Raw genomic sequence first — 56,510 nt, forward strand, 5'->3', positions numbered from 1 at the left:
GTTTTTTTTAAAATCCCCCCGCATTCTGGCCCGGGCCGGCCGGCTTTCTTAACACCCCCCCGCCTACAAACACCTCGGCAATCAAACCGGGCCCCCGGCCGGGGGGGGCGACCCGGGCCGCCCGCCCTTCCGCATGCCCGGCGCAGATCACGTGCGGAGGGCCGACGGGATCAGGTCCCGTCCTCGGAGTCCTGCGACGGCACCCAGTAGGCGATCAGCGCGTCGCGCCGACGCTGCCGGTCGGCGGCCCATTCGGCACGGATCCGATCCAGCTCGGCCGGATCGAGGGCGAGCACCAGGGTGTCGAAGTCGGGGAGCGCGTCCGCCGGCTCCGATCGCGCGATCGCCTCGACGTCGAGGCGCTGCGTCCAGCGCGTCGCGGTGAGCGACCCCCACGTGGCCGCCGCGGTCTGCGGCCAGACCCCGCGGGCGTCGCGCAGGATCGCCGCGGCATCCCGACGCACGTTCGCTGCAAGGAGCAGGCACGCGGTGCACGCCGGAGCCGCCTCGGTCGTGGCGCTCTCGGCGTCGAACTCCTCGGGCGTCGGCGGACGGAGCTCCGCGGGGCGACTGCTCAGATCGCACAGCGAGCGCCCGTCGAGGAGCCAGACGTGCCGCAGGATCGGCTCGGAATCGGTCATGCCCGGAGCCTACGACCTCAGGGCCCGGCGGCAACCGCCTTGCGGACGCACCACGCCGTGTGGTGCAGCGAACGCAGGAAGAATGGGCCGACACGCCGCGATCGCGTCGGGAACACGCCGCGCCCCGGCTGGTTCTTCCTGCATTCGTCCCGAGACGAGTGTTCCGAGACTCGAGAACACTCGAGAACACGCGTCAGAAGAGCATGTCGTCGGAACCCGGGGGCAGTGGTGCCTCGACGATGGTCGGAGCCTCGGGCGCCAGGGTCGCGACCGGCGCGACGAGGAGCACCGTCGCCGCGCGCCGCACGGGCCACGACCCTGACGTCGTGAACGCCGGCTCGCCGTTCGCCCGGCGATAGGCCTGGTAGCTCTCGGCCTGCTCGCGGCACCAGTCGACCTGCCGGTCGTGCAGGTCGCCGACGGCGAGGGCGGCGAGCTCGGGGAAGGCGCGGGCGATCGCCTGCGCGACCCGGCCGGCGGCGACCGCGTCGGCGCCCGCATCGTGCGCGTCGAGCAGGGGCACGCCGTAGTGCGCGGCGGCGGCCGTGAGCGTGCGCTTGCCACGGCGGTAGCGGTCGACGGCCTTGTCGATCACGAGGGGGTCGACGACGGGACCCGGTCCGGGCAGCGGCGCGTGCCCGTAGCGCTCTGCCTCGCGCTCGAGCACGGTGAGGTCGTAGGCGGCGTTGTAGGCGACGATCGGCAGGCCGCGGCTCGCGGCATCCGTCAACGCTGCGATGATCTCGGCGACGGCGGTGACCGGCGACTGGCCCTCGAGGCGGGCGCGCTCGGTCGTGATGCCGTGGATGAGCGATGCGGCGGTGGGGATCTCGACCCCGGGATCGACGAGCCACTCCTCCTGCTCGAGCACCCCGCCGTCGGGTCCGATGACGCCCACGTGGGCCGTCACGATGCGGCACGTGTCGACGTCGATGCCCGTGGTCTCGAGGTCGAAGACGGCGAGGGTGTCGGCCCAGCGGGCGCTGCTCGAGGCATCCATGGTGGAAGGCTATGGGCGCCCACCCACAGACCCGGGGGAACGCGCCGCGTGTGTCGCGAGCGCTGTGGAGGCCGGGCGTTCGCCCAGCCCTCGCGCCGTAGAATGTGCGGGATGATCGCCTCCCCGTACGACGAGCAGCTCGCTCGCATCCCCGTCAGCGAGCACCGCGTCGACGTCGACGGCACCGAGACCGCGTGGTGGGAGTACGGCCCGGCGGATGCCCCGGTGCTCGTGCTCGTGCACGGCTTCCGCGGCGACCACCACGGCCTCGAGCCCGTGGTCGCGCAGCTGCCGGGGTTCCGGTTCATCTCGCCCGACCTGCCCGGGTTCGGCGCGTCCGCGACCTTCGCCGATCGCCCGCACGACATCGACGCGTACGCCGACTGGCTCGCGGCGTTCATCGACGCCGCGGGCATCACGGGTCCCTACGCGCTGCTCGGCCACTCCTTCGGGTCGATCGTCTCGTCCGCCGCGGTCGCCCGCGGGCTGCGGCCCGAGCGGCTCGTGCTGGTCAACCCGATCGGCGCGCCCGCGCTCGAGGGCCCCCGCGGGGTCATGACCCGCCTCGCCGTCGGCTACTACCGCGCCGCTGCCGCGCTGCCGGAGAAGGCCGGCTTCGCGCTGCTGCGCAACGGCGCCATCGTGCGGGTGATGAGCGTCACCATGGCCAAGACGCGGTCCAAGTCGCTCCGCCGCTGGATCCACGACCAGCACGACCGCTACTTCTCGGCGTTCGGCGACCGCGACGCCGTGCTCGAGGCGTTCCGCGCGTCGGTCAGCCACGACGTGAGCGAGTACGCGCACGACATCGACGTGCCGACCCTGCTCGTCGCCGCCGAGCGCGACGACGTCACGCCGCTCGAGGCGCAGCACCGACTCGTGACCCTGTTCCCCGACGCGACGCTCGAGGTCATCCCCGAGGTCGGGCACCTCATCCACTACGAGACGCCGGGCGACGCCGCGGCGCGCATCCTGCGGTTCCTCCGCTCGGGAGCGCACGCGTGAGGATCGTCGTCGACTGCCGGTACGTGCGCATCGGGCACCACGACGGCATCAGCCGCTTCACGGCGGGCATCGTCACGGAGCTCGCGAAGCGGCATCCGCTCACCATGCTCGTCAGCGACCACCGGCAGCTCGACATGCTGCCGGCGCTGCCGTGGCAGCTCGTGAGCTCGCCCACGAGCCCGCGCGAGCCGTTCGTGGCGCGGCAGGTCAAGCAGCTGCGGCCCGACATCGTCTTCACTCCGATGCAGACCATGGGCTCGTGGGGCCGCGACTACAAGCTGCTGCTGACCCTGCACGACCTCATCTACTACGAGAACCGCACGCCGCCGCGCGACCTCCCGTGGTTCGTGCGAATCCTGTGGCGGCTGTACCACCTCGCCTGGTGGCCCCAGCGGATGCTGCTGAACCGAGGCGACGCGGTCGTCACCGTGTCGCAGACCACCGCCGGCCTCATCCGGGAGCACCATCTCACCGACCGGCCCGTCACGGTGGTGTCGAACGCCGCAGACGACCTCGGAACGCCCGCGCTGCCGCGCGTCCGTCCCGAGGGTCACCGGCTCGTGTACATGGGCTCCTACATGCCGTACAAGAACGTCGACACGCTCGTGCGCGCGGTCGCAGCGCTGCCCGACCACGAGCTCCACCTCGCCAGCCGCATCGGCCGCGCCGAGCGCGAGCGGCTCACCCGGCTCGCGCCGCAGGCCCGCCTCGTCTTCCACGACGGCGTCACGGATGCCGAGTACGCGGAGCTGCTGTCGGGTGCGACAGCGCTCGTGCACGCGTCCCGCGCCGAGGGCTTCGGCATCCCGCTCGTCGAGGCGATGCGACTGGGCACTCCCGTCGTGGTGAGCGACATCCCGATCTTCCGGGAGATCGGCGGCGACGCCGCCCTCTACTTCGACTCCGAGAACCCCGAGGCGCTCGTCGCCGCGCTGTGGTCGCTCGAACGGCCTGGGGAGTGGGAGCGGCGCTCCGCAGCATCGGTCGACGTCGCCGCCCGCTTCACCTGGGCGAAGTCGGCCGAGCAGCTGCTCGAGCTCATGCGCCGCACGGTGGCGCCGGGCACGCGGCGTCGTCGCGCCGGGCGTCGTCGCTGACGCGATGTTCTCGCCGCGGCGCTGCCGCCCGCCGGCGGATCAGCCGTCCGTGCCCGTGAGCGTCTCGGGTGCCACGAGTTCGAGCCGGCCGTCGGTGACGGTCACGAGGTGCACCGACCCGTTCCCGATGACGTAGCCCGTCCCGGGCAGGCGCCAGTCGCTCAGGTGCTGGATGAGGGAGTGGATGACACCGCCGTGGGTCACGACCACGACCGCGGCGCCGGGGTGCGCCGCGGCGATGTCCATGAGCGCCGCCGAGGCCCGCACGACGACGGCCGAGCGGGTCTCGAGGCCGTCGATCGTCGCCGCCTGCGCCTCGACGGCTGCGCGACCGTGGTGGTCGAGGCCCTCGAGCACCCCGTAGCTGCGCTCGGCGAGCGCGTCGACGATCTCGGGGCGTGGCAGCCCGAGCCGCTCGGCGATGAGCTCGGCGGTCTCCGACGCGCGCGACAGCCCGCTCGAGTACACCGCGTCCCATCGCTCCGCCGCGAGTCGCTCGGCGGTCGCGAGGCCCTGCGCCCGACCGGCCTCGTTCAACGGGATGTCGGTGCGGCCCTGGATGCGACCCGTGCGGTTCCACTCCGTCTCGCCGTGTCGGACGAGGGCGATGAGCACGGGCGTCGCCGGCAGGGCGGTGGCTTCGGTCATCGGACCACTCTGGCAGATCGGCGGGCGCGGTCGCGCCGCGTCTGGTGCCGCGGCATCCGTCGCTCGATGCGCGGCCCGTGTAGGCGGAATCAGCCGAGCAGCGCCTCGGCCATCGCGACGAGAGTCTCGCTTGTGCCGGCGTCGATCTTGACGGCGGCGCGGCTGTCGCCCTTCGTGATGCCGCGGTTCACGACGATGATCGGCATCCGGCGGCGGCGGGCGAGCTCGAGGAGCCGGACGCCCGAGTTCACGACGAGCGACGACCCGGCCACGAGCAGCGTGTCGGCCGCCTGCACGAGCGATGCGGCCGCCTGGTAGACATCGGCCGGCACGAACTCGCCGAAGAACACGACGTCGGGCTTCAGGATGCCGCCGCAGACCGTGCACGCCGGGATGACCATCGCGTCGACGTCGTCGACCTCCACGTCGCCGTCGGGCGCCATGCGGATCGCGACGTCGAGGTCGATCGCCGGGTTCAGCTCGGCGAGCCGGTCGGCGATGGCCTGGCGGGCGTAATGCTGCCCGCACGTGAGGCAGAGCACGCGGTCCATGCCGCCGTGCAGCTCGACGACGTGCCGGCTGCCGGCGCGGCGGTGCAGGCCGTCGACGTTCTGCGTGACGATGCCGGGCACGACGCCGCCGGCCTCGAGGTCGGCGAGCGCGACGTGGCCGACGTTGGGTTGCGCGGCGCCGAAGTTGCGCCAGCCGAGGTGGCTGCCCGCCCAGTAGCGCTTGCGCGCGGCCTCGGAGGAGAGGAACGCCTGGAACGTCATGGGCGTGCGCACGGGGGCGCCCTCGCCGCGGTAGTCGGGGATGCCGGAGTCCGTGGACACGCCCGCACCCGTGAGCACCGCGACCCGCGCGCCGCGCATCAGGCCGACGGCCGCATCGAGCAGCTCGTCGGCCAGCATCGGGGCTTCGAGGCCAGGCGCCACCGTGTCTCCCTTCGACGGTGGTCCGATTCTAGACGCGTCGGTTTTCGGGATTGTTTCCGGCGCTGGCAGGCTGGAGGGGAGGAGGACCATGCACATCGAACGCGTCCGCGACGCGGCATCCGACGCCGTCGCCGACTACGCCGGGCTGACCGACGTGGCGCTGCGCAGCGCCCACGAGCCCGCCAACGGCCTGTACATCGCCGAGTCCGCGAAGGTCATCCGCCGCGCCATCGGCGCCGGGCACCGTCCGCGATCGGTGCTCATGGAGGAGAAGTGGCTGCCGGGGCTCGAGGTGGTGCTCGAGCCGTTCGACATCCCCGTGCACCTGGCCGAGCCCGAGCAGCTCGAGGCGATCACCGGGTACCGCGTGCACCGCGGCGCCCTGGCCGCGTTCGAGCGTCCCAGGCTGCCCGAGCCGGGCCAGCTGCTCGCCGACGCGCGGCGCGTCGTGGTGCTCGAGGACATCGTCGACCACACCAACGTCGGCGCGATCTTCCGGTCGGTCGCCGCGCTCGGCGCCGACGCGGTGCTCGTCACGCCCCGGTGCGCCGACCCCCTCTACCGGCGAAGCGTGCGCGTGAGCATGGGCACCGTGTTCCAGGTGCCGTGGACCCGGCTGCCCGAGTGGCCCGAGGCGGCACGGATGCTCCGCGCCCACGGGTTCTCGACCGCCGCGCTCGCCCTGGCCGACGACGCCGTGTCCCTCCGCGACCTCGCGGCGGATCCGCCCGAGCGGCTCGCGCTCGTGTTCGGCGCGGAGGGCGACGGGCTGAGCGCCCGCGCGCTCGAGGCGGCCGACCGCGTCGTGACGATCCCCATGGCGCACGGCGTGGACTCGCTGAACGTCGCGGCGGCCGCTGCCGTCGTGCTCTACGCGCTCGCGGTCGACTGAGGTCGCGTCGCCGTCGTCGCGGCGGTCGTCGTCGCCGACGGCGTTCGCCGTGACACGGAACGGGGCCGGCTCGGCTGCTGCCGCACCGACCCCGCGTAGTCCCGGATGGAACGCGTGGGGGCTATACGCCCTCCTTCACCGAGTAGACCTCGTCGGCGACGAGCCCGTGCGCCTGCTCGTGCACGACGTTGACGGCCTCCGCGCTGGGCGCGTCGACGAGGCAGAAGATCCGCCCCTCCGACTCGGCGACCCAGTAGCGGAGGAACTGCACGTCGTGGGGCGCCTGGGCGCGCAGGTCGGCGGCGTGCGCCTGGGCGACGTCGTCCATCGCGACGGACTCGGACAGGGCGTGGACATCCATGTAGAGCGGCATTCTGGTTCTCCTTCGAGTGGTGGTCGTGGTGCCGGAACCCAGTCCACCGGGGACGCGCGAGCGCGGGATCCGCGTCCGCCACCCAGGTTTGCGCGCTCGGCCACCCAGGTTGAGCGGGTGGCGTGCGATCGATGACGCCGCGTCAGGCGCTCTCGACGAGCCCCGTCGCGCGAGCGGCCTCGACGGCCTCCTGCCGCGAGGCCACCGCGAGCTTCGCGAGCACCGAGGAGACGTGGTGCTCGACGGTGCGCACCGACAGCACGAGCCGGTCGGCGATCTCCTCGTTGCTCAGCGACTCCGCGAGGAGCTCGAGGACCTCCTGCTCGCGACGGGTGAGTCCGGCTGCGTTGGCCCGCGTCGCCGTGCGGGAGCCGACCGGGATCGAACGGATCCCGAGCGCCCGCATGCGCCGGCGCACGGCGGTGATCGCCGCCACGGCGCCCAGGCGGTCGAGGCGCGCCACGGCGTCGCGGAGGTCGGCCTCGTCGTCGGACCACGCGAGCACGAGCGCCGCCTCGTAGGGGCATCCGAGCGCGTCCCAGGCGGCCACCGCGTCGTGCAGGCGTCCGTCGACCTCGGCATGGAAGGGCGGCCGCAGGGGAGCGAGCAGCGAGAGCTCGGTGCCGAGGAGCCGTCGCGCCCAGACCGCGAGGGGACCGGCGTCGCCCGGCGAGAGGCGGTGCTCGTACTGGAGCACCGCCTGGAGCTCCGCGCGGGCGCTCGCCTCGTCGCCGTCCAGCCAATGCACCTCCGCCCGCACCACGGCGTTCGGCACGAGGTACTGCGGCTCGCCGATGCCCCGGACGTCGTCGCGCACGCCGTCGAGCGCGGGCCACACGTTCGCGTCGCCGCGTCGGGCGCGCAGGAGGACCCACGTCTCGAGCGCCTGGATGCGGTTCCACACCGACAACTGCGAGCCGAGCACCTCGTCGCAGAGCTCGAACGCCTCTGGCCAGCGCCCGGTGAGCTCGAGGGCGTCGCAGCGCTCGCGCCGGAGGCACCAGCCCCAGAACGCCAGGTCGAGGCGGTCGCAGTACTCGCTGCCCTCGAGGAACACCCGGTCGGCGTCGTCGAAGCGGAGGTCGTCGAGCAGCAGCTCGTGCAGGTTGGAGAACGCGCGTCCGGCCTGCGGGCCGAGGCCGTGGTCGAGGGCCACCCGCACGGCGCGCTCGATCTCGAGGATGCCCGGCAGGCCGAGGGCGTTCACCGAGCATCCGCGGCTGTTCAGGGCGTCGCTCAGCACGTCGGGGAGGTCGCGACGCTCGGCGAGGTCGATCGCGCGGTCGGCGAGGGCGACCGCGTCCTCGTCGAGGTTGTCCATCATGCGATTGCCTGCGAGGTTGCAGAGCGCCCTGGCGAGCTCGTCGGACTCGCCGAGCGGCTCGAGCAGCGTGACCGCGCGTTCGAGCGCGGCGGTGCCCTCGTCGCCGCGCGCCACCCGCTGGAGGATCCCGCCGAGCTCGGAGAGCGCCGCCCCCTCGCCGAGCACGTCGCCGAGCTCGTGGCGGAGCTCGATGGCCTGGGAGATCGCCTCGAGCGCCCGCTCGCCGAGGTCGACGAGCGCGGCCTCGGTGCCGAGCGCGTGCAGGAGGTCGGCCAGCTCGCGACGCGAGGATCGGTCGGCGTGGGCGACGGCACGTTCGTACTGGGCGACCGCCTCGCGGTGGGAGCCGAGCCCGGCGGCTTCACGCGCCGCCCGCACGGCGAACCCCCGCGCCGCCGCGGCGTCGCCGGCGCCGTCGGCGTGGAACGCGAGGCGGGCGGCATCCGTGACGCCGTCGTCGACGAGCACGTCGAGGATGCGCCGGTGCAGGGCCACGCGGCGGTGCGGCGGGATCGCGTCGTCGACGGCGAGGCGAGCGAGCGCGTGCCGGAACGCGAACCACTCGCCGTCGGAGCGCACGATGCCGCAGACGAGCATCTCGTCGATGTCCGTGGGACCGGCCGCCGTGACCTCGGCGAGGAGCGTCGGGCTCACCCGCCGGCCGAGCAGGGCCGCGGTGTCGAGGACGTCGCGCGCCCGCTCGTGGAGCGTGGCCGCGCGCGCGAGCACCACGTCGCGGACCGACGGCTGGAGGACCTCGGCGGGCGTGTGCAGCACCTCGGTGGCGAAGTACGGGTTGCCGCCCGTGAGCTCGAGGAGCTCGTCGGGGTCCACGCCCGTGCCCGCGGCGAGCGCGGTGAGGCCGGGGAGCGAGAGCGGCAGCAGGCCGATCCGCCGGGTGCTGCGCTGGGCCGTGAGCTCGCCGATGGCGGACCGCAGCTCGTGGTCGGGCGCGAGCGCGTCGTCGCGATAGGTGGCGATGACCATCGCCCGCCGGTCGCGCAGCCGGCGCCCGAGGAAGCGGAGCAGGTCGAGCGTCGCCTCGTCGGCCCAGTGCACGTCCTCCACGACGAGCACGACCGGCGGATCCTCCGTGCCGCGGCGGGGAAGGCGCTCGAGCACGGCGTCGAAGAGCACCTCTCTGGGGGCTCCCGAGCGGCTGAGGCGCTCCAGGTCGTCGTCGAGGTCGCCCGCGAGGTCGAGCAGCGGCCCGAGCGGACGCGGGGTCGAGAGTCCGTCGCACGCGCCCCACGCCCAGCGCGCGGCATCCGATCGGTCCTCGAACGCCTCGACGAGCGACGACTTGCCGACGCCCGCCTCGCCGGAGACGAGCACCATGCGCCCGCGCCCGGCGGCCGACTCTTCGGCGTAGTCGCGCAGCGCCGCGAGCTGCGCCTCCCGCTCCAGCAGCATCACGCCGTCGAGGCTAGACCCCCCGCGCGTGGCACGGCGGCCCCCGACCGAGGGACACCCGCGCCATTCCGGGGATCACCAGCCTCCCCGGTTAAGCTCGATGCGTGCCTTCCCCTGCCCTGAATGACGTCGATGCACGTCGCCCGAGCGCCGCGGTCTACCGCCGGCGTCGCATCGTCGTGTTCGGCGTGCTCGCGCTCGTGGTCGCGCTGCTCACGACCGGAGGGGTGTACACCGCCGGCGCGCTCGGGGCACCCGTCCCGGCGGCCCAGCCCGCGGTCACCGATCCCGAGCCGGTCGCGGCCGCCCCGCAGGCGCTCGTGCTGCCCGGGTTCGGCACGTACGCGGTCGCGGCGGTCGGCTACGACGGGCTGCTCGCGGCGGGCAACGAGCAGGCGCCGATGGCGACGGCGAGCATCACGAAGGTGATCACGGCGCTCGTCGTGCTCGAGGAGCATCCGATCGCGGCCGGCGAGGGCGGCCCCGAGATCACGTACACCGACGCCGACGTCGACATCTACTGGGACATGATCGCCCAGAACGGCTCCGTCGCGCCGGTGCAGGCGGGCGCGACGCTGACCCTGCGCGAGAGCCTCGAGGCGATGCTGCTGCCGTCGGGCAACAACTACGCGATCTCGATCGCGAACTGGGCCTTCGGCTCGGTCGACGCGTTCGTCGAGCGGGCACGCACCTGGCTCGACGCGCACGGGCTCGCGAACACGCGCATCGCCGACTCCAGCGGCCTGTCGCTCGACAACGTGAGCACCGCGGCCGACCTGGTGCAGCTCGGCGAGCTCGCGCTCGAGAACCCGGTGCTCGCCGAGATCGTCGCGACGCAGTCCGTCGACATCCCCGAGCTCGGCACGCTGAAGAACGGCAACAAGCTCCTCGGCACGCACGGCGTCGACGGCATCAAGACGGGCACGACGGATGACGCGGCCAACCTGCTGTTCTCGGCGGACTTCGCCGTGGGCGCGTCCTCCATCACGGTCGTGGGCGTGCTGCTCGGCGGCGAGACGCACGCCGTGCTGAACGACGCGATCGCCGCGCTCCTCGACTCCATCGCGCCCGGCTTCCACGAGGTGGCGCCGCTCGAGGCCGGCGAGGCGCTCGCGACCTACGACACGCCGTGGGGCGACACCGCCCGCGCGCGCACGACGAGCGGGGCATCCGTCATCGTGTGGAACGACACGCCCGTCGACGTGGAGGTGGACGCCGACCCGGTGACGCTCGCCGGCCGTGGCGACGAGGTGGGCACGGCCGTCGTGCACGCCGGCACGCAGGAGATCACGGTGCCGCTCGTGCTCGACGCGTCCATCACCGACCCCGGCGCCTGGTGGCGGCTCACGCACCCGGGCGGACTCGAGCCGGCGACGCCGACGACGGCCGGCTGACGCGTCTCAGTCGGGCAGCGTGTACGGCCCGGCATCCGGCCGCTTGGCGGAGACGAAGTCGCCGGAGGACTGGTGCCGCACGCGGCGGAGCACCCACGGCACGAGGTACTCGCGCGCCCACGCGAGGTCTTCGACGCGGGCCTGGCGCCATGTGCCCTGCGGCAGCGGCTCGGGCTTCATGGGCTCGAGGTCGTTCTCGACGTTGAGCGACGCGAGCACCATGCGCGCGACTGTGTGGTGGCCGAGCGAGTTGAGGTGTAGGCGGTCGGGCGCCCACATGCGCTGGTCCTGGATCTCGGCGAGCGCCCACTGGTCGGCGACGATGCAGTCGTGCTTCGCGGCGATCGAGCGCAGGTTCTCGTTGTAGATCGCGACCTTGCCGCGGATGCCGCGGAAGACGGGGGAGAAGCCCACGTCGACGCCGGTGAACAGCACGATGGTCGCGTGGTCGCGGGAGAGCCGCTCGATCGCGTACTCGAACCGCGCGGCGATCTCGTCGGGGTCGGTGCCGGGCCGGATGACGTCGTTGCCGCCCGCGGAGATCGTGACGAGGTCGGGCCGCAGCGCCAGCGCGGGCTCGAGCTGCTCGTCGACGATCTGCTGGATGAGCCTGCCCCGCACGGCGAGGTTCGCGTACGCGAAGTCCTCGGTGCCCTGCGAGAGCACCTCGGCGACGCGGTCGGCCCAGCCGCGGTTCCCGCCCGGCACCGTGGGCTCGGGGTCGCCGATGCCCTCCGTGAAGGAGTCGCCGAGCGCGACGTAGCGGGACCACGGATGCTGCTGCTTGACCATGCCTCCATTGTGCCAACGGCGTCCGACGCGATCGGTCACGGTGCCCGGCTGGTCGGTCGAGGGGGCCGGTTCGGGGGATGTCGGGGCCCTCCGCTACGCTCGGATCCAGTGAGCACAGCGACCCCCTCCGGCAACCTGCCGGGCACCTCGGCCGCCGAGCACCTCTCCCCGTCCTTCCCCGAGCGCGCCGCCTGGGGCACCGCGAGCAAGCTGCGCGCGTGGCAGGCCGAAGCCCTCGAGCAGTACCTCGCCGAGCTGCCGCGCGACTTCCTCGCGGCCGCGACGCCGGGCGCCGGCAAGACGACCTTCGCCCTGCGCCTCGCGGCCGAGCTGCGGCACCGCCGCGTCATCGACCGCATCACGGTGGTGGCGCCGACCGACCACCTGAAGCGGCAGTGGGCGGATGCCGCGGCGCGCGCCGGCATCCGACTCGACCCCGGGTTCCGCAACGCCCACGGCCAGACCGCACGCCACTTCCACGGCGTCGCGGTCACCTACGCCCAGGTCGCGATGCGCCCGGCGCTGCACCGCGAGCTCACGATCTCGGGGCGCACCCTCGTGATCCTCGACGAGGTGCACCACGGCGGCGACGCGCTCTCGTGGGGCGACGCGATCCGCGAGGCGTTCGAGCCCGCGACGAAGCGGCTGTCGCTGACGGGCACGCCGTTCCGGTCCGACACGGCGCCCATCCCATTCGTTCGGTACGAGCCCGACGCCAAGGGCATCCGGCTCTCGCAGACCGACTACGACTACGGCTACGGTCGAGCGCTGGCCGACGGCGTCGTGCGGCCCGTCATCTTCATGGTCTACGCCGGCCACATGCGCTGGCGCACGAAGGCCGGCGACGAGATGGAGGCGCGGCTCGGCGAGGACAACACGAAGGACATCACCTCGTCGGCGTGGCGCACCGCGCTCGAGCCGACGGGGGAGTGGATCCCGGCCGTGCTCGCGTCGGCCGACCGCCGCCTCACCGAGGTCCGCCAGTCGATCCCCGACGCGGGCGGGCTCGTCATCGCGACCGACCAGACCGTCGCGCGGGCCTACGCGCAGATCCTCGAGGGCATCTGCGGCGAGCCCGTCACGGTCGTGCTCTCCGACGAGAAGGAGGCGAGCGCGCGCATCGAGGAGTTCTCGGGCAACGCGCGGCGGTGGATGGTCGCGGTGCGCATGGTCTCCGAGGGCGTCGACGTGCCGCGCCTCGCCGTCGGGGTCTACGCGACGAGCGCCTCGACGCCGCTGTTCTTCGCGCAGGCGATCGGCCGCTTCGTGCGCGCCCGCCGCCGCGGCGAGACCGCGTCCGTGTTCCTGCCGAACGTGCCCGTGCTCATGGAGCTCGCGGCCCTGCTCGAGCTCGAGCGCGACCATGCGCTCGACCGCCGCGACGGCGATGGCGACGACGACGGCCTCGACGACAGCCTGCTCGAGTCGGCGAACCGCGAGGACCGTGCCTCGGAGGAGCTCGGGCTCGGCACCTGGCAGGCGATCGCGTCGGATGCCGCGTTCGATCGCGTCGTCTTCGACGGCACCGAGTTCGGCACCCTCGCCGAGCCCGGCAGCGACGAGGAGTTCGACTTCATCGGCATCCCCGGACTCCTGGAGCCCGAGCAGGTGGCCGAGCTGCTTCGGCATCGGCAGGCCAGGCAGGCGCGCCGCGCGGGGGATCGACGCCGTCACGTCGCCGAGTCCGAGGCATCCGCCGACCCCGAGCCCGTGGCCCTGTACCGCACGCTCAAGGAGCAGCGGTCGCTGCTCAACTCGCTCGTCGGCCTCTACGCGCGGCAGACGGGCACGGCGCACTCGCTCGTGCACGGCGAGCTGCGCCGCGCGTGCGGCGGGCCCGACGTCGCGCACGCGACGGTGACCCAGCTGCAGGCGCGCATCGAGCTGCTGCGCAAGCGGCTCGGCGGGCGCTGAGCGCAGCGGTCCGAGGCGGCTCGGCGACGGCCTGAGCGCGCGTAGCTCGCGGGGTCGGCGGACGTCCGCGGGCTGTGCCACCATGGGCGGGTGGACCGCCGCACCCGCGTGCTCATCGTCGCCATCGTCGTCTCGTTCATCGCCTTCCTCGACGGCGCGGTCATCAACGTCGCCCTGCCGTCGCTCGCGGCCGAGCTCGGCGGCGGCCTCGCGCTCCAGCAGTGGGCGGTCGACGCGTACCTGCTCACGCTCGGCGCGTTCATCCTGCTCGCGGGGTCGCTGTCCGACTCCTTCGGCCGGCTGCGAATCATCCGCATCGGGCTCTACGGCTTCGCCGTCACCTCGGTGATCTGTGCGATCGCGCCGACCGGCATCGTCTTCATCATCGGACGTGCGCTCCAGGGCGCGGCAGGCGCGCTGCTCGTGCCGAGCTCGCTCGCGATCATCATCGCGACCTTCTCGAAGTCCGAGCAGGGCCGCGCGATCGGGCAGTGGACCGCGTGGACGACGAGTGCGTTCCTGATCGGACCGCTCTTCGGCGGTCTCCTCGTCGACCTCGTGTCGTGGCGGCTCGTGTTCTGGATCAACATCGTGCCGATCGCCGTCGTGCTCGTGATGATGCGAGCGCTGGGTCGCGACGAGCCGAACCCCGACCGCGAGCCGATCGACTGGGTCGGCGCCGCGCTCGGCATCGTGGGCCTCGGCGGCACGGTGTTCGCCCTCATCGAGCAGGGCCGGTTCGGGTGGGGTTCGCCCGTGGTCTGGGTCCCGCTCGTCGTCGGCCTCGTCGCGCTCGTGGCGTTCGTGCTGTGGGAGCGCCGGTCGCGGCATCCGATGCTGCCGCTCTCGCTGTTCCGGGCGCGCAACTTCGCATGGGGCAACGTCGCCACCCTCTTCATCTACGCCGCGTTCTCGCTCGGCCCCTTCGCGCTGACGATCTTCCTGCAGCAGTTCGCCGGGTTCTCGGCCACCATGGCCGGGCTCGCGACCCTGCCGCCCACGATCATGCTCGTGCTGTTCGGCTCCCGCTTCGGCACGCTGTCGACGCGCTACGGCCCGCGCATCTTCATGACGGTCGGGCCGCTCGTCGTCGGCGTCGGCTACCTGCTCACCGTCATGGTGCAGGAGGAGCTGAACTACTGGCTGCACCTGCTGCCCGGCATCCTGCTCATGGGGCTCGGCATGGCCATCACGGTGGCGCCGCTCACCGCCGCGATCCTCGGCGCGGTCGACCCCGCCCGCGCGGGCATCGGCTCCGCGGTCAACAACGCCGTGGCCCGCATCGCCGGACTCGTCGCCATCGCGAGCATCGGGGTGATCGTGGGCACGCAGCTCGACGTCGTCGGCTACCGCCGCGCCGCCGTCGCCACGGCGGTGTTCCTCGTCCTCGGCGGCATCGTGTCGTGGCTCGGCATCCGGAACCCCGCGCCGTCACCCGATGCCACGGGTGCGACGCCACCGGGCGCCGATGCGCGGTCGACCGGTTCGACGCACGTGCCGCCGCACGCCGCGGACTGATCGCGGCGCGCGGCGTCGGCGTTCAGGCGAGCGACACGTCGGCGTGCTCGGCGACCGCGAGCCCGCCGTGCTCCGCCGCGGCGTCGAGCGCTGCCATGAGGTCGGCCGTGAGGTCGTCGACGTGCTCGAGGCCGATCGAGAGGCGCACGACGGCCGCGTTCGGCTTCGCGTGGCCCGCGACGGGCCGGTGCGTCAACGACGCCGGGTGCTGCACGAGCGTGTCCACGCCGCCGAGCGAGACCGCGTGCGTGGCGAGCTCGCACGACTCCGTGAAGCGCGCCGCGGCGTCGTAGCCGCCGGCGAGCTCGATCGCGATGATCGACCCCGGACCCGCGAGCTGCGTGCCGACGAGTCCCTGCGGGTCCTGCCCGGGCAGCCCGGGGTAGCGCACGCGCGCCACGGCCGGGTGGGCGATGAGGCGCTCGGCGAGCACCCGCGCCGTCTCCTGCTGGGCGCGGACGCGCACGGGCAGCGTACGGAGGCCGCGGTGCAGCAGGTACGCCGCCATCGGGTGCAGGAGGCCCCCGGTGAGCGCGCGCACGCGGCGGAGTCGCTCGACCCACTCACGGTCGGCCGCGACGACGCCGCCCATGACGTCGCCGTGTCCGCCGAGGTACTTCGTGGCGCTGTGCAGCACGAGCGTGGCGCCGTGCTCGGCCGGACGCTGCAGCACGGGGGTCGCGAACGTGTTGTCGACGAGCACGGGCACGTCGCCCGCGGCATCCGTCACGCGGCGCAGGTCGAGCAGCTCGAGCGTCGGGTTCGCGGGCGTCTCGACGATCACGAGCCCGGTGTCGGCCTCGATCGCGGCGGCGATGCCGTCGGCGTCGGTCCAGGTGACCCGGGTGCCGAGCAGGCCGCTCTCGAGCACGTGGTCGGTGCCACCGTAGAGCGGGCGCACGGCGACGACATGCGGCCTGCCGGCGGATGCCGCCGCGATGAGCGTCGCCGCGAGCGCCGCCATGCCGCTCGCGAACGCGACCGCGCCCTCGGTGCCCTCGAGGCCCGCGAGGGACTCCTCGAAGCGCGCGACGCCGGGCTGCCAGAGGCGCTGGTAGACGGCTGAGCGGCCGTCGCCGAGGTCGTGGCCGGTGGCGAGCTCCTCGTAGGAGAGGCCGCCGCTCTCGACCGAGCCGAGCGGATTCGTGGTGGAGAAGTCGATGACTGGGACGTGTGAACCGCTCGCCCGAACCCCGTCCATGCCGCCGTGCACGGCGCGGGTCTCGAACTGCGACGACGATGTCTGCATGCCTCGAATGAAGCAGGATCTGTGACAATTCGCAAACACGGATGCATGATCATCGCGATAGACTCTCAGTGCCGAAGAATCTTCACGACACTCCGAGAGGAGCCGAACCCATGGCGCAGAAACCCGAACTCGACCGCGTCGACCGTGCGCTGCTGCGCGCGCTCTCGGCGAATGCGAGGGCCTCGGGCGCCGCCCTCGCCGCCGAGGTCGGCGTCGCCGAGTCCACCGTATCGCTCCGGCTCCGCCGACTGCAGAGCCTCGGGACGGTCCGCGGCTACCACGTCGATGTCGACCTGGCCTCGCTCGGGGTGTCGCTGCAGGCGCTGATCGCGATACGCCTCGTGAAGCACGACCGCAGCGAGATCGACGCGTTCCGCGCCCAGGTGCCGCACCTGCCGGGCGTGCTCGGCGTATTCCACATGGCGGGCGCCGAGGACTACCTGCTGCACGTGGCCGCACGCGACGCCGAGGAGCTCCGCGAGTTCGTGCTCGCGCACCTCACGGGGCATCCGGCCGTGGCGCATACCGAGACGAATCTCATCTTCGAGCACGTCGACGGCGACGGCTGGAACCGCCTCGTCGGCTAGGCCGTCCGTCTGGTCGCCGCGTCAGTCCGGGCGTCAGCCGATCGTCGCGCCGAACGCCAGGCCCAGCACGTACGTGACCGCGGCCGCGCCGAGGCCGATCGCGAGCTGGCGGAACGCGCGCCTCATCGGCGACGCGCCCGACAGCAGGCCGACGGTCGCGCCGGTGGCGAGGAGCGCGATGCTCACGAGCACGGTCGCCATGATGATCGCGGCCGTGCCGCTGAGGCCGAGGATCCAGGGCAGCACGGGGATCAAGGCGCCGGACGCGAAGAAGAGGAAGCTCGAGATCGCGGCCGCCATGCCCGTGCCGACGGCTTCGTCGTCGTGCGCCGCCGCGACGGCGAGCGCATCGGTCGGTGCCGCGAGCTGCTCGGCCGCCCGCACGCGGGCCATGACGAGCGCCGCGTGGTCGCGGGCGTCGTCCTCCTCCATGCCGCGGGCGCGGTAGACGAGGGCGAGCTCGTTGGCGTCGAGGTCGAGGTCGACGAGCGCCTCGCGCGCGGTCGGGTCGGGGGCGGATGCCTCGAGCAGCTCGCGCTGCGACCGCACCGACACGTACTCGCCGGCACCCATCGAGAGTGCGCCCGCGAGCAGTCCCGCGATGCCGGTGAACAGCACCACGGACGCCGGAACGCCCGTCGCGCCGATGCCGAGCACGAGCGCGAGGTTCGAGACGAGGCCGTCGTTCGCCCCGAACACCGCCGCGCGGAACGTGCCGGCGAGTCGGCGTCGACCACGCGCGGCGAGCCCGCGCACGACCTCGCCGTGGATGCGCTCGTCGGCGGCCATGGCGGCGGTCGCGTCGGGGTCGGTGGCATAGGGGGAGCGGGCCTCGGCGCGCTGGGCGAGCGCGAGCACGAAGATCGAGCCGAACCGGCGGGCGAGCCCGCCGAGCATCCGGGTGCGCAGATCGGCGCGCGGCACGCCGGAGTCGTCGCCGTCGAGCAGCCGGAGCCAGTGCGCCTCGTGCCGACCCTCGGCGGCCGCCAGCGCCAGGAGGATCTCCCGCTCCTCGCCGTCGCGTCGTGCGGCGAGCTCGCGGTAGACGGCCGCCTCAGCCCGCTCGTCCGCGAGGTAGCGCCGCCAGCGTGCCCGGTCCGCCGCCGTTCCCGGCCGTTCGTCCGTCATGTGCTCCACATCCCATCGGGGAGCCGACGTCCGTCGCTCCCGCTCCGTCACGTCCTCGCCGCTCGCGCGGCCTCAGCCACGATATCGGCGCGCCGGGCGCGAACCGGCCGAACAGCCCGGATTGGCAGCATTTCGGAGCCCCGAACGGGTTTCGGGGGGCCGAAGGGTTGCGCGGCCGCCCGACGGCTCGCTGGCCGCCGCGAGCGGGGCGCCCGACGTGCGCCGGCTCAGCCCTCCGCGGGGGCCGTCACGAAGTCGATGAGCTCCTCGACACGACCCAGGAGTGCGGGCTCGAGGTCGCCGTAGCCGCGCACGCGACCGAGGATGTGCTGCCAGGCCCGCGCGATGTCGGCCTGCTCGGCATGCGGCCAGCCGAACGCCTCGCACACGCCGTGCTTCCACTCGGTGCCGCGCGGGATGACCGGCCACGCGTCGCGGCCGAGGCGAGCGGGCTTCACAGCCTGCCAGACGTCGATGAACGGATGCCCCACCACGAGCACGTGCCGGCCATGCGGGCCGCGCGCCACCGCGTCGGCGATGCGCTGCTCCTTCGATCCCGGCACCAGGTGGTCGACGAGGATGCCGGCACGGCGGCCGGGACCCGGACGGAACTCGTCGAGCTGGGCGGCGAGCACGTCCACGCCCTCGAGGTACTCGACCACGACGCCTTCGATGCGCAGGTCCGCGCCCCAGACCTTCTCGACGAGCTCGGCGTCGTGGCGGCCCTCGACGAAGATGCGGCTCGGCAGGGCGACGCGGGCGGGCGCCCGCTCGACGGCGAACGAGCCCGACGCGGTGCGGAGCCTCCCGGTCGGCGCCTTCGGCGTCGGGAACACGAGCTGCACGGCCTCGCCGTCGACGAGGAAGCCGTGCCCGAGCGGGAACACGCGCTTCGCGCCGAACCGGTCCTCGAGGGTCACGTGTCGCGTGTCGACCGCGACGACCGCCCCGCAGAACCCGTCGGCGGCGAGCTCGACCACGAGGTCGCGCTCGGCCTCGACTGTCGGGATCGTGCGGCGACCGCGAGCGCGCCAGTCGCCCGCGAGCACGTCGGTACCGTAGCGATCGGGTCCGTTCGGGTCGTGGGTCGGGTTCGGCACCGGTCGAGGCTAGCGGAAGTCGCGCGAGCGGCTCGGCGCCGACACGGTGAGGCGCTCGAATCGGTCGGCGACGAGGTTGACGACCCCCTCGGGCGAGCGCTCGAGGATGCCGCGCACGATCATCGCGGGCGCCTCGCGGGCGACGCGCCGGTAGCGGTTCCACACTCCGACCCCGGCGATCACGTTGAGCGTGCCCGACTCGTCCTCCACGTTCATGAACGTGATGCCGCTCGCCGTCGCCGGCCGCTGCCGGTGCGTGACGACCCCGCCCACCTCGATGCGCCGGCCGCTCTCGATCTGTCGCAGGCGGTCGATGCGAATGGCCCCGCGCTCGTCGAGCTGCTCGCGGATGTGCCGGATCGGGTGGTCGTCGGGGGAGATGCCGGTCGCCCACAGGTCGTACACGACCTGTTCGGCGTCGCTCAGCATCGGCAGCAGCGGCGGCTGCACCACGACGACCGAGCCGGCGAGGTACTCCTCGCGGTCCTGCGCGGCCTCGCCCGCGAGCCAGAGCGCCTCGCGGCGCTCGAGCCCGAAGCCCGAGAACGCGCCGGCCGCGGCCAGTGCCTCGAGCTGCTCGGCGTCGAGGCCGGCCCGGCGGGAGACGTCGGCCATGTCGCGGTACGGGCCGCGGGCGTCGCGCTCGGCGATGATGCGTTCGGCCACGGCCGTGCCGATCGACGAGACGTCGGCGAGCCCGAGCCGCACGGCGTACGCGCCGTCGCGCCGGTGCTCGGCGGAGCGGTCGGGCGCCTCCCGGTCGAAGCGGTCGACGGGCGGCTGCTCGGCGTCGACGCACGCGTCCATGCCGGTCGCCGCTGCTTTCTGAGCCCGAGCTGCTCCCTGAGTCCCTGCTGGTCCCTGAGCCCGTCGAAGGGAGCCCGCTTCGACGGGCTCAGCGGGCGATTCGATCGCCTCGAGCCGCGCGTCGACCCCCGAGCGCAGGATGTCGGGTCGCAGCATCCGCACGCCGTGCCGTCGTGCGTCGGCGGTGAGCGTCTGCGGCGAGTAGAAGCCCATCGGCTGCGCGCGCAGCAGCGCGGCGAGGAACGCGGCGGGGTAGTGCAGCTTCAGCCAGGAGCTCGCGTAGACGAGCAGCCCGAAGCTCAGGGCGTGGCTCTCGGCGAAGCCGAAGTTCGCGAACGCCTCGATCTTCTCGTAGATGGAGTCGGCCACGTCGAGGGCGATGCCGTTCTCGGCCATGCCGGCGTAGAGCTTCTCGCGGAGCCGCTCGATCTTCTCGATGCCGCGCTTTGACCCCATCGCCCGGCGCAGCAGGTCGGCGTCGGCCGCGCTGCAGTTGCCGACCGCGACCGCCATCTGCATGAGCTGCTCCTGGAAGAGCGGCACGCCGAGCGTGCGGGCGAGCACGGGCTCGAGCTTCGGGTGCAGGTAGCTCACCGGCTCCTCGCCCGTGCGCCGGCGGATGTACGGATGCACCGCCCCGCCCTGCACGGGACCGGGCCGGATGAGCGCGATCTCGACCACGAGGTCGTAGAAGCAGCGCGGCTGCAGCCGCGGGAGCGTGCCCATCTGCGCGCGGCTCTCGACCTGGAACACGCCCACCGAGTCGGCGCGGCAGAGCATGTCGTAGACGGCCGACTCCTCCTTGGGGATGGTGGCGAGTTCCCACTCCTCGCCCGTCGTCTCGCGCACGAGGTCGAACGTGTACTGCAGCGCGGCGAGCATGCCGAGCCCGAGCAGGTCGAACTTCACGAGGCCCATCCACGCGCAGTCGTCCTTATCCCACTGCAGCACCGTGCGGTTCTCCATGCGGGCGTGCTCGATCGGGCACACCTCGCCGACGGGCCGGTCGGTGAGCACCATGCCGCCCGAGTGGATGCCGAGGTGGCGCGGGAACGTGAGCAGCTGCTCGGCGAGCTCGACGACCGGGGCGGGGATGTCGTGGTCGTCGGTGGAGACCACGGCGCCCCACCGCTCGACCTGCTTCGACCACGCGTCCTGCTGCCCGGTGGAGTACCCGAGCGCCTTCGCCATGTCGCGCACCGCGACCTTCGGGCGGTAGCTGATGACGTTCGCCACCTGCGCGGCGTTGTGGCGGCCGTACTTGCCGTAGACGTACTGGATGATCTCCTCGCGCCGGTCGGAGTCGAAGTCGACGTCGATGTCGGGCTCCTCGTCGCGCAGCGCCGAGAGGAAGCGCTCGAACGGCAGATCGAAGTAGATCGAGTCGACCGCGGTGATGTCGAGCACGTAGCAGACCGCCGAGTTCGCGGCCGAGCCGCGTCCCTGGCAGAGGATGCCGCGACTGCGCGCCTCGCGCACGAGGTCGTACACGATGAGGAAGTAGCCGGGGAAGTCCTTCTGCTCGATGACGTCGAGCTCGCGGGCGAGGCGCTCGCGCACGTGGTCGGGCAGCCCGGGGTAGCGCCGCTCGGCGCCCGACCACACGAGCTCGCGCAGCCAGCTCATGGGCGTGTGCCCCTCGGGCACCTCCTGCCGGGGCAGCCGCGGGCGGGCGCTGCGCAGCCGGAACCCGAGCTCCTCGGCGAGCGTGACCGAGCGGGCGACGGCGCCCGGGTACCGGTCGAAGCGACGCATCATCTCGGCGCCCGAGCGCAGGTGCAGCCCGTCGGAGGCGGGGAGCCACCCGTCGAGCTCGTCGAGGCTGCGCCGGGCGCGCACCGCCGCGAGTGCCGACGCGAGGCGGTGCTCGCCGGGCGTAGCGTAGTGCACCGCGTTGGTCGCGAGCAGCGGCACGCGGGCGCGCTCCGCGAGCGCCGCGAGGGCGTCGTTCGCGCCCTGGTCGTGCGGATGCCCGTGGTCGAAGAGCTCCACGACGACGTGGTCGCGGCCGAAGAGCGCGACGAGCCGGTCGAGCTCGCGCCACGCGGCATCCGCCCCGCCGTCGGCCAGCGCGCGCCGCACGGCGCCCTTGCGGCATCCGGTGGAGATCACCCACTCGCCGCCCGACTGCGCGGCGAGCTCCTCGAGGGAGTAGACCGGACGCCCCTTCTCGCCGCCCGCGAGCTGCCCCGCGGTGATCGCGCTCGCGAGCCGGTGGTAGCCCGCCTCCTGCCGGGCGAGCACGAGCAGGTGCTCGCCCTCGGGGTCGGCGACGCCCATCTGCGGCTCGGCCAGCCCGAGCGAGAGCTCCGCGCCGAACACCGTGGTGAGCTCGGGGAAGCTCTCGGCCGCCTCGGCGAACCGCACGATGCCGTAGAAGCCGTCGTGGTCGGTGATCGCGAGGCCCGAGAGCCCGAGCCGGTGCGCCTCCTCGACGAGCTGCTCGGGCGACGAGGCGCCGTCGAGGAAGCTGAACGCGGAGTGCGCGTGCAGCTCGGCGTACGGCACGATCGGGCCGGCAGGCGCCTCGAGCCCCTCCGACGGGCGGTACGGATGCCGCTTGCGGCTCCACGCCGGGCTGTCGCCGCCGTCGGCGATGATCGGGGGCCCGCCCGGGCGCCGCCGGTCGGAGAGCTTCTGCTCGAGCTCCGACCACGGGATCGACGGGTTGTTCCAGCCCATCAGTCGTACCTCGCCTCGGCCCACCAGCCCTCGCGGTCGCGCACGAGGAGCCAGGCGCAGCCGTCGTCGTCGACGACCTGGAACCGGTGCACGCGCTTGGCCTGCTCGGCGTCCCACCAGCGCTCGACGACCGGCCAGGGACCCGCCCAGGCGCGCACCGGCGCGGCCTCCCCGCCGCCCACGGCGAACCGCTCGGGCGACGCCGAGATCGAGCCGCGACCGTCGACGGCGACGAGCTCGCCGCGCGCGTCGAGGAGCGCGATCGGCAGCCGCTCGCGGAACACGCTCGCGGGCGCCAGCGCGGGCAGGCTCCCGGGCCACGGCGCGTCGCCGGCGCGCTCGGGCGGACGGTCGCCCCACGGCACGAGCACCTGCCGGTCGGCGAGCATGCGGCCGCCGCCGATCGCCGCGGTCACGACCGCCTCGTGCCCGAGCATGCTCTGCACGCGCGTGAGCCCGTGGTGCACGCGCTCGTCGGGGCCGCCGCCCCAGAGCCCCTCTTCATGGTTGCCCGTGGAGTCGACGCGCTCGGGCACGACCCGCAGCCGCACGATCGGCGAGGCGAGGCCGCTGTCGGCGGTGCCGGCGCCCTGCAGCTGCCAGCGCACCCGGTCGACGACGTCGGCGGGCGTGAACCAGCGCGGATGCAGCCAGCTGCGGCTGGAGTGGCCGCCGTCCTCGTCGTCGAGCTCGATGCGCAGGCCCGTGCACACCAGGCGCACGCCGCGCATGCGCTCGATGAACTCCTCGGCGCCCACGCGGAACGCGAACGCGAGCTGGTCGATGCGGTCGAGCGGGGGCTCGAAGTGCTGCTCCACCTCGAACTCGGGCGGCGGCGTGCGCGCGACGACCCGCGCCTGCTCGCGACCGGCCGCCCGGTCGTGTGCGAGCGCCCCGGCCACGCCGAACCGGCGCCGCACGTCGTCGGCGGGGAGCGCGGCGAACTCGCCGAGCGTGCGCACGCCGAGCCGGGTGAGCAGCGTCGTGGTTCGGGCGTCGACCACGAGGCCCACGGGCAGTGGCGCGATGAACTCGGCGGATGCCCCGGGCGGCACGACCGCGACCGACGACGTGCGCGCGGCCCGCGCCGCCTGCTCGGCCGCGAACGGCCCGTCGGCGATGCCGACCCTGGCGCCGGGCACCCCGACGGTCTCGAGGAGGGCCGCCGCCGCGGCCTCCTCGCCGCCGTAGTAGCGCGCCGGACCGCGGGCGCGCATGGCGAGCGTGCCGGGACGGATGAGCTGCACGCCGGGCACCGTGGCCTCGACGCGGCGCACCACGGGCTCGAAGACGCGCACGTCGAGGGCGATGTCGTAGTCGAGCACCGCGAGCGCGGGGGAGCGGTACTGCGCCTCGCGCAGCTTCAGCCCCCGCGCGACGCCGTCGCGGCGGGCGGCGGCCGAGCAGGCGAAGACGAGGCCCGCCTCGGTGAGCGCGAGCGGCTCGTCGGGATCGAGGCCGAGCTCGCGGCACACCGCGAGGATCGGCCAGTCGGGGCACCACAGCACGATGGTGCGGCCGGGGTCGACGGTCATCCGGTGGCCCTCCGCTCGAGGTCGTCGAGGCGGATCGGCTCGGCGGGCCGGGTGTCGGCGGCCTCGACGGGCGCGAACCCGAGCGAGCGGTCGGGCAGCCGCAGCCGCGACCGGGTGCGGCGCACGAATTCGCCGCGACCCGCGACGCTCACCACGACCTCGCGGCCGGCCAGGTGCCCGTGACCGCGCTCGAGCCCCTGCCACTCGCTCGCCTCGACGCCGAGCCGGGCGTCGCTGCCGGGCCACTCGCCCGCGACGAGCAACGTGGTGCCGCGCTGGCGGAGCCGGGCCTGGAGCCGGCTCGTCTCGGCGGGGGAGACGCGCCCGGCGGGCCGCACCGCGACCACGGGGATGACGTCGGCGAGCGCGGCGACGACCGTGAGCCACTGCCGCCCCGGGTCGGGCACGAGCACGAGCCGCTCGAGCGCGATGCCGAACCGCGAGGCCGCCTCGACCCCGAACTCGGGCATGCCCGCCACGGCGACCCAGCGCCCGCTCGCGCTCGGCCCCGCCAGCAGCGCCATGAGCAGCGTGGTCGACCCCTCGACCTGCACCACCGTGCCCTCGCGGAGCGTGCCGCCCGGCAGCACCGACTCGAGCGCCGGATGCGTCGGCACGGCCTTCGAGTCGAGCCGCGTCGCCTGCATCCCGCGGATGCGGGCCTGCAGCTCCTCGACGCGCGCCGGGCGGGGCGCTGGGGCGTCGAGGGGAGCGGTCATGGTCATGCTCCAGTTTCGAACATACGTTCGAATCCGGCAAGTCCGCAGAGCCGACCGTCCACCCCGCGTTCCGGGGTCGTCGGCGTGTCGCGACGGCCGGCACGGGTGCGACGGATGCCGCCGACACCCGCACCTCGCAGTGCGTGGGCACGCGGCATCCGCCCGCCAACCGATCGTTTCTCAGGACGCGAGTCCCGGAATCACCCCGTTCTCAGGACGACACGCCCAGAACCGGTGCCGACCCGCCCCGAATCTCCTGAGAAACGCACACACACGCACACGGGAGGGAAACGAAAGAAGGCCGGATCATGATGATCCGGCCTTCTGCACAACGCGTGCGCGAGGGGGGACTTGAACCCCCACGCCCGTTAGGGCACTAGCACCTCAAGCTAGCGCGTCTGCCATTTCCGCCACCCGCGCGTCGTGTCGGGCCCTCCGGTCTCCCGCAGGCCCGAGAGAAGACACTAGCACGGAATCCGGGGCGCCTCGTACACGCGCGCACCAGGGGGCGGGCTACGGTGAGACGCATGGCCGAGTCACCCGCAGCCCCGCAGACGACCCACTCCGGCACCGAGCTCGACGAGACCGCGGTGGTCGCCCGCGACCTCATCCGGTTCGACACGACCAACCATGGAGAGGGGCGCGCGAAGGGCGAGCGCGAGGCCGCCGAGTACGTCGAGGCGAGGCTCGCGGCACTGGGCCTCGAGCCCAGGATGTTCGAGCCCGAGGCGCGCCGCACGAGCGTCGTCGCGCGCGTGCCCGGGCGCAATCCCGACAAGCCAGCGCTCGTGCTGCACGGGCACCTCGACGTCGTGCCGGCCGACCCGCGCAACTGGAGCGTCGACCCGTTCGCGGGGGAGATCCGCGACGGCATGCTCTGGGGCCGCGGCGCCGTGGACATGAAGGACATGGACGCCATGATCCTCACGGCCCTGGCGGACATCATCGGCAACGGGTCGCTGCCGGAGCGCGAGCTCGTCGTCGCGTTCTTCGCCGACGAGGAGGCGGGCGGCGGACGCGGCGCGAGCTGGCTCGTCGACCACCACCCCGAGCTCTTCGCGGGCGCGACCGAGGCGATCAGCGAGGTCGGCGGCTACTCCATCACCGTCGGCGGCACGCGCGCGTACCTCCTGCAGACGGGGGAGAAGTCGCTCATCTGGGTGCGGCTCATCGCCCGCGGCGTGGCCGCGCACGGCTCGCGCCTCATCCGCGAGAACGCCGTCACGCGGCTCGCCGAGGCGATCGCCCGGCTCGGCCGCACCGAGTGGCCGCTGCACCTCACCGACACGACGCGCGAGCTGCTCGGCTCGATCGCCGGCGCGCTCGGCGTCGACCCCGAGCAGGTCTCGCCCGACGAGCTCGCGCTCGCGACGGGCTCGGCGTCGGGCTTCATCACCGCCACGCTGCGCACCACGACGAACCCGACCGTCCTCGACGCGGGGTACAAGCACAACGTGATCCCCGACCGTGCGGAGGCGCTCGTCGACATCCGCACGATCCCCGGGCAGGAGGAGGCCGTGCTCGCCGAGGTGCGCGAGATCGTCGGCGACGACATCGAGATCGAGTTCGTGCACAAGGACGTCGGGCTCGAGGCATCCACCCGCGGCCCCCTCGTCGACGCCGTGACCCGGTCGCTCGGCCGGCACGACCCGGGCGCGCCGGTCTTCCCGTACCTCCTCTCGGGCGGCACCGACAACAAGTCGCTCCACCGGCTCGGCATCGCGGGCTACGGGTTCTCGCCGCTGCGTCTCCCGGCCGACCTCGACTTCCCCGCGATGTTCCACGGCGTCGACGAGCGCGTGCCGCTCGACGCACTATCCTTCGGAAGACGGGTGCTCGAGGACCTCCTCCTCGACTACTGACCCCCGCGGCTCACCGACGACGACTCCCGGCGCTCAGCGAGAGCCGGCGGAAGGCGGATTCCCCAACGTGCTCGAAGCGATCATCCTCGGCCTGGTGCAGGGCCTCACCGAGTTCCTCCCGATCTCGTCGAGCGCGCACCTCCGGATCCTCGGCGAGTTCCTGCCGAACGCGCAGGACCCCGGCGCCGCCTTCACCGCGATCACGCAGATCGGCACCGAGGCCGCCGTCGTCGTGTTCTTCTGGCGCGACATCGTGCGCATCGTCTCGCACTGGTTCGGATCGCTCTTCGGCCGCGTGCCCCGACACGACCCCGACGCCCGGATGGGCTGGCTGATCATCATCGGCTCGATCCCGATCGTCGTGCTCGGCATCCTGTTCCAGGACCAGATCGAGACCGTGTTCCGCTCGCTCTGGATCGTGGCGACCATGCTCGTCGTGTTCGGCATCATCCTCGGCCTCGCCGACTGGGCGGGTGCCAAGCGCCGCACACTCGACCAGATCACCGTGCCGCACGGCATCCTGTTCGGCTTCGCGCAGGCGCTGGCGCTCGTCCCCGGCGTCTCGCGCTCGGGCGGCACCATCACCATGGGCCTGTTCCTCGGCTACGAGCGAGCGGCCGCCGCACGCTACGCGTTCCTGCTCGCGATCCCGGCCGTGTTCGGATCGGGGTTCTACCAGCTGTTCAAGAGCTGGGGCGAGCCCGCGGTCTACGGCCCCATCGAGACGGCCGCCGCGACGCTCGTCGCGTTCGTCGTCGCGATCCTCGTCATCGCGTTCTTCATGCAGTGGATCTCGCGGCACAGCTTCCTGCCGTTCGTGATCTACCGCATCCTCCTCGGCGGCACGATCTTTGCGCTGCTCGCGACGGGCACGATCAACGCGTGACGGATGCCGCGCAGCGGCGTCCTCCGATGACGGATGCCGCTGCGGCATCCGCTCACATCAGGCGCCGTCGCGCGGCCGCCAGGGCTCGTCGCGGGGACCCTCGCGACCGTCGGCCCGCCCGCTCTCGGGGCCGTCGCCGCGGCGGCGCAGGTAGCGCTCGAACTCCCGCGCGATCGCCTCGCCGCTCGCCTCTGGCGCGTCGACCGCGTCGCGCGCCTGCTCGAGCTGGGAGATGTAGCCCGCCATGTCCTCGTCGTCGGCGGCGAGGGCGTCGACGCCGGCCTCCCACGCCTTCGCCTCGGTCTCGAGCGAGCCGCGCGGGATGCTGAGCCCGGTCAGCTCCTCGAGCTTCGCGAGCAGGGCGAGCACGGCCTTCGGCGAGGGCGCGTTGTGCACGTAGTGCGGCACCGACGCCCACAGCGACACGGTGGGGATGCCGACGCGCTCGGCCTGGTCGGCGATCACGCTCAGGATGCCGACGGGGCCCTCGTAGCTCGACCGGTCGACGCCGAGCTCGTCGCGCACCTCGCGGTTCTCGCTCGAGGCGAAGACCGCCAGCGGACGCGTGTGCGGGGCGTCGGCGAGCATCGCGCCGAGCAGCACGATGCCCTCGACGTCGGCGGCCAGCGCCGCATCGACGAGCTCCGCGGCGAAGCCCTTCCAGCTGCGCGCGGGCTCGGAGCCGAGGAGCACGTGGAGCGTGTCGGCGCCGGGGCCGGTGACCCGGTCCTCGTCGGCCGGCGCGGGGTGCCCGCCGGGGCCGAGGATCGCGGCGCCCGGCCACTCGAGCCGGCGCGCGCCGTCGTCGCCGACCGCGACGGTGGGCCGCGTGAACTGGTAGTCGAAGTACAGCTCGGGATCGACCGCGGCGATCTCGACGAGTCCGAGGCGCTCGGCCAAGAGCTTCGCGGCGCCGGTCGCGGCCTCTCCGGCGTCGTTCCAGCCCTCGAAGGCGACGACGAGGAGCCTTCCGCCCTCGAATCCGGCCCGCTGATCCACTGCAGGTGCCCCGCTCTCCGCCCCGGGTGGACCGGGGTCCCCTCCACAATAGGCCGTGCCCGTAGACTTGCGGGTTGTGACCACTCGCCTCCCCGCCGCCGTCCTCTGGGACATGGACGGCACCCTCGTCGACACCGAGCAGTACTGGATGGCGGCCGAGGTGGAGCTCGTCGAGTCCTTCGGCGGCCGCTGGACCCATGAGGACGGCCTCGGCCTCGTCGGCATGGGGCTCTGGGAGTCCGCCCGCGTGTTCCAGGCCGCGGGCGTCGACCTCGACGCCGACACGATCGTCCACCGTCTCACCGACCGCGTGAAGCAGCAGCTCGTCGAGCAGGGCGTGCCGTGGCGCCCGGGCGCCCGCGAGCTCCTCGAGGCGCTGCGCGAGGCATCCGTGCCCACCGCGCTCGTGACCATGTCGATCCGCTCGATGGCCGACGACGTGATCGCGGCCATCCCGTTCGACGCGTTCGACGCGATCGTCACGGGCGACGTCGTCGCGAACCCGAAGCCGCACCCCGAGCCCTACCTCGTCGCCGCCGCGGAGCTCGGCGTCGACGTGCGCGACTGCGTCGCGATCGAGGACTCGCCCGCGGGGCTCACCTCGGCGTGGTCCGCGGGCGCCGTCACCGTCGGCGTGCCGAACTTCCTCGCCCTCGAGGAGGCACCGGCCCACGTCCTGTGGCCGACGCTCGCCGACAAGTCGGTGGCGGATGTCGCGGAGCTCGTCGCCGTGCACGAGGGACGCGCATGAGCGAGAGCCGCGGAGAGCGCAGCGGGACGTTCCGGGCGGGCGACCGCGTGCAGCTCACGGGCCCCAAGGGCCGGATGCACACGATCACGCTCGAGCCGGGCAAGCTGTTCCACTCCCACAAGGGGCCGATCGCCCACGACGACCTCATCGGGCTGCCCGACGGCTCGGTGGTCGCGAACCAGGTCGGCATCGAGTACCTCGCGCTGCGGCCGCTGCTCGGCGACTTCGTCATGTCGATGCCGCGCGGCGCGGCCATCGTCTACCCGAAGGACGCCGCGCAGATCCTCGCGCAGGCCGACGTCTTCCCGGGCGCCACGGTCGTGGAGGCCGGCGTCGGCTCCGGCGCGCTCTCGCTCTGGCTGCTGCGCGCCATCGGCCCGGCCGGACGGCTCCTGTCGTTCGAGCGCCGCGAGGAGTTCGCCGAGGTCGCCCGCGGCAACGTGGCGACCTTCCACGGCTTCGACCCCGAGAACTGGTCGATCACGCTCGGCGACCTGGCGGAAGCGCTGCCGCAGCAGGCGGCCGCGGCATCCGTCGACCGGGTCGTGCTCGACATGCTCGCGCCGTGGGAGTGCATCGACGTCGTCTCCGACGCGCTGAAGCCCGGCGGCGTGCTGCTCTGCTACATCGCCACCGCCACACAGCTCTCGCGGGTGGCCGAAGCCATCCGCGCGACGGGCCTCTACACCGACCCCGTGTCGAACGAGACGATGGTGCGCGGCTGGCACGTGCAGGGCCTGGCCGTGCGCCCCGACCACCGCATGATCGCGCACACCGGGTTCCTCATCACGGCGCGCCGGCTCGCACCCGGCACCGTGCTGCCCGAGCTCAAGCGCCGCCCCTCGAAGACCGACTTCAGCGAGGAGGACGTCGAGGCCTGGACGCCCGGCGCACTCGGGGAGCGCGTCGTGAGCGACAAGGCGCTGCGCAAGCGCGTGCGGGCAGCGGATGCCGCGGCCGAGCGCTCGCGCGCCGACGACGACTCTGCCGACTCCGACCCCGCCACCGTCGTCGATCCGGACTGACACCGAACCCACCGGGAACGGCGGGTAGGCTACCTACGCCCACGCCCCTCAGCGACCCCCTTCGAAGAAACGAGGATCAGTGCGCTCGTCACTCGCGCTCATCGCCACCGCCGGCCTGGTCGCCGTCGCCCTGACCGGCTGCGCCACGGCGTCCGCCCCCGACGCAGCGCCGGGGCAGTCCTCCGACGCCGTCGTGGTGAAGGGCGATTTCGGCAAGGAGCCGCGCGTGGAGTTCCCCACGCCGCTCGTGCCGAAGAAGACGCAGTGCACCGAGGTCATCGCGGGCGAGGGGGAGTACCTCCAGGAGGGGCAGCAGGCGCTCGTCGGCCTCGCGGTCTACAACGGGGCGACCGGCGAGGAGCTGCAGGTCGCGGGCTTCGGCGACGACGACCCCATCTCGGTCACCAACTCGACGGCGATCCTGCCCGGCCTCCACAAGGCGCTGTCGTGCGCGAAGGTCGGCTCCCGCGTCGCGGTCGTCGTGCCGCCCGCCGACGGGTTCGGCGAGGCCGGCAACCCGTCGCTCAACATCTCGCCCGACGACAGCCTCGTGCTCGTCGTCGACGTCGACCGTGCGTTCCCGACGCGGGCCGACGGTGCGCCGCGCCTCAGCCGTGACGGCTTCCCGGCGGTCGTGCTCGCACCCGACGGCCGGCCCGGCATCACCGTGCCCGACAACGACCCGCCCGTGAAGGACCGCACCGAGGTCGAGGTCCTGAAGCAGGGCAACGGCCAGACCATCGAGGACGGCGACTCGGTCGTCGTGCAGTACACGGGCGTGCTCTGGGACGGCGGCACGGTGTTCGACTCCACGTGGGAGAACGGCGCGCCGGCCACGTTCGTCGTGACCAAGGGCTCCGACGCGCAGGTGATCCCGGGCTTCGCGGACGCGCTCATCGGGCAGCAGGTCGGCTCGCAGATCGGCGTGATCATCCCGCCGTCGCAGGGCTACGGCGATCAGGGGAACTCCCAGATCCCGGCGAATTCCACGCTCTTCTTCGTGATCGACGTCCTGGGCGTGATCTGAGCCGGCGGCGGCGGCCTGACGCCGCCCGCGGTTCAGTATGATCGCTCGTGTGGCTGGTGGAGGACGAACGGGCGAGCAGCGCATCCCCGTCGAAGATCGGCTCTTCAGCCTCGTGCTGGCGCTGCTCGCGACGGAGACGGGCCTGCTGAAGTCGGAGATCCTCTCGACCGTGCGCGGCTACGCCGAGCGGTACGACGAATCCGGCCAGAACGCGAACCTCGAGCGGCAGTTCGAACGGGACAAGGACGACATCCGCGAGCTCGGCATCCCGCTCGAGACGGTGGAGTCGCCCGACCGGCCCGGCGACAACCAGGCCCTGCGCTACCGCATCCCGAAGGGCCAGTACGACCTGCCCGACGAGGTGCGATTCACGCCCGACGAGCTCGCGCTGCTCGGCCTCGCCGCCGAGGTGTGGCGCGAGGCGTCGCTCTCTGCCGACTCGCAGCGCGCGCTCACCAAGCTGCGCTCGCTCGGCATCGAGCCGCGCGAGCCCGTGATCGGCTACGCGCCGCGACTTCGCGTGCGGGATGCCGCGTTCGAGCCGCTGCGCCAGGCCCTCGACCGCCGTCAGGTCGTGCGCTTCCGCTACTTCAAGCCCGGTGAGGCGGCGCCGCGCGAGCGCACGGTGAACCCGCTCGCGGTCGTGCTGCACGAGGGGCGCTGGCACCTGCACGCCTTCGATCGCGACGCGCAGGGCCCGCGCACCTTCCTGCTCTCGCGTATCGTCGGGGCCGTCCAGCCCGTGCCGGGACTCACGTTCGACGCACCGCCGCCCGGCATCCAGGACCGCATCCTCGCCGAACTCGACGAGCTCCGGCTGCAGAACGCCGCCGACCTCGCGGTGACCGCGGGCAGCGACGCCGAGGTGCGCCTCGGCAAGCGCGCCGTGCTCCGCGACGAGGACGCCGGGGTCATCCGGCTGCACTACACGGATGCCGCGGTGTTCGCCGACGAGCTCGCCGCCTACGGCCCCGAGGTGCGCGTCATGGGCCCGGCGTCGCTGCGCGAGGCCGTGCGCACCAGGCTCGAGGCGGTCGTGGCGGCGCACCGGAACGGGGGAGTCGCATGATGGCGAAGCGCCAGAAGCCGCTCAAGGCGCCCGACAAGCTCGTCTTCCTGCTCTCGTTCGTGCCGTACCTGCTCGAGCAGCGGGTCGTCGACGTGTCCGAGGCGGCGCAGCACTTCGGGATGACCGAGGACGAGATCCGCGACGCCGTGCGGCTCATCGCGACCTCCGGGCTGCCGGGTGAGACCGGCACGTACCAGCCGAACGACCTCTTCGACATCGACTGGGACTCCTTCGAGGACGACGACGTCATCATCGTCGTGCACCACGTGGCGATCGACGACGCGCCGCGGCTCTCGGCCCGCGAGGCGGCCGCGCTCATCGCCGGGCTGCAGTACCTCTCGGCCTCGCCCGAGAACGCCGGGAGCGCGTCGCTCGCGTCGCTCATGGCGAAGCTGACCGCGGGCGCGTCGGCGGCGCCGAGCCGGCTCGCCGTCGCCGAGACCGAGGCCGACGCGTCGCTCGCCCTCATCCGCGAGGCCGTGGCCGAGGGACGCCAGCTCGAGTTCGACTACCTCAACGCCCGGGGCGAGAGCGGCCGGCGCCGTGCGGATCCGCTGCGGATCATCTCGCAGGACGCGGACTGGTACCTGCAGGCGTTCTGCCATACCCGCGAGGACGTGCGGAACTTCCGCGTCGACCGCATGAGCGACCTCGTGCTCACCGACGAGCCGATCGGCGACCATTCGGGTCGCACGGTGCCCGACACCCTGTTCCAGGGCTCGGAGTCCGACCTCGACGTCGTCGTCGACGTGGAGCCCTCGGCGCTGCCGCTGCTCGCCGACTACCTCGCCGACTCGCGCACCCGCGAGGTCGACGGTCGCCTGCGCGTCACGCTGCGCCTCGCGCACGTCCACGGACTGAAGCGGCTCGTGGCCGGGCTGCCCGGCCTGGTCACGGTCGTCGCCCCGGCCGAGGCGCGCGCGGCCGTCGCCGAGTGGGCCGCCGCCGGGCTCGCGGGCTACGGCGACCGCGAGGCATCCGCCGCCCCTCGCTGACCCGCGGCTCGCGCGACACGCCGCTCACGGCCGGTGGACCGCCCGGCCCGCGATTGTCTCGCCTGCGGGATTCGGCAGGTAGACTGGCCGCACGATCCCCCCGAGAACGGACGAACACCTATGTGGCAAGGCTTCACTGGTTGGCACGCGCTGATCATCCTCGTGGTCATCCTGCTGCTCTTCGGCGCCCCGAAGCTTCCCGCGCTCGCCCGCAGCCTCGGGCAGTCGATGAAGATCCTCAAGAGCGAGGTCCGTCCCGAGAAGGACGACGCGGCGACTGACGCGACCGCGTCCGACGGCACCACGTCGGGCACGACGGCGACGACCGCTGCCACGACCGAGGTCGCCGGGGGCCAGGCCAAGACCGACGAGGCCGATACCGGCAAGAGCCGCTGACCCCGATGTCCGCGGTGAAGGATCGCGGGGAGAAGAACCGCGAGAAGCGGATGTCGCTCGGCGCGCATCTCATCGAGCTGCGCAAGCGCCTCTTCATCTCGGCCATCGCCATCGTCGTCGGCATGGCGCTGGGATGGTGGCTGACCGACGTCTTCGTGTGGGAGGCCATCCAGGAGCCGGTCGAGCGCGTCGCCGAGGCGCAGGGCAGCGACACGGCGATCATCTTCCCGACGATCTCGAGCGCCTTCGACCTGCGCCTGCAGATCGCGTTCACGCTCGGCATCGTGATCTCGGCTCCGGTCTGGCTCTACCAGATCTTCGCGTTCCTCGTTCCCGGCCTCAACAAGCGTGAGCGCAAGTTCACGCTCGCGTTCTTCGCGACCGCGATCCCGCTGTTCTTCGCCGGCTGCGCGGCCGGATGGCTCGTACTGCCGAACATCGTGAAGCTCATGACGAGCTTCGTGCCCGAGGGCGCCGAGTCGTTGCTCACGGCGAAGGAGTACATCGACTTCGTCACGAAGCTGGTCGTCGCGATCGGCATCGCGTTCGTCGTGCCCGTGTTCATCGTCCTGCTGAACTTCGCCGGCATCATCAGCGCCAAGGCGATCATCAAGTCGTGGCGCGTCGCGATCCTCGTGATCGTGCTCTTCACGGCCATCGCCACGCCGTCGGCCGACATCGTCTCGATGTTCATGCTCGCGATCCCGATGATCGCCCTGTACTTCGGCGCGTGGTTCATCGCGAACCTGCACGACCGCCGTGTCGAGCGCCGCAACCGCGTGGAGTTCGAAGCCGCTGTCTAGGCTGGAGGGGTGGAGACCCTTTCCCCGGCCGAGCGGTACGCGATCTCGCGCGAGCAGCGCCGCAAGCCCCGACTCGCCGACTTCGCCTCGCGACTGAAGTTCGACCTCGACCCCTTCCAGCAGGCCGGATGCGCCGCGCTCGACGAGGGGCGCAGCGTGCTCGTCGCCGCGCCCACGGGCGCCGGCAAGACCGTGGTCGCCGAGTTCTCGGTGTTCCTCGCCATGCAGGAGGAGAAGGCGAAGGTCTTCTACACGACCCCGATCAAGGCCCTCAGCAACCAGAAGTTCCAGGAGCTCGCCGACGAGTGGGGCGCCGACCAGGTGGGCCTGCTCACGGGCGACACCAACGTGAACTCCGGCGCGCGCATCGTCGTCATGACGACCGAGGTGCTGCGGAACATGCTGTACGCCGACTCGCCGCTCCTCGACCGCCTCGCATACGTCGTCATGGACGAGGTGCACTACCTCGCCGACCGGTTCCGCGGCGCGGTGTGGGAGGAGGTGATCATCCACCTCCCCGAGGAGGTGCGACTCGTCTCGCTCTCGGCGACCGTGTCGAACGCCGAGGAGTTCGGCGACTGGCTCCAGGCCGTGCGCGGCGACACCGACGTGATCGTCTCCGAGGAGCGGCCGGTGCCGCTCGAGCAGCACGTGCTCGTGAAGGGCAAGCTCCTCGACCTGTTCGACTCGTCGGGGCTCGCCGCCACGAATCGGGTGAATCCCGAGCTGCAGCGCCTGGCTCGCACGGGCGGACGGTCGATCTCATCCCGGTCCGCCCGGGGACGACGCGGGAGCGACCGCGGCCGCTTCCACCAGCAGGGCCAGCCGAGCGGTCGGATCGAGCGGCCCGACGTCGTCGAGCTGCTGCACGGCAAGCACCTGCTCCCGGCGATCGTGTTCATCTTCTCGCGCGCGGGCTGCGACCAGGCCGTTCGCCAGGTCCTCCGCTCCGGCATCCGCCTCACCGACGCCGAGGAGCGCGACGAGATCCGCGCCATCGTCGAGGAGCGGGCCCGGATGCTGCGCGACGAGGACCTCGCCGTGCTCGGGTACTGGGACTGGATCGAGGGACTCCAGCGCGGTGTCGCGGCGCACCACGCGGGCATGCTGCCCGCCTTCAAGGAGGTGGTCGAGGAGCTGTTCCAGCTGAAGCTGCTGAAGGTCGTCTTCGCCACCGAGACGCTCGCCCTCGGGGTCAACATGCCGGCCCGGTCGGTCGTGCTCGAGAAGCTCGAGAAGTTCAACGGCGAGGCCCGCGTGCCGATCACGCCGGGGGAGTACACGCAGCTCACGGGCCGCGCCGGACGACGCGGCATCGACGTGGAGGGCCACTCGGTCATCCAGTGGGCCGACGGGCTCGACCCCGAGGCCGTCGCCGCGCTCGCGTCGCGTCGCAGCTACCCGCTGAACTCGAGCTTCAAGCCGACCTACAACATGGCCGTCAACCTCATCGACCAGTTCGGACGCGAGCGCACGCGCCAGATCCTCGAGCTGTCGTTCGCGCAGTTCCAGGCCGACCGCGCGGTCGTCGACCTCGCCCGCACCCTGCGCAAGCAGGAGGAGTCGATGACGGGCTACGAGGAGGCCATGCGGTGCCACCTCGGCGACTTCGCGGAGTACGCCGCCATCCGGCGCCGCATCGGCGAGCTCGAGCGCCAGTCGTCGAAAGGCAACCCCACCCACGCGCAGCGCGAGCGGATGCAGCGGGAGCTCGTCGCGACGCGCAAGCAGCTGCGGGCGCATCCGTGCCACGGCTGCGCCGAGCGCGAGCAGCATGCGCGCTGGGCCGAGCGGTGGTGGCGCCTCAAGCAGGAGCACGACCAGCTCTCGCGGCAGATCCGCACCCGCACGGGCCAGGTCGCGAAGCGGTTCGATCGCGTCACCGAGGTGCTCGAGCAGCTCGGCTACCTCGAGCGCGACGCAACGGGATCGCTGGTCTCCACGTCGGCCGGACGCATCCTGAAGCGCATCTACGGCGAACGCGACCTGCTCGTCGCCGAGTGCCTGCGGCAGGGGTTGTGGGACGGCCTCGACGTGCCGTCGATCGCCGCGATGGCCGCGGCGCTGGTGTACGAGCCGCGCCGGGACGACCGGGGCGTCGACTACCGGCTGCCGCGCGGCCGCTTCCGGGCGGCGTTCGAGGCGACCACCGACGTGTGGAGCCGTCTCGACGACCTCGAACGCGATCACCGGCTCACGGGCAGCGACCAGCCGTCGCCCGCGCTGGCGCTGGCGATGCACGCCTGGGCGGGCGGCGCGGGCCTCGGCACGGTGCTCGACGACACCGAGCTTGCGGCCGGCGACTTCGTGCGCCTGACCAAGCAGGTGGTCGACCTGCTCGACCAGATCTCGATCGTGGCGGACGCGGAGCTCGGCGCCGCCGCGAGGGCGGCCATCGACGCCGTCCGACGCGGCGTCGTGGCGTACGGCTCGGTCGCGTGAACGGCCGGGAACGTCGCCTAGGCTGAGCTGGTGCCCGAGAACGACCCGCGTCCGCTGCTGCCGTTGTGGGTCGCACTCCTCGCGGCGATCGCCGGGGGGCTCGTGTACGACCTCGGGTTCCCGGGCGCCGGCATCTGGCCGCTCGCGTTCGCCGGCATCGCCCTCGCCCTCCTCAGCCTGATCGGCCGCAGCGGATGGTCGGCCGCGCTCGTCGGCCTCGCATTCGGGCTCGCGTTCTACCTGCAACTCGTCTCGTGGACGTCCCTGTACCTCGGACCCGTGCCGTGGCTCGCGCTCTCGATCCTCGAGTCGCTCTTCGTCGCGGGCGGCGCCGTGCTCATCACGCTCGCGTATCGCTGGGTGCCGCGGGCGAGCTCGTCGCGGTGGCTGCGCCTCATCTGGCTCCCGCTCCTCGTCGCGGGCCTGTGGTGCGTCCGCGAGGCCGCGACGGGCACGTTGCCCTACGGCGGGTTCCCGTGGGGTCGGGCCGCGCAGAGCCAGTCGGAGAGCCCGCTCGCCGGCGTGGTGTCGTGGGTCGGGTCGACCGGCCTCTCGTTCATCATGGTCGCACTCGTCGCCGGGATCATCGAGTGGGTACGACTGCGCGGCTGGCAGGACCTGCGCTCGGCGGTGCCGGTGGCGGCGCTCGCGCTCGTCGCGCTGCTCGTCCCGGCCTGGCCGACGACGGCCGCGGGGGAACTCCGGGTGGCGAGCGTGCAGGGCAACGGCCCGGCGGGCTACTTCGACGAGCGCGCCCCCGGCGACGTGCTGCAGGCACAGCTCGACGCGACCGAGCCGATCCTCGGCGAGCCGGGCATCGACGTGCTGCTCTGGCCCGAGGGCGGGTCGGACATCGACCCGACGCGAAGCCCCGACGTCGCCGACATCTTCGACGACCTCAGCGAGCAGCTCGATGCGCCGCTCGTCCTCAACACCGTGACGACGCGCGACGACGAGTTCTTCAACACGTCACTGCTCTGGCGGGCGGGGGAGGGCGTCGTGGACAGCTACGACAAGCGCAACCCGGTGCCGTTCGGCGAGTACATCCCCGATCGTGCGTTCTGGGAACCGCTCGCACCCGACCTCATCGGCCTGATCCAGCGCGGCTACACACCGGGCACGAACGCGCCCGTCTTCGACCTCGGCACGGCGGTGACCGGACTCGCGATCTGCTTCGACGTGATCTACGACGAGCTCATCTGGGAGGGTGCGCGCGACGGCGCCCAGCTGTACATGTTCCAGACGAACAACGCCGACTTCAACGGGACGGACGAGAACGAGCAGCAGCTCGCGATCGCGCGCCTGCGCGCCATCGAGACCGGCCGGTCGGTCGTGAACATCTCCACGGTGGGCACCAGCCAGGTCATCGACCCGACGGGTCGCACGATCGACGCGCTGCCGGCCTACGAGCCGGGCGCGATGGTCACCGACGTCGAGTTGCGCGAGGGCCTCACGCCGTCGGTCGTGCTCGGCGGCACGGTGCCGCTGCTCATCGTCGCGGGATCGCTCGGCGGCCTGATCGCCGCGGGCGTCATCGCTCGGCGGCGTTCACGCCGCGACGTCGTCGATGAAGCGGACGGCGAGGGCTAGGCGCCGATCTTCTGCTGGCCGCGACGGGCGCGCAGGTAGGCGAGGCGCTCCTCGAGAAGCTCCTCGAGCTCGGCGCGGGTGCGGCGCTCGAGCAGCATGTCCCAGTGGGTACGGGCGACCTTCTCGCCGGAGCGGTCGATCTCGACCGGCTTCGAGTCGACGAGGAGGGTCGCGGCGGCGCCGCAGTAGCGGCACTCCCAGCTCTCGGGGAGCTCCGCCTCGGTGGAGAACGTCATCACGGTCTCGCGACCGCACGTCTCGCAGCGGTACGTGTAGTCGGCACGGTCGGCGAAGACCACGCCGTCCTCACTCTGCAGGCTCTGGGCGCCGATACGCATGCCCCGAAGGCTCCGGTCCGCCATGGCGTACTCCTCTCGATCGTCTACAGGTATAAACGACCAAGCTGGGCATTCCCTTGCCACCGACTGGGGGATTGCCGGGGAATTCTCAGGAACGTGCCTCGACGAGGGGCAGCGCGAGGTCGGCGCGGTCGGTCACGAGCCCGTCGACGCCGAGATCGAGCAGCCGCATCATGATCGACGGGTCGTTCACCGTCCAGACGTGCACCTCGAGGCCGGCGCGGTGGGCGCGCTCGACGAACGCACGCGTGACGACCCGCAGCGGTCCGATGCGCTCGGGCACCTGCAGCGCCACCGCTCCGCGCACCGCCCGCCTGAGCGACGCAGGCCCGAACGGGCCGGCGATGAGCGAACGGATGACGCCGGCGCGGCCGGGGGAGCTCACCGCGTCGACGACGAGGCCCGCGGCACGGCGGCGCCGTCCGTCGGTGAAGCTCGTGAGCAGCACGCGGGACGCCGCCCCCGTGCGCCGGAGCGCGGCGACGGTGGGCGCGAGTGCGCCCTCCACCTTGACGTCGACGTTGAACCGGGTCTGCGGGAAGGCGTCGAGCGCCTCCTCGAGCGTGCAGTAGCCCTGACCGTGCCCGAGGTCGATCCGGCGGAGCTCGTACGTCGTGAGGTCGGACACCCGGAGGTCGTGTCCGGCGACCCGCCGCAGGCTCGGATCGTGCGAGACCACGGCGACGCCGTCATGCGACACGTGCACGTCGGTCTCGAGGTACGCCGCCCCGATCCCGACCGCCTTCGAGAACGCGAGCATCGTGTTCTCGGGCGCCTCGAGCGCGAGTCCGCGGTGCGCGAGCACGCGCGGCGCGGGCGGTTCGAGATAGGTCGAGGCCACGCGGCTCAGGGCTGGTCGGGTGACGGCGCAACCGAAGGTCGCGTCGTCGCGGCATCCGTCGACGGGGTCGCGGCGGCCGCGGCATCCGTCGCCCCGCCCTGCGAGGGCGTGAACGCCTTGCCGATGCCCTTCAGCGCCTCGGTGAGCTCGCTCGGGATGATCCAGAGCTTGTTCGAGGCGCCCTCGGCGAGCTGCGGCAGCATCTGCAGGTACTGGTAGCCGAGCAGCTTCGGGTCGGGGTCGCCCTTGTGGATGGCGTCGAACACCGTGAGGATGGCCTCGGCCTCGCCCTGCGCGCGCAGGACCGCGGCCTTCGCGTCGCCCTCGGCCTGGAGGATCGCCGCCTGCCGCTGCCCCTCCGCGGTGAGGATCGCGGACTGCTTCGTGCCCTCGGCGGTGAGGATGAGCGCGCGACGGTCGCGCTCGGCGCGCATCTGCTTCTCCATCGAGTCCTGGATGCTCAGGGGCGGGTCGATCGCCTTGAGCTCGACCCGGGAGACGCGGATGCCCCACTTGCCGGTGGCCTCGTCGAGCACGATGCGCAGCTGGCCATTGATGTTGTCGCGGGAGGTGAGCGCCTCCTCGAGGTTGAGCCCGCCGACGACGTTGCGCAGCGTCGTGGTCGTCAGCTGCTCCACCGCACCCAGGTAGTTCGCGATCTCGTACGTGGCCGCCCGAGCGTCGGTGACCTGGAAGTAGACGACGGTGTCGATCGAGACGACGAGGTTGTCCTCGGTGATCACCGGCTGCGGCGGGAACGACACCACCGTCTCGCGCAGGTCGACGAGCGGGCGGAGCCGGTCGATGAACGGCACCAGCAGATTCAGACCGGGCGTGAGCGTCTTGTGATACCGGCCGAGTCGCTCGACGACCCCGGCGTAGGCCTGCGGGATGATGCGGATCGATCGCGCGAGGACGACGATCACGAAGATGGCGATGGCCGCGACGACGACCACGCCGATGATGGTGGAGACTTCGATCACTGGGGAGTGCTCCTCTCAACGGGCACGACGACGGCGGTCGCGCCATCGATGCCGGTGACGAGCACGCGCTGGCCGACCGCGACATCCAGCTGCTCGGTGATGGGGGAGAGGCGGGCTGTCCAGATCTCTCCATTCTGGAGACGAACCTGGCCGCCCGACGGCGTGACGGTGCGGACGACCGACCCGTCGGCCCCGATGAGCGCATCGATGTTGCTTCGGGTCGGGTCGCCGCCGCGCCGCAGCACCCGAAGCAGCGGCGGTCGCAGCGTGAGGATGAGCGCCACCGCGACGACCGCGGCGATGATGAACTGCGCCCACCACGGGATGCCGAACAGGCCCGAGAGCAGGCCCGCGACACTGCCCAGTGCGAGCATCAGGAACGTCATCTCGAGCGTGAAGACCTCGATGGTCGCGAACACGAGGATCAGGACGAGCCAGACGATCCACGCGTACTGGGTCAGCACATCCAAGTCATGGTCTCCTTCGCACGCGTTCCCCGCTTCGAAACTAGCAGGGCGGATGCCCCGGCGGGTGAGTTGATAGTCTCGGTTCGGCGCATCGCCAGGACCTGTCGGTCCGTCCCAGAAGCCACGAGGAGTCCTCGCCGTGACCAACCCACTCGCCCCCGGATCGCTCGACGGTCGTGTCGCCCTCGTCACGGGCTCCTCGCGCGGAATCGGCGCCGACACCGCCCGGTACCTCGCGGCCGCGGGCGCCGCGGTGGTCGTCAACTACCGCAGCAAGGCGCCGCGCGCCGACAAGGTCGTCGCCGAGATCACCGAGGCGGGCGGGAAGGCGATCGCCGTAGGCGCCGACCTCACCGACCCCGCCTCCGTGGCCGAGATGTTCGAGCGCACCGTCGCGGAGCTCGGCCCCATCGACATCCTCGTGCTGAACGCCTCCGGCGGCATGGAGTCGGGCATGGGCGAGGACTACGCGATGCGCCTCAACCGCGACGCGCAGGTCAACGTCGTCGAGGGCGCGCTGCCGCACCTCGCCGAGGGCGCGCGCATCGTCTTCGTCACCAGCCACCAGGCGCACTTCATCCGCACCACCCCGACCATGCCCGAGTACGAGCCCGTCGCGCTGTCGAAACGCGCCGGCGAGGACGCGCTGCGGGCGAAGCTGCCCGAGTTCGCGGCATCCGGCGTCGAGTTCGTCGTCGTGTCGGGCGACATGATCGAGGGCACGATCACCGCCACGCTGCTCGAACGCGCCAACCCCGGAGCGATCGCCGCGCGCCGCGAGGACGCGGGCCGCCTCTACAACGTGTCGGAGTTCGCCGCCGAGGTCGCGGCCGCGGTCGCCGAACCGATCCCGGCCGACAACACCCGACTGGTCGGCGACACCTCGGGCTTCGCGCCCGAGAGCTGAGCCCCGCCGCACGATGAAGGCCGGTCGCGGAGCGCTGATGCGCTCCGGACCGGCCTTCGTCGTCGGACGCCGCGAGGCTACGCGGTCGCAGCCGCTCCGCCCGCGCCACGACCGAACGTGAACGCGCGCACGATCTGGATGATGCCGAGCACGATCAGCGCGATGCCCGCGATGACGAACAGCACCACGGCGCCCCAGAGCGGCGAGAACAGCACGATGATGCCGGCCACGACGCTCAGGATGCCGAAGAAGATCGTCCAGCCGCGCGACGGCGAGTCGCCCGACTGCACGAGCGCCACGACGCCCTCCACGATCCACAGGATTCCGATCAGGATGCCGAGGAAGACGGCCAGGGCGGCGGCGGCCGTCTGGACGTTGAACAGGGCGATGACGCCACCGATGAGGAACAGCAGGCCGAGGATGATGTCGAGCGTCCTGGCGCCGCCCGAGATGCCCTTGGAGAAGATGCCGAGGCCCAGGTAGGCGAGTCCGGCGATGATGAAGTAGATGGCCAGGATGACCGTGAGCACGAGCGCCGAGTTCTTCGGCCAGAACGTGATGAGGATGCCCACGATGAGCGCGACGACCCCGCTGATGCCGAGGGTCGCGCGGACGGTGTTGATGGCGGACTTCGACAGGTTCGCTGAGTCGAGCGAGAAGGCGGCGAAGACCGTACTGGACTGCGGCGTCGACATGGAATGTCCTTTCTGAGGCGACGACTGAGGGGCGTTGCAAGCGTCAGGCTATGCCTCGACGACGCCTGAGCGTCGGATGTGAGTGCGCGCGTCCTCCCGTGTCGTCGCGTGACGGGGAGTATCGGAGCGCCGCGATCGGCATCCATCCGCGGCCATCGGCGCACGTCGGCGCCCGGATGCCGCGTGGTCAGCCGCCGTCGGGGCCGAACAGGCCCTTGCCGTGCTGCTCGATGAAGTCGTGCGCCTGGCGGAACGTCGTGGGCAGGGGATCGCTCGTGCCCGCGTGGGCGCCGAGCAGCCCCATCAGGCCCCGTCCGGGCGGACTCAGTGGACGGTCGTCGTCGCCGGGCGGGACCGGATCCGACTCGGGGTTCCGCGGCGTGTACTGGGACAGCGTGTGCGGCCAGGTGCTCGGCTGGCGCGGCTCGGTGGCCGTGAGCGCGTCATCGAGCGTCGGGGCATCCGCGTCTCGTGCGGTCAGCGACTTCAGCTGGTACTTCTTCGCCAGCGTGCTGATGACGGTGCCGTGGTGCGCCGGTGAGTTGATCACGCTTCCGGCTTGCACGTAGGCCGAGATCGCGATCACGGGGACGCGGAGTCCGAGCCGGTCGAAGGTGAAGTCCATCTCGCCAGGTCCCGAGTCGTCGGGCGGTGTCGCCGAGGGCGGCGCCACGTGGTCGTAGGTGCCGCCGTGCTCGTCGAACGTGACGAGCAGCATCGTGTTGATCGCGTTCGAGCCGTCGGCGCTGCCGCCGTCGCGGACCGCCGAGTACACCCGGTGCAGCAGCGCCTCGCCCGCGCGCACATCGGAGATCGCGCCGCCGGTCACCTCCGCCCCGTCGACGTCGGTCTGGTCGACCGTCCCCACGGGCGGATGCATGTCGTTGTGGTCGTACACCATGCGCGGCTCCACGAACGCGTAGGCCGGGAGGGTCCCGTCGGCGCAGGCCTGGTAGAACGTGCTCATCGGGAAGAAGCGGGTCTTCCAGTACTGCTCGAGCACCGGCTTGTGGATGAGCCCCGTCATCGAGACGTGCTGCGAGTCGTCGTAGTAGACGGCCCACGGGATGCCGGCGTCCTCGAGGCGGTTGAAGATCGTCGGCGACGCGACCTTCTTGCTGTGCCACTTCTTGTAGCCGCCGTTGTCGTGGTTCGTGACGAACCCGTGCGACGTCGACGCATGGAAGAACGATCGGTTGCAGAACGTCGGGCCCGGCACCCCGCAGTGCCAGTGGTCGAACACCCCGAATCCCTGCGCGAGGGCCGAGAACACCGGGAGCATCTCGGGCGCGAAGGCGCCCATCGCGGCGGCGAGCTCGTCGGGCTTCGGCGCGCGGCCGTGCTCGGTCTGGAAGTTGTTGGCGTAGTCCTTGACGAAGCCGTTCATCGTCGGGGTGGCGCCGTCGGAGGGCGCGTTGTAGGGCTTCTTCATCTTCGCCACCGGTTGGTGGGCGTTGCCGGCCGGATGCACCGTGCCGAACAGTTGCGTGTTGACGTGCGGGTAGTCCTCGCCGGGGTCGGGGCGCGGGCTCGACATGATCTCGTCGGTCGAGCCGTCGAACGGATGCGCCGCCACCTGCTTCCCGTCATGGTCGGGATTGCTGTACTCGCCCTCGACGAGTCCGGCGAACTGCTGCCCGGCCGGCACCTGCCCGGCGGCGTAGAGGTAGCCGAAGAGGTTGTCGAACGACCGGTTCTCGAACATGACGACGACGAGGTGGTCGAACCCGGCGCCGGCGGCGCGCGGGGGGAGTGACGCCGGCGGTGCGGCGGTCGACGACGCCCCGATGGAGTCCGACGATGTCGGGCCCCCGCTGAACCCGCCCGCCGCCGCGGTGGCGGCGGCGTACCCGGCCGCACCGCCGACCACGGCACCGGTGGCGGCGGCCCCACCCAGGCGCAGGAAGTCGCGTCGGGACGGCCCCGCGGCATCCGGGTCGAGCTTCGGATCGCCGGGCTTCGCGTCGTCGGTCATCGCCACCTCGCATCCCGTCCCGGACCACCATCACGCGAGCGGGACAGATCCAACGTAGCCCGCGACGGCCCCGATCAGGCGGTCTCGTCGCCCGCCGATTCGAACGCGGCCGCGAACCGCAGTTCGCCTCGTGGGGCCGGACCGCGGAAGACGATCCGCTGCACGAACGCGACGTCGAGCGACCGATAGGTCAGCAGGCCGTCGCTCTCGAACCCCATGCCGCGGTAGACGGCCGGGTTCCCGATGAGGGCGCAGCCCCATGCGCCCTCATCGCGGAGCTGCTGCAGCCCGATGCCGATCAGGGCGCTGCCGATCCCGCGGCGCTGCCGATCGGGCGCGACCGAGACCGGTCCGAGACCGAACCAGCCGTCGGATGCCCCGTCGATCGAGACGGGCGAGAACGCGACGTGTCCGATGATCACGCCGTCCTCCTCCGCCACGAGCGAGATCGTGAGGTCGCCGTCCCCGCGCAGGGAGCGGACGATCGGCGCCTCCGAGCCGTCGCTGAACGGCATGGGCTCGAACGCGGCGAGCGTGAGCTCGTGGATCGCGTCCTCGTCGCCGGGTTGCTCGGGTCGTATGCGCACCTCCGGAGCCTATCGACGCGGTCCGGCGCAGTCGCCGCCATCTCGCCCTCGGCGGGTGGGCATCGTCGGCGGGGCGTGGAAGAATCGCGCTCGTGAACAGCAGCCCCGCTGACGAGCAGCGCCTGCGAGACCTCGCCCTGCTGCGGCGCGTCCGCGACCGGATGGACCGCGAGTACGCGAAGCCGCTCGACGTCGATGCGCTCGCGCGGGGCGTGAACATGTCGTCGGGGCACCTGAGCCGCGAGTTCAAGCGCGCCTACGGCGAATCGCCATACAGCTACCTGATGACCAGGCGGATCGAGCGGGCGATGGCCCTGCTCCAGCGCGGCGACCTCAGCGTCACCGAGGTGTGCTTCGAGGTCGGCTGCTCCTCGCTGGGCACGTTCAGCACCCGGTTCACCGAGCTCGTCGGCGTGCCGCCGAGCGTGTACCAGCGCGAGGCGCGCACCCCGGCCGAGGGCGTGTCGTCCGTGATGGCGGGGGTGCCGTCGGTGCTGGCGAAGCGGGTGGCGCGACCGGTCAGGAATCGAGAAGCAGCCGCAGGAGGGCAGCAGTAGCGTGGCGCACATGGACATCACGATTCAGTACACCTTCCTTCCGCACACGGATCCCGAGGCGTCGCTCGGCTTCTATCGCGACGTCCTCGGGTTCGAGGTGCGCAACGACGTCGGGTACGAGGGGATGCGGTGGATCACCGTCGGCCCGTCCGGCCAGCCCGGCACGTCGGTCGTGCTCTATCCGCCGACCGCCGACCCCGGCGTCACCGAGGACGAGGGCCGGACCATCGCCGAGATGATGGCGAAGGGCACCTACGCGAGCATCGTGCTCGCGACGACCGACGTCGACGGGACGTTCGAGCAGGTGCAGGCCAGCGGCGCCGAGGTCGCCCAGGAGCCGATCGACCAGCCCTACGGCGTGCGCGACTGCGCGTTCCGCGACCCGGCGGGCAACATGGTGAGGATCCAGGAGCCGCGCTGAGCACTCCCGGCTCCGATCCGAGGTCCTGCACGGACGCTGCCGTGCAGGACTTCCCGCACGTCCCAGACCACGCCCACCGCTTGGAGCACCGATGACGATCACCACGACCGACGACGCGACGAACGGGTCGCACCCGGCCGACCGCCACGACCTCATCCGCGTGCAGGGCGCGCGTGAGAACAACCTGAAGGACGTCAGCGTCGACATCCCGAAGCGGCGGCTCACCGTGTTCACCGGCGTCTCGGGCTCGGGCAAGAGCTCGCTGGTGTTCCAGACCATCGCCGCGGAATCGCAGCGCATGATCAACGAGACCTACAGTGCGTTCGTGCAGGGCTTCATGCCGAGCCTCTCCCGTCCCGACGTCGACGTGCTCGACGGCCTGACGACGGCGATCATCGTCGACCAGGAGCGCATGGGCGCGAACGCCCGGTCGACGGTCGGCACCGTGACCGACGCGAACGCCCTGCTGCGCATCCTGTTCAGCCGCCTGGGCCGGCCGCACATCGGCTCGCCGCAGGCGTTCTCGTTCAACATCCCGACCGTGCAGGGGAGCGGCGCCATCACGGTGGAGGGCGGCGAGCAGAAGTCGATCGACTTCACCCAGCTCGGCGGCATGTGCCCCCGCTGCGAGGGCATGGGCACGGTCTCCGACATCGATCTCGGTCAGCTCTTCGACGCGACGAAGTCGCTGAATCAAGGGGCGATCACCGTGCCCGGCTACACGGCCGATGGGTGGTCGACCCGCCTGTACGCGGAGTCGGGGTTCTTCGACGGCGACACCCCGGTCGAGCGGTTCACCGAGGCCGAGCTGCACGACTTCCTCTACAAGGCGCCGACGAAGGTGAAGATCAACGGCATCAACCTCACCTACGAGGGTCTCGTGCCCAAGGTGCAGAAGTCGATGCTCTCGAAGGACCTCGACGCGATGCAGCCGCACATCCGGGCGTTCGTCGAGCGGGCCGTGACCTTCGCAGCGTGTCCCGAGTGCGGCGGCACGCGGCTCGCCGAGGGCGCTCGCTCATCGAAGATCGACGGCGTCAGCATCGCCGATGCGTGCGCCATGCAGATCAGCGACCTCGCGGAATGGGTGCGCGGCCTCGACCAGCCGACCGTCGCGCCGCTGCTCGCGAACCTGCAGCAGCTCGTCGACTCGTTCGTCGAGATCGGGCTCGGCTACCTCTCGCTCGACCGGTCGTCGGGCACGCTGTCGGGCGGCGAGGCGCAGCGCACGAAGATGATCCGGCACCTCGGGTCGTCGCTGACGGATGTCACGTACGTCTTCGACGAACCGACGGTGGGCCTGCACCCGCACGACATCCAGCGCATGAACGACCTGCTGCGGCAGCTGCGCGACAAGGGCAACACCGTGCTCGTCGTCGAGCACAAGCCCGAGGCCATCGAGATCGCCGACCACGTGGTCGACCTGGGCCCGCTCGCCGGCGCCGCCGGCGGCGAGATCGTCTTCGAGGGGACGGTCGACGAGCTGCGACGGAGCGGCACGCTGACGGGCAGGCACCTCGACGACCGCGCCGCGCTGAAGGCTGGGATCCGCACGCCGTCGGGCGCGCTCGAGGTGCGCGGAGCCGACGCCAACAACCTGCAGGGGGTCGACGTGGATCTCCCGCTCGGCGTCCTCACCGTGGTGACCGGCGTGGCCGGGTCGGGCAAGAGCTCGCTGATCCACGGCTTCGTCTCGGGTCGCGAGGGCGTCGTCTCCATCGACCAGGGGGCGATCCGCGGATCGCGCCGCAGCAACCCGGCCACCTACACCGGCATGCTCGAGCCGATCCGCAAGGCGTTCGCCAAGGCCAACGGCGTCAAGCCGGCGCTGTTCAGCGCGAACTCGGAGGGCGCGTGCCCGAACTGCAACGGCAACGGCGTCGTCTACACCGACCTGGGTCCCATGGCGACCGTCGCATCGGTGTGCGAGGTGTGCGGGGGCAAGCGGTTCGACGCCTCGGTGCTCGACTACAAGCTCGGCGGCCGCGACATCAGCGAGGTGCTGGGGATGTCCGCGGACGAGGCGGAGGAGTTCTTCGGCGCGGGCGAGTCGCGCATTCCGGCCGCGCACGCGATCCTCCGGCGGCTCTCCGACGTCGGGCTCGGCTACCTCACGATCGGACAGCCCCTCACGACACTGTCGGGCGGCGAGCGGCAGCGCCTGAAGCTCGCGGTGCACATGGGGGAGCCGGGCGGCGTCTACGTGCTCGACGAGCCGACGACCGGCCTGCACCTCGCGGACGTGGAGCAGCTGCTCGGCCTGCTCGACCGGCTCGTGGACTCGGGCAAGTCGGTCATCGTGATCGAGCACCACCAGGCGGTCATGGCGCACGCGGACTGGATCATCGACCTCGGGCCGGGAGCCGGCCACGACGGCGGACGGATCGTCTTCGAGGGTACGCCGGCCGACCTCGTCGCCGCCCGGTCGACCCTCACCGGCGAGCACCTCGCGGACTACGTCGGCGCCTGAACGCGCTCGGCGGGCTGCCCGGCGACCGCCGCCGCGAAACGCAGGGGAGACAGCGTCGAGAAGTCGGAGCATACTGGCGGACGGGCGCTGCCCGGACGATCATGGGCAGGCCCTCGAATCGGGGGAGGACGATGATGTCCGGGTATCGGAAGCTGCTGGCGGTCGGAGCGGGGCTCGGGATGCTGCTGGTCGGGGCCGTGGCGGCACCGGCGGCGGCGGACCCGCCGAATGACCCCGAGGTCATCCGAGTGCAGATCTACTCGGTGCGCTATGAGGGGCTCTGGGCCAACGCCAGGTTCAGCGGAGCATGCCCGGCGGACTTCCCGTACCTCACGGACAAGAAGTTCTCGAACGACCGCATCCTCCCGTTGGGCGTGATCATCGACACGGCGTCCTCCGTCGCGACGCTCGTGGTCGCGACCTCGTCGGAGCGCAGGATCGAGGGGAGGAAGGAGTTCGTCGCGGTGAAGTCCGTCGAGGGCTCCTTCACGAACTGGGGCATCGGCAGCGGGACGTTCACCGTCACGCTCGAGTGCACGAGCAACTGGAAGAAGGCTCGGATCGAGGGGTCGGACCGCTGAGCCCCGGTCGTTCATGACGGTCGAGCCCGGCCGGCCTTCGGGTCGGTCTGCGGGTCGGTCTGCGGGTGATGGGGCGCAGCATCCTTCGGCAAACGCTTTCCCAATGATCAACGCCGGACAGGGGAGTGGGCGCCCTATCGTGGGGAACGTGACGGATTACGAGGTCCTGGAGATCGGCGGGCTCGACGACTGGCGCTCGCACTACGGCGGATTCCGACCCGAGAGCTCGCGTGGCGGCCGACGCGTCGTGGATCACGAGCTCACGATGCAGTACATCGGCGTGACGGCGAATGCGCTCGAGCCCGGCGAGGAAGCCGGTTACTGGCACCGGCATGCGCGTGTCGAGGAACTGTACGTGTTCCTCGGCGGTCGCGGCCAGATGGGCCTGGACGATGATGTGGTCGACGTCGGCGCAGGAACGCTCGTGCGGGTCGGACAGGGCGTCTGGCGCACGTGGCGCTGTGCGCCCGACGGCTCCGAGCAGTTGCGCTGGTTGTGCATCCGGGCCGGCGGCACCGAGCTGCCGGAGTTCCCGGACGACTCGGAGCGGGCCGTGGATCGGCCGATGCCGTGGTGAATCGACGGTGAATCCGCCGCGCGCCGATAATGCACATTATGTCGGTTTGCACGTCCACCACGGTCTCCACCACGGTCCCCCTTTGCAGAGACGTGTCGAAAGCGTGGAGAACGGTTTCAGTCAGCTCGTTGCGTCGGTGCTGCCGGCCACGGCGCGCTCGATGACGTCGACCACGTCCTGCGGGTTGGTCTGCATGACCAGGTGCGGCGCCTCGAGCTCGGTGACATCGGCGATGCCGGCGCGCGTGTAGCCGAAGCGTTCGACGTCCGGGTTGATGGTGTGGTCCGCCGCCGAGACGATCCCCCACGCCGGCTTCGTCTTCCATGCGGCCGCCGGCGCCGCTTCTTCGAACACCGAAGCGGCCAGCGGGCGTTGTGAGACGGCGAGGACTTCGCTGACCCGCGGGTCGAGGCCTGCAGCGAAGATCCGCGGGAACGCGTCGATCTTCACGGAGACGTCGGAGCCGTCCTCCTGGCCAGGGATGGGGAACGGCGAGAAGACGAGGTTCGCGATGAGTTCCGAGTCAGGGAAGCCGCCTTGCAGCTTCGAGATGGTCTCGCCGGCATCCAGGGCGTAGCCGGAAACGTAGACGAGTCCGACGACGTTGGCAGCCTCGCCGGCGATCGTGGTCACCGCGCCGCCGTAGGAGTGCCCTGCGAGGAGGACCGGGCCATCGATGTGCTCGACGAGAGCTCGGAGCGATGCGGCGTCGGCAACGAGGCCTCGCATGTACAGGGGCGGCGCGATGACGGTGTGGCCCCGATCGAGCAGAAGGCGGGTGACGGGTGCCCAACTGGCGGCGTCGGCAAAGGCGCCGTGGACGAGGACGATGGTTGGAGTCGGCATGGCATCTTCTCCTATAACGTTGGAAGTGCTTGGCAGGTTAGGCCCCGCGCACCCTGGGCGGCAAGCGAATTCCGCGTGAACGGTCCTCCGTGCGAGGCCGGCGCTGTGAATCGGGCCGACCCGAGCCGGATCGGACGGCCGACGTCGCAGGTGTCTCCCCCACGCGGACGCACGGCGCACCGGCTCCGCGAGCGCGTCAGTCCCAGAACTCGGCGATCCGCGACGCAAGCGCTCGGCCCTGGTCGTAGCCGGCTCGCGCAGCGGGCAGTCGCAGGGACGGATCCATCGCGTTCGGGCCGAACAGTTGCTCGGCATCGCGCTCGGGGATGATCGTCTCGACGCGGCTCCCCTGCGCGTGAAGCTCGTCGACCTGCGTCGCGAGATGCGTGCCCCAGGATTCCGGCGTCAGGGACTGTCCGCCGAACGGTGCGAGCACCAGCACCCGTGCGTACCCGAGTGCGAGGTCGGCGTTCTCCGCGTTGGATCGGAAGCCGCCGTCGATGTATCCGCGATCGCCGATCCGGTAGGCGGCGCCGCTCGAGCAGCTCGCGGCCACGGCATCCACGAGGTCGACGCCGCTCTCGCGGTCGAACGCGACCGGTTCACCGGTCTCGGCATCCACGGCGGTGATGAGGATGCTGCGTCCTGGCCACTCCGGACTCGGCAGACGCGACGCGACGGTGGCGCGCCACTGCGGCTGCCGGGAACCGCCCGATGCCGCCTCCAGTTCGAGCGCCCTCGCGCCGACCTTGCGGCGCAGGTCGGCCTGATCCGCGGCGGAGGCGATGAGCGCACGCATGCGATCCAGGTGGTCCGACACCGCCCCGACCGAGCCACGCGCGTGTTGCGGCCCACCCCCACCCGGCCGCGGCTGGCGGTCAGCGGCCAGGATGGCGGCGAAGAGTTCGGTCGGCGTCGCGCCGGCCACCTGCGCCGCGGCCGTCGATCCGGCCGAGGTCCCGATCGTCAGGTCGGCGTCGGTCACGTCGACGCCGGCCTCGAACAGGCCGGCGAGGACCCCGATCAGCCATGCATTGCCGGTCGATCCACCCCCGCCGAGGACCAGGGCGGTGCGGGTGGGGTGCGCGGAGACGTCGTCGGAGGTCGGCTCCGCGTGGAGCTGAGAGGAAGGAGTCATGGTCGTCGCTTTCTGGGAGAGCAGTGCGGCGCTCCCCGCGACGCTGCGTCAGTCGCGCGATCGTGAACTCGAAGGAGCGCCCGGAATGGACGTTGCGTGCATCGGGCTCACCTCCTCGACTCGTGTCACGTTCCCATGAAGCCTACCGCTTGCGGCCCGGCGCGGCGACGGTCGACAGCAGGTCCGGGATGTTCCGCGCGCACGCTATCTGGGGCACGATCGAATCGGACCGCGATCATCGGGTGCAGGCCCGCGCGCTCCGGCAGGCTGGGTGTCGAAGGAGGAACCGTGATCGCGATCCTCAACCGCGTCGTCGACGTCGTCGAGGACCACCTCACCGACGACCTCGACGTCGCAGGCCTGGCGAGCAGCTTGGGCACCACGGAGTACCACGTCCGGAGGATGTTCTCGTCGCTCGCCGGGATGCCATTGTCCGAATACGTCCGGCGGCGCCGCATGACGGTCGCCGCTGCCGACGTGCTCGGCGGCGGCGACCTGCTGGGCATCGCGGTCCGCTATGGCTACGGCTCGACCGAGGCGTTCGGACGGGCGTTCCGGGCGGTGCACGGCGTCAGCCCCGCCGACGTGCGCCGAGACGGCGGTCCCCTTCGCATACAACCGCAGCTCAGGTTCCGCCTGACCGTCGAAGGGAACACCCGCATGGACACGCGCATCGCCGACCGACCGGCCTTCCGGCTCATCGGCCACGCCGCACGAGTGCCGCTCATCCATCACGGCGCGAATCCGCGCATCCAGGCGCACATCGCCGCGCTGCCCGCAACGGAGCACGCGCGACTCAAGACGCTCGGCGACACGGAACCGGCTGGGCTGCTCCAGGTGACCGACGACGTCGACCCCGACTCCGTCGAGGGCACCGAGTTGACCTATCTCCACGGCGTCGCCGTGGGCGCCGACGCGACCGCCCCCGACGACCTCGACGCGATCGAGGTACCGGCCGGCACCTGGGCGGTGTTCCGCATCGCCGGTCCGTATCCGTCCGCGCTGCAGGCGACGTGGGCCGCGACGGCGACCGACTGGTTCCCGTCCAATCCCTGGCGGCTGCGCGAAGGACCATCGATGGTCGCAGTGCTCGAGCGCTCCCCCGACTTCAGCACGGCGACGTGCGAGCTGTGGCTGCCGGTGGAGCGAGCGGAGTAAGCCGAGCCTGCCGCTTTCGGGCCCCAGAGCATCCGACCTAGGCGCGCTCGGCCTCGGCTTCTTCGCGCGCCTCGCGCTCCGCCTCCTCGCGGGCCTGACGTTCCTCGTACTTCTCGAGCCGCCGCCCGGTCGCGGGCATGCCGAACTCGTTGAGCGGTCCGTTGGCGAGCGGCTCGGGAAGCCGCTCGTCGGTCGGGCACTCCATGATGACGTTCCCGTTCGTCTCCTCGAACGCATGCGAGGAGATCGGCTGCCCGCACACCGGGCACGGGCGCGAACGCAGCTCCTGCTCATCGACCGGCGGCGAGTCGTCGACGAGCGGTGTCGTCGTGAAGATGGGCTCGAGCGCATTGTCAACCCGGACGAAGAATCTGGAGAAGGCGTTGCCGTCGCCTGAGCGAGCCGCCGCGTCGCGTGTCATGGGCCCGATGGTACGCCCGCTCCCCCGAGGCACGCCAGCATCCGCGCCGCCTCGTAGGGTGGTGGCATGCACACGGATGCCGCGAACCGACCGGTCACGATCGTCACGGGCGGGAGCCGCGGCATCGGCGCCGCCATCGCCGAACGGCTCGCCGCCGACGGCCACGACCTCGTCCTCACCTACCGGGAGCGCGCCGACGAGGCCGAGGCGGTGCAGCGCGCCTGCGAGGCATCCGGTGCCCGTGTCCTGCTGCTCCATGTCGACCTCGCCGACCTGGATGCCGCAGCCAGCGTGGTGCCCGCGGCCGTCGAGCACTTCGGCGCCGTCACCGGCCTCGTCAACAACGCCGGGATCACCGGCCGCATCGGGGGCTTCCTCGACGGGTCGATCGACGAGTCCGAGCTGGTCTTCCGGATCAACGTGCTCGCCCCGATCGTGCTGACCCGCGCGGCGATCGCCCACATGGCGACCGACCGCGGCGGCGCGGGCGGCTCGATCGTCAACATCTCCTCGGGCGCCGCGACCACCGGTGCACCGAACACCTACATCCCCTACTCCATGAGCAAGGCCGCGCTCAACGCGCTCACGACCGGTGCCTCGAAGGAGTTCGGCCCCGTCGGCGTGCGCGTCAACACCGTCTCCCCCGGCACCACGCGCACCGAGATCCATGCGGCGGCCGGTCGTCCGAACGCGCCCGACGAACGTGCGCCCGGCATCCCGATGCGCCGCCCCGGCGAGGTCCACGAAATCGCGGGCGCGGTCGCCTACCTGCTGTCGCCGGACGCCTCCTACACCTCGGGCGCCGACATCAGGGTCGCCGGCGGCAACTAGGCGACCATACGAGAACGTCCGTTCTCTTTTTGGAGAGAGCCCCCTCTCCCTGCGGAACGGACGCGTCAGGCCTCGCCGAATCCCGACTCGGCCAGCGTGGCGATCGCCTCGACCGCCGCGCCGCCCTCGGGATCGTCGCTCGCGATCTCGACCGTCGCGCCCTTCGTGAGCCCGAGCGACATGATGCTGAGCAGGCTCTTCGCGTCGGTCCCGTTGACCGTGACCTTCGGCCCGAACGTGCTCGCGAGCTTCACGAGCTCGGCCGCCGGGCGGGCGTGCAGGCCGTCGGAGTTCACGAGCGTCACCGTGCGCGAGTGGGCGTGAGCGGATGCCACGGGCGCGGTCGCACTCGCCTCCGCCTCCTGCGCGAGCTCGATGTCCGCCGCCCCGGCGCCGGCGCCGCGCGCCGACTCCGCCGCACTCACCACCTGCGCGAGGTCGTCACCCGACTCCGCAGCCACCGCCGCGGCGACCCCGCCTTCCACGAGCGGCGCATCCACGATGCGCACGCGCTCGCGCGTCTCGTCGTCGAGGAAGTCGAGCGCCGTCTCGGTCGTGAGGATCGCCGAGCCGAGATCGCACAGCACCACGACGCCGACGCCCGAGTCCGCCTCGGCGATGCCGGAGCTCACCAGGTCGAAGCTGGTGCCGATGCGGCCGTCGTCGGTGCCGCCGGCGGCCACGAGGGCCGCCGACGGCGCCATCTGACGGGCGAGCTCCACGAGGCCCTCCGCGATGCGCGCGGAGTGCGAGACGAAGACGACGCCGACCTTTCCCGGAGTCGCCACCCTCACGCCCCCGCCGAGGCCGACGCCGTGTCGGCCGCGGCCTGCAGCAGCAGGGCGGTCGACTCGGCGCCCGGATCGCGGTGTCCGGCGGAGCGCTCGCCGAGGTAGCTCGCACGGCCCTTTCGGGCGACGAGCGGCTCGGTGGCGATGGCGCCCTCGCGCGCGGCGGCGGCCGCCGCAGCGAGGACCGCCGCGGCATCCGCACCGCTCGCCGCGGCCGCATCTGCGGCGTCCACGGCGGGTGTCCAGGCGTCGACCATCGTCTTGTCGCCCGACTCCGCCTTGCCGCGCATCACGATGCCGTCGCGCGCCGCCGTCAGCACGGCGGCGATGGCCGGACCGTCGAGCGACGTCTCGGACCCCGCGGCCACGGCGCCCTTGAGGTAGGCGGTGCCGTACAGCGGACCCGCCGCGCCGCCCACCGTCGAGATGAGCGTGGTCGCCACGAGCTTCAGGACATCGCCCGGGGTGGACCCGGCCGGCAGGTCGTCGAGTTTCGGGAGCACGGCCTGGAAGCCGCGATCCATGTTCTCGCCGTGATCGCCGTCCCCGATCTCGCGGTCGAGCGTGATGAGCTCGACGCGGTGCTCGGAGATCACGTCAGCGCTTCGCCTGACCCAGTCCACCGCCCAGGTGATGTCCAGACCCACGGATGCCTCCTTCTATCGTCCCCACCGGAGCGCAGCCGTCTGCACGGGCGCATCCCACAGTTCGATCATCTCGTCATCGAGCTTCAGGAGCGTGATCGACATCCCCTGCATCTCGAGCGACGTGATGTAGTTGCCGACGAGCGACCGGGCGATCGTGATGCCGCGCTCGGCGAGCACCTCCGCCGCACGGCGGTACGCGAGGTACAGCTCGATGAGCGGCGTGCCGCCCATGCCATTGACGAACAGCAGGACGCGGTCGCCGCCGGAGTACGGCAGGTCCTCGAGCACGGGCTCGAGGAGGCGATCGACGAGGCGGTCGGCCGGTTCGAGCTTGATGCGCTCGCGACCCGGCTCGCCGTGGATGCCGATGCCGATCTCGATCTCGTCCTCGGCGAGCGTGAAGCTCGGCTCGCCGGCGTGCGGCACGATGCAGGGCGTGAGCGCGAGACCCATCGACCGCGCGTTGGCGTTGACGCGTTCGGCGAGGTCGGCGACCTCGTCGAGCGAGTCGCCGCGCTCGGCGGCCGCGCCCGCGATCTTCTCCACCAGCACGGTGCCGGCCACCCCGCGGCGGCCCGCCGTGTAGAGGCTGTCCTTCACGGCCACGTCGTCGTTCGTGACGACCGCCCGCACGGTGATCCCGTCGGCGGCCGCCAGGTC

General features: G+C 72.1%; 53 protein-coding genes and 1 tRNA gene (1 of these 54 cut by a window edge). 26 read left to right on the forward strand and 28 right to left on the reverse strand.

Translation table 11 applies throughout. From position 1 onward, the window contains the following. Nucleotides 1-170: 170 nt before the first annotated feature. Nucleotides 171-641, reverse strand: a complete 471-nt coding sequence (locus tag ACWGO8_RS17685; RefSeq protein WP_452044277.1) for a hypothetical protein — start codon at nt 639-641, stop codon at nt 171-173. 193 nt (nt 642-834) lie between these two features. Continuing rightward, on the reverse strand, nt 835-1,641 hold the full coding sequence (locus ACWGO8_RS17690) for an exonuclease domain-containing protein (protein ID WP_452044278.1): 807 nt from the start codon (nt 1,639-1,641) through the stop codon (nt 835-837). Nucleotides 1,642-1,752: 111 nt separating this feature from the next. Here ACWGO8_RS17690 and ACWGO8_RS17695 point away from each other — a divergent pair, with 111 nt between their 5' ends. Together ACWGO8_RS17695 and ACWGO8_RS17700 are read left to right on the forward strand one after the other, a co-directional pair. Further along, nucleotides 1,753-2,646, forward strand: a complete 894-nt coding sequence (locus ACWGO8_RS17695) for an alpha/beta fold hydrolase (RefSeq protein ID WP_452044279.1) — start codon at nt 1,753-1,755, stop codon at nt 2,644-2,646. Continuing rightward, nucleotides 2,643-3,743, forward strand: coding sequence for a glycosyltransferase family 4 protein (locus ACWGO8_RS17700; RefSeq protein WP_452044280.1), 1,101 nt, complete (start codon nt 2,643-2,645; stop codon nt 3,741-3,743). The genes ACWGO8_RS17695 and ACWGO8_RS17700 overlap by 4 nt, the downstream gene beginning before the upstream one ends. Nucleotides 3,744-3,782: 39 nt before the next feature. Here the strand turns inward: ACWGO8_RS17700 and ACWGO8_RS17705 are convergent, their stop codons facing one another. Beyond that, nucleotides 3,783-4,391 (reverse strand): histidine phosphatase family protein, encoded by a 609-nt coding sequence (locus tag ACWGO8_RS17705; protein ID WP_452044281.1) that lies wholly within the window; start codon nt 4,389-4,391, stop codon nt 3,783-3,785. An 89-nt stretch (nt 4,392-4,480) separates the two neighbouring features. Continuing rightward, on the reverse strand, nt 4,481-5,302 hold the full coding sequence (locus ACWGO8_RS17710) for an NAD-dependent protein deacetylase (protein WP_452044582.1): 822 nt from the start codon (nt 5,300-5,302) through the stop codon (nt 4,481-4,483). A gap of 112 nt (nt 5,303-5,414) precedes the next feature. Here ACWGO8_RS17710 and ACWGO8_RS17715 point away from each other — a divergent pair, with 112 nt between their 5' ends. Then, entirely contained in the window at nt 5,415-6,218 is an 804-nt protein-coding gene (locus ACWGO8_RS17715; RefSeq protein ID WP_452044282.1) for a TrmH family RNA methyltransferase, read from the forward strand. Nucleotides 6,219-6,339: 121 nt separating this feature from the next. Here the strand turns inward: ACWGO8_RS17715 and ACWGO8_RS17720 are convergent, their stop codons facing one another. Together ACWGO8_RS17720 and ACWGO8_RS17725 are read right to left on the reverse strand one after the other, a co-directional pair. Beyond that, complete coding sequence (locus ACWGO8_RS17720) at nt 6,340-6,591, reverse strand: DUF4242 domain-containing protein (RefSeq protein ID WP_452044283.1); 252 nt, start codon at nt 6,589-6,591, stop codon at nt 6,340-6,342. A 142-nt stretch (nt 6,592-6,733) separates the two neighbouring features. Further along, nucleotides 6,734-9,328 (reverse strand): ATP-binding protein, encoded by a 2,595-nt coding sequence (locus tag ACWGO8_RS17725; RefSeq protein ID WP_452044583.1) that lies wholly within the window; start codon nt 9,326-9,328, stop codon nt 6,734-6,736. 104 nt (nt 9,329-9,432) lie between these two features. On the opposite strand from ACWGO8_RS17725, the gene ACWGO8_RS17730 reads away from it, so the two are divergent. Next, the gene (locus ACWGO8_RS17730; protein ID WP_452044284.1) at nt 9,433-10,722 is read left to right on the forward strand and encodes a D-alanyl-D-alanine carboxypeptidase family protein; all 1,290 of its coding nucleotides are present in this window, start codon (nt 9,433-9,435) and stop codon (nt 10,720-10,722) included. Nucleotides 10,723-10,728: 6 nt separating this feature from the next. On the opposite strand, the gene ACWGO8_RS17735 is transcribed toward ACWGO8_RS17730, so the two are convergent. Next, nucleotides 10,729-11,514 carry an SGNH/GDSL hydrolase family protein gene (locus ACWGO8_RS17735; protein ID WP_452044285.1) on the reverse strand — a complete coding sequence of 262 codons (786 nt, stop codon included), beginning with the start codon at nt 11,512-11,514 and terminating at the stop codon, nt 10,729-10,731. Between the two features lie 108 nt (nt 11,515-11,622). Here ACWGO8_RS17735 and ACWGO8_RS17740 point away from each other — a divergent pair, with 108 nt between their 5' ends. Next, complete coding sequence (locus ACWGO8_RS17740; protein ID WP_452044286.1) at nt 11,623-13,428, forward strand: DEAD/DEAH box helicase; 1,806 nt, start codon at nt 11,623-11,625, stop codon at nt 13,426-13,428. A 90-nt stretch (nt 13,429-13,518) separates the two neighbouring features. After that, nucleotides 13,519-14,946 carry a DHA2 family efflux MFS transporter permease subunit gene (locus ACWGO8_RS17745; protein WP_452044287.1) on the forward strand — a complete coding sequence of 476 codons (1,428 nt, stop codon included), beginning with the start codon at nt 13,519-13,521 and terminating at the stop codon, nt 14,944-14,946. A gap of 22 nt (nt 14,947-14,968) precedes the next feature. Here the strand turns inward: ACWGO8_RS17745 and ACWGO8_RS17750 are convergent, their stop codons facing one another. Then, nucleotides 14,969-16,195, reverse strand: a complete 1,227-nt coding sequence (locus ACWGO8_RS17750; protein ID WP_452044288.1) for a trans-sulfuration enzyme family protein — start codon at nt 16,193-16,195, stop codon at nt 14,969-14,971. Nucleotides 16,196-16,305: 110 nt separating this feature from the next. Between ACWGO8_RS17750 and ACWGO8_RS17755 the strand changes: the two genes are divergently transcribed. Then, the gene (locus tag ACWGO8_RS17755; RefSeq protein WP_376954718.1) at nt 16,306-16,782 is read left to right on the forward strand and encodes an Lrp/AsnC family transcriptional regulator; all 477 of its coding nucleotides are present in this window, start codon (nt 16,306-16,308) and stop codon (nt 16,780-16,782) included. 33 nt (nt 16,783-16,815) lie between these two features. Here the strand turns inward: ACWGO8_RS17755 and ACWGO8_RS17760 are convergent, their stop codons facing one another. From ACWGO8_RS17760 to ACWGO8_RS17785, 6 genes are all read right to left on the reverse strand, one after another. Next, nucleotides 16,816-17,910 carry a VIT1/CCC1 transporter family protein gene (locus ACWGO8_RS17760; protein ID WP_452044289.1) on the reverse strand — a complete coding sequence of 365 codons (1,095 nt, stop codon included), beginning with the start codon at nt 17,908-17,910 and terminating at the stop codon, nt 16,816-16,818. 227 nt (nt 17,911-18,137) lie between these two features. Next, the gene (locus ACWGO8_RS17765) at nt 18,138-19,010 is read right to left on the reverse strand and encodes a DUF3097 domain-containing protein (protein ID WP_452044290.1); all 873 of its coding nucleotides are present in this window, start codon (nt 19,008-19,010) and stop codon (nt 18,138-18,140) included. A 9-nt stretch (nt 19,011-19,019) separates the two neighbouring features. Continuing rightward, entirely contained in the window at nt 19,020-22,499 is a 3,480-nt protein-coding gene (locus ACWGO8_RS17770; RefSeq protein ID WP_452044291.1) for an error-prone DNA polymerase, read from the reverse strand. Next, a complete protein-coding gene (locus tag ACWGO8_RS17775; protein ID WP_452044292.1) occupies nt 22,499-24,034 on the reverse strand; it encodes a DNA polymerase Y family protein in 1,536 nt (511 codons plus the stop codon). Before ACWGO8_RS17775 ends, ACWGO8_RS17770 begins: the two co-directional genes overlap by 1 nt. Continuing rightward, nucleotides 24,031-24,753 carry a hypothetical protein gene (locus ACWGO8_RS17780; RefSeq protein ID WP_452044293.1) on the reverse strand — a complete coding sequence of 241 codons (723 nt, stop codon included), beginning with the start codon at nt 24,751-24,753 and terminating at the stop codon, nt 24,031-24,033. The genes ACWGO8_RS17775 and ACWGO8_RS17780 overlap by 4 nt, the downstream gene beginning before the upstream one ends. Nucleotides 24,754-25,089: 336 nt before the next feature. Further along, a tRNA-Leu gene (locus tag ACWGO8_RS17785) sits at nt 25,090-25,173 on the reverse strand. A gap of 107 nt (nt 25,174-25,280) precedes the next feature. On the opposite strand from ACWGO8_RS17785, the gene ACWGO8_RS17790 reads away from it, so the two are divergent. After that, nucleotides 25,281-26,615, forward strand: coding sequence for a M20/M25/M40 family metallo-hydrolase (locus ACWGO8_RS17790; RefSeq protein WP_452044294.1), 1,335 nt, complete (start codon nt 25,281-25,283; stop codon nt 26,613-26,615). Nucleotides 26,616-26,682: 67 nt separating this feature from the next. Continuing rightward, nucleotides 26,683-27,501, forward strand: a complete 819-nt coding sequence (locus ACWGO8_RS17795) for an undecaprenyl-diphosphate phosphatase (RefSeq protein WP_452044295.1) — start codon at nt 26,683-26,685, stop codon at nt 27,499-27,501. A 57-nt stretch (nt 27,502-27,558) separates the two neighbouring features. On the opposite strand, the gene ACWGO8_RS17800 is transcribed toward ACWGO8_RS17795, so the two are convergent. Further along, nucleotides 27,559-28,500, reverse strand: coding sequence for a PAC2 family protein (locus ACWGO8_RS17800; RefSeq protein ID WP_452044296.1), 942 nt, complete (start codon nt 28,498-28,500; stop codon nt 27,559-27,561). A gap of 76 nt (nt 28,501-28,576) precedes the next feature. On the opposite strand from ACWGO8_RS17800, the gene ACWGO8_RS17805 reads away from it, so the two are divergent. The 9 genes from ACWGO8_RS17805 to lnt all read left to right on the forward strand — a co-directional run bounded on the left by ACWGO8_RS17805 (nt 28,577) and on the right by lnt (nt 38,598). Further along, nucleotides 28,577-29,251, forward strand: a complete 675-nt coding sequence (locus ACWGO8_RS17805; RefSeq protein ID WP_376954708.1) for an HAD family hydrolase — start codon at nt 28,577-28,579, stop codon at nt 29,249-29,251. Beyond that, nucleotides 29,248-30,276, forward strand: coding sequence for a tRNA (adenine-N1)-methyltransferase (locus ACWGO8_RS17810; RefSeq protein ID WP_452044297.1), 1,029 nt, complete (start codon nt 29,248-29,250; stop codon nt 30,274-30,276). Before ACWGO8_RS17805 ends, ACWGO8_RS17810 begins: the two co-directional genes overlap by 4 nt. A gap of 79 nt (nt 30,277-30,355) precedes the next feature. After that, nucleotides 30,356-31,303: an FKBP-type peptidyl-prolyl cis-trans isomerase gene (locus ACWGO8_RS17815; RefSeq protein WP_452044298.1), complete on the forward strand. Its 948-nt coding sequence runs from the start codon at nt 30,356-30,358 to the stop codon at nt 31,301-31,303. A gap of 49 nt (nt 31,304-31,352) precedes the next feature. Then, nucleotides 31,353-32,372 carry a helix-turn-helix transcriptional regulator gene (locus ACWGO8_RS17820; RefSeq protein WP_452044299.1) on the forward strand — a complete coding sequence of 340 codons (1,020 nt, stop codon included), beginning with the start codon at nt 31,353-31,355 and terminating at the stop codon, nt 32,370-32,372. After that, the gene (locus ACWGO8_RS17825; RefSeq protein ID WP_452044300.1) at nt 32,372-33,367 is read left to right on the forward strand and encodes a helix-turn-helix transcriptional regulator; all 996 of its coding nucleotides are present in this window, start codon (nt 32,372-32,374) and stop codon (nt 33,365-33,367) included. The genes ACWGO8_RS17820 and ACWGO8_RS17825 overlap by 1 nt, the downstream gene beginning before the upstream one ends. Before the next feature lie 120 nt (nt 33,368-33,487). Further along, nucleotides 33,488-33,763, forward strand: a complete 276-nt coding sequence (gene tatA / locus ACWGO8_RS17830) for a Sec-independent protein translocase subunit TatA (RefSeq protein WP_376954703.1) — start codon at nt 33,488-33,490, stop codon at nt 33,761-33,763. Nucleotides 33,764-33,768: 5 nt separating this feature from the next. Then, entirely contained in the window at nt 33,769-34,566 is a 798-nt protein-coding gene (gene tatC / locus ACWGO8_RS17835) for a twin-arginine translocase subunit TatC (protein WP_452044301.1), read from the forward strand. Between the two features lie 9 nt (nt 34,567-34,575). Then, nucleotides 34,576-37,008 (forward strand): DEAD/DEAH box helicase, encoded by a 2,433-nt coding sequence (locus ACWGO8_RS17840; protein ID WP_452044302.1) that lies wholly within the window; start codon nt 34,576-34,578, stop codon nt 37,006-37,008. A 30-nt stretch (nt 37,009-37,038) separates the two neighbouring features. Continuing rightward, nucleotides 37,039-38,598, forward strand: a complete 1,560-nt coding sequence (lnt, locus tag ACWGO8_RS17845) for an apolipoprotein N-acyltransferase (RefSeq protein ID WP_452044303.1) — start codon at nt 37,039-37,041, stop codon at nt 38,596-38,598. Here the strand turns inward: lnt and ACWGO8_RS17850 are convergent. The 4 genes from ACWGO8_RS17850 to ACWGO8_RS17865 form a co-directional block, all read right to left on the reverse strand. Then, entirely contained in the window at nt 38,595-38,960 is a 366-nt protein-coding gene (locus tag ACWGO8_RS17850; protein WP_376954697.1) for an RNA polymerase-binding protein RbpA, read from the reverse strand. The genes lnt and ACWGO8_RS17850 overlap by 4 nt on opposite strands. An 85-nt stretch (nt 38,961-39,045) precedes the next feature. Further along, a complete protein-coding gene (locus ACWGO8_RS17855; RefSeq protein ID WP_452044304.1) occupies nt 39,046-39,798 on the reverse strand; it encodes a glycerophosphodiester phosphodiesterase family protein in 753 nt (250 codons plus the stop codon). 5 nt (nt 39,799-39,803) lie between these two features. Continuing rightward, nucleotides 39,804-40,781 (reverse strand): SPFH domain-containing protein, encoded by a 978-nt coding sequence (locus ACWGO8_RS17860; protein ID WP_452044305.1) that lies wholly within the window; start codon nt 40,779-40,781, stop codon nt 39,804-39,806. Continuing rightward, the gene (locus tag ACWGO8_RS17865; RefSeq protein ID WP_452044584.1) at nt 40,778-41,245 is read right to left on the reverse strand and encodes an NfeD family protein; all 468 of its coding nucleotides are present in this window, start codon (nt 41,243-41,245) and stop codon (nt 40,778-40,780) included. Before ACWGO8_RS17865 ends, ACWGO8_RS17860 begins: the two co-directional genes overlap by 4 nt. A 142-nt stretch (nt 41,246-41,387) precedes the next feature. Between ACWGO8_RS17865 and ACWGO8_RS17870 the strand changes: the two genes are divergently transcribed. Further along, the gene (locus ACWGO8_RS17870) at nt 41,388-42,155 is read left to right on the forward strand and encodes an SDR family oxidoreductase (RefSeq protein ID WP_452044306.1); all 768 of its coding nucleotides are present in this window, start codon (nt 41,388-41,390) and stop codon (nt 42,153-42,155) included. Between the two features lie 77 nt (nt 42,156-42,232). Here the strand turns inward: ACWGO8_RS17870 and ACWGO8_RS17875 are convergent, their stop codons facing one another. The 3 genes from ACWGO8_RS17875 to ACWGO8_RS17885 all read right to left on the reverse strand — a co-directional run bounded on the left by ACWGO8_RS17875 (nt 42,233) and on the right by ACWGO8_RS17885 (nt 45,412). Further along, nucleotides 42,233-42,850 (reverse strand): HdeD family acid-resistance protein, encoded by a 618-nt coding sequence (locus ACWGO8_RS17875; protein WP_452044307.1) that lies wholly within the window; start codon nt 42,848-42,850, stop codon nt 42,233-42,235. 187 nt (nt 42,851-43,037) lie between these two features. After that, complete coding sequence (locus tag ACWGO8_RS17880) at nt 43,038-44,825, reverse strand: alkaline phosphatase family protein (protein WP_452044308.1); 1,788 nt, start codon at nt 44,823-44,825, stop codon at nt 43,038-43,040. 74 nt (nt 44,826-44,899) lie between these two features. Then, a complete protein-coding gene (locus tag ACWGO8_RS17885; RefSeq protein WP_452044309.1) occupies nt 44,900-45,412 on the reverse strand; it encodes a GNAT family N-acetyltransferase in 513 nt (170 codons plus the stop codon). Between the two features lie 92 nt (nt 45,413-45,504). Here ACWGO8_RS17885 and ACWGO8_RS17890 point away from each other — a divergent pair, with 92 nt between their 5' ends. The 5 genes from ACWGO8_RS17890 (at nt 45,505) to ACWGO8_RS17910 (ending at nt 50,018) form a co-directional block, all read left to right on the forward strand. Then, nucleotides 45,505-45,969: a helix-turn-helix transcriptional regulator gene (locus ACWGO8_RS17890; RefSeq protein ID WP_452044310.1), complete on the forward strand. Its 465-nt coding sequence runs from the start codon at nt 45,505-45,507 to the stop codon at nt 45,967-45,969. Between the two features lie 10 nt (nt 45,970-45,979). After that, the gene (locus ACWGO8_RS17895) at nt 45,980-46,390 is read left to right on the forward strand and encodes a VOC family protein (RefSeq protein ID WP_376954687.1); all 411 of its coding nucleotides are present in this window, start codon (nt 45,980-45,982) and stop codon (nt 46,388-46,390) included. Nucleotides 46,391-46,481: 91 nt separating this feature from the next. Next, a complete protein-coding gene (locus ACWGO8_RS17900; protein ID WP_452044311.1) occupies nt 46,482-48,860 on the forward strand; it encodes an ATP-binding cassette domain-containing protein in 2,379 nt (792 codons plus the stop codon). A 134-nt stretch (nt 48,861-48,994) separates the two neighbouring features. Next, on the forward strand, nt 48,995-49,441 hold the full coding sequence (locus ACWGO8_RS17905) for a hypothetical protein (protein ID WP_452044312.1): 447 nt from the start codon (nt 48,995-48,997) through the stop codon (nt 49,439-49,441). A 148-nt stretch (nt 49,442-49,589) separates the two neighbouring features. After that, nucleotides 49,590-50,018: a cupin domain-containing protein gene (locus ACWGO8_RS17910; RefSeq protein ID WP_452044313.1), complete on the forward strand. Its 429-nt coding sequence runs from the start codon at nt 49,590-49,592 to the stop codon at nt 50,016-50,018. Between the two features lie 120 nt (nt 50,019-50,138). On the opposite strand, the gene ACWGO8_RS17915 is transcribed toward ACWGO8_RS17910, so the two are convergent. Next, entirely contained in the window at nt 50,139-50,864 is a 726-nt protein-coding gene (locus ACWGO8_RS17915; RefSeq protein ID WP_452044314.1) for an alpha/beta fold hydrolase, read from the reverse strand. Nucleotides 50,865-51,060: 196 nt separating this feature from the next. Next, nucleotides 51,061-52,002 carry a patatin-like phospholipase family protein gene (locus ACWGO8_RS17920; protein WP_452044315.1) on the reverse strand — a complete coding sequence of 314 codons (942 nt, stop codon included), beginning with the start codon at nt 52,000-52,002 and terminating at the stop codon, nt 51,061-51,063. A 288-nt stretch (nt 52,003-52,290) separates the two neighbouring features. Here ACWGO8_RS17920 and ACWGO8_RS17925 point away from each other — a divergent pair, with 288 nt between their 5' ends. Then, on the forward strand, nt 52,291-53,160 hold the full coding sequence (locus ACWGO8_RS17925) for an AraC family transcriptional regulator (RefSeq protein WP_452044316.1): 870 nt from the start codon (nt 52,291-52,293) through the stop codon (nt 53,158-53,160). Between the two features lie 37 nt (nt 53,161-53,197). Here the strand turns inward: ACWGO8_RS17925 and ACWGO8_RS17930 are convergent, their stop codons facing one another. Then, a complete protein-coding gene (locus ACWGO8_RS17930) occupies nt 53,198-53,581 on the reverse strand; it encodes a hypothetical protein (protein WP_376954679.1) in 384 nt (127 codons plus the stop codon). A gap of 66 nt (nt 53,582-53,647) precedes the next feature. Between ACWGO8_RS17930 and ACWGO8_RS17935 the strand changes: the two genes are divergently transcribed. Beyond that, complete coding sequence (locus ACWGO8_RS17935; protein ID WP_452044317.1) at nt 53,648-54,412, forward strand: SDR family NAD(P)-dependent oxidoreductase; 765 nt, start codon at nt 53,648-53,650, stop codon at nt 54,410-54,412. A gap of 65 nt (nt 54,413-54,477) precedes the next feature. Here the strand turns inward: ACWGO8_RS17935 and dhaM are convergent, their stop codons facing one another. The 3 genes in view from dhaM to dhaK are tightly spaced (at most 12 nt apart) and all read right to left on the reverse strand, a layout consistent with a single transcriptional unit that may run on beyond the window. Further along, a complete protein-coding gene (gene dhaM / locus ACWGO8_RS17940) occupies nt 54,478-55,200 on the reverse strand; it encodes a dihydroxyacetone kinase phosphoryl donor subunit DhaM (RefSeq protein ID WP_452044318.1) in 723 nt (240 codons plus the stop codon). 2 nt (nt 55,201-55,202) lie between these two features. Further along, a complete protein-coding gene (dhaL, locus tag ACWGO8_RS17945; protein ID WP_452044319.1) occupies nt 55,203-55,850 on the reverse strand; it encodes a dihydroxyacetone kinase subunit DhaL in 648 nt (215 codons plus the stop codon). 12 nt (nt 55,851-55,862) lie between these two features. After that, a protein-coding gene (dhaK, locus tag ACWGO8_RS17950; protein WP_452044585.1) for a dihydroxyacetone kinase subunit DhaK crosses the window boundary here: on the reverse strand, nt 55,863-56,510 show its 3' portion. The gene runs 354 nt beyond the window's last position; only the last 648 of its 1,002 coding nucleotides appear in the window; its start codon lies beyond the right edge, outside the window; it ends in the stop codon at nt 55,863-55,865.

The organism is Agromyces sp. NPDC055661 (assembly GCF_053618135.1).

Bases quoted from the DNA above. Each gene is read 5' to 3' on its own strand.
- ACWGO8_RS17685 (WP_452044277.1), bottom strand. From the start codon at position 641: ATGACCGATTCCGAGCCGATCCTGCGGCACGTCTGGCTCCTCGACGGG.
- ACWGO8_RS17690 (WP_452044278.1), bottom strand. From the start codon at position 1,641: ATGGATGCCTCGAGCAGCGCCCGCTGGGCCGACACCCTCGCCGTCTTC.
- ACWGO8_RS17695 (WP_452044279.1), top strand. From the start codon at position 1,753: ATGATCGCCTCCCCGTACGACGAGCAGCTCGCTCGCATCCCCGTCAGC.
- ACWGO8_RS17705 (WP_452044281.1), bottom strand. From the start codon at position 4,391: ATGACCGAAGCCACCGCCCTGCCGGCGACGCCCGTGCTCATCGCCCTC.
- ACWGO8_RS17710 (WP_452044582.1), bottom strand. From the start codon at position 5,302: ATGCTGGCCGACGAGCTGCTCGATGCGGCCGTCGGCCTGATGCGCGGC.
- ACWGO8_RS17715 (WP_452044282.1), top strand. From the start codon at position 5,415: ATGCACATCGAACGCGTCCGCGACGCGGCATCCGACGCCGTCGCCGAC.
- ACWGO8_RS17720 (WP_452044283.1), bottom strand. From the start codon at position 6,591: ATGCCGCTCTACATGGATGTCCACGCCCTGTCCGAGTCCGTCGCGATG.
- ACWGO8_RS17725 (WP_452044583.1), bottom strand. From the start codon at position 9,328: ATGCTGCTGGAGCGGGAGGCGCAGCTCGCGGCGCTGCGCGACTACGCC.
- ACWGO8_RS17735 (WP_452044285.1), bottom strand. From the start codon at position 11,514: ATGGTCAAGCAGCAGCATCCGTGGTCCCGCTACGTCGCGCTCGGCGAC.
- ACWGO8_RS17750 (WP_452044288.1), bottom strand. From the start codon at position 16,195: ATGCAGACATCGTCGTCGCAGTTCGAGACCCGCGCCGTGCACGGCGGC.
- ACWGO8_RS17755 (WP_376954718.1), top strand. From the start codon at position 16,306: ATGGCGCAGAAACCCGAACTCGACCGCGTCGACCGTGCGCTGCTGCGC.
- ACWGO8_RS17760 (WP_452044289.1), bottom strand. From the start codon at position 17,910: ATGACGGACGAACGGCCGGGAACGGCGGCGGACCGGGCACGCTGGCGG.
- ACWGO8_RS17770 (WP_452044291.1), bottom strand. From the start codon at position 22,499: ATGGGCTGGAACAACCCGTCGATCCCGTGGTCGGAGCTCGAGCAGAAG.
- ACWGO8_RS17775 (WP_452044292.1), bottom strand. From the start codon at position 24,034: ATGACCGTCGACCCCGGCCGCACCATCGTGCTGTGGTGCCCCGACTGG.
- ACWGO8_RS17780 (WP_452044293.1), bottom strand. From the start codon at position 24,753: ATGACCGCTCCCCTCGACGCCCCAGCGCCCCGCCCGGCGCGCGTCGAG.
- ACWGO8_RS17790 (WP_452044294.1), top strand. From the start codon at position 25,281: ATGGCCGAGTCACCCGCAGCCCCGCAGACGACCCACTCCGGCACCGAG.
- ACWGO8_RS17810 (WP_452044297.1), top strand. From the start codon at position 29,248: ATGAGCGAGAGCCGCGGAGAGCGCAGCGGGACGTTCCGGGCGGGCGAC.
- ACWGO8_RS17825 (WP_452044300.1), top strand. From the start codon at position 32,372: ATGGCGAAGCGCCAGAAGCCGCTCAAGGCGCCCGACAAGCTCGTCTTC.
- tatA (WP_376954703.1), top strand. From the start codon at position 33,488: ATGTGGCAAGGCTTCACTGGTTGGCACGCGCTGATCATCCTCGTGGTC.
- tatC (WP_452044301.1), top strand. From the start codon at position 33,769: ATGTCCGCGGTGAAGGATCGCGGGGAGAAGAACCGCGAGAAGCGGATG.
- ACWGO8_RS17850 (WP_376954697.1), bottom strand. From the start codon at position 38,960: ATGGCGGACCGGAGCCTTCGGGGCATGCGTATCGGCGCCCAGAGCCTG.
- ACWGO8_RS17875 (WP_452044307.1), bottom strand. From the start codon at position 42,850: ATGTCGACGCCGCAGTCCAGTACGGTCTTCGCCGCCTTCTCGCTCGAC.
- ACWGO8_RS17880 (WP_452044308.1), bottom strand. From the start codon at position 44,825: ATGACCGACGACGCGAAGCCCGGCGATCCGAAGCTCGACCCGGATGCC.
- ACWGO8_RS17895 (WP_376954687.1), top strand. From the start codon at position 45,980: ATGGACATCACGATTCAGTACACCTTCCTTCCGCACACGGATCCCGAG.
- ACWGO8_RS17900 (WP_452044311.1), top strand. From the start codon at position 46,482: ATGACGATCACCACGACCGACGACGCGACGAACGGGTCGCACCCGGCC.
- ACWGO8_RS17905 (WP_452044312.1), top strand. From the start codon at position 48,995: ATGTCCGGGTATCGGAAGCTGCTGGCGGTCGGAGCGGGGCTCGGGATG.
- ACWGO8_RS17915 (WP_452044314.1), bottom strand. From the start codon at position 50,864: ATGCCGACTCCAACCATCGTCCTCGTCCACGGCGCCTTTGCCGACGCC.
- ACWGO8_RS17920 (WP_452044315.1), bottom strand. From the start codon at position 52,002: ATGACTCCTTCCTCTCAGCTCCACGCGGAGCCGACCTCCGACGACGTC.
- ACWGO8_RS17930 (WP_376954679.1), bottom strand. From the start codon at position 53,581: ATGACACGCGACGCGGCGGCTCGCTCAGGCGACGGCAACGCCTTCTCC.
- ACWGO8_RS17935 (WP_452044317.1), top strand. From the start codon at position 53,648: ATGCACACGGATGCCGCGAACCGACCGGTCACGATCGTCACGGGCGGG.